The sequence below is a fragment of the Methylomonas sp. HW2-6 genome (assembly GCF_052474525.1).
In genome coordinates, this window is record NZ_CP184124.1 from 4,021,258 (window position 1) to 4,078,928 (window position 57,671).

The following is a 57,671-nucleotide window of genomic DNA, read 5'->3' on the forward strand; positions in this document are numbered from 1 at the left end:
TCATACCGCTACCTCTCCGGACCGTCAGGGTTGCGGCGGGCGATTTCGCAATAGAAATCGAAGTCCTCCAGGAATACCTCGGCCATGTCCGGGTCGAAATGGCGGCCACTGCCTTCGGCAATGATGATTTTGGCATCCGCCGGCGGCAACGGCGGCTTGTAGACTCGGCGGGAGATCAGGGAATCGAATACGTCGGCGATCGCCATGATGCGGGCCGAGACCGGAATATCGTCCCCCGCCAGACCGTCGGGATAACCGCTGCCGTCCCATTGTTCATGGTGCCAGTGGGCGATTTCCTTGGCCAGCACCAGGAATTCCACATTGGGGGTGGCGTCGCGTTCCGCCATTTCGATCGCATCGCTGCCTAATTTGGCGTGAGTTTTCATGATTTTCCACTCGTCGACCGTCAAAGGCCCCGGTTTATGTAGGATCACGTCCGGAATGCCGACTTTGCCGATGTCGTGTAGCGGGGCCGACCGGGCCAGCAAATCGACGTAGTGGTCGCTCAGGACTCCGGCAAAGCGCGGGTGGCTTTGCAAGGATTCGGCCAGATGCTGGACATAGGCCTGGGTGCGTAGGATGTGGTTTCCGGTTTCCGGATCGCGGATTTCCGCCAAATGGGCCAACGCCCGGATGGCGGTCTTTTGTATCAATTCGTTTTCCCGCATCCGTCTGGTCACCTCGGCTTCCAGATAGACGTTTTGATCGCTGAGCCAGTCGCGGGCCTGTTTCAATTCCAACTGGGTACGCACCCGCGCCAAGACGATCTGCGGTAATATCGGCTTGGTGATGTAATCCACCGCGCCGGCATCCAAGCCGCGCAGTTCCGATTCCATACTGTCCATCGCCGTGACGAAAATCACCGGGATCTGACTCGTCGCCGGCTCGGCGCGCAGGTTCTCGAACACTTGGTAGCCGTCCATCTCCGGCATCATCACGTCCAATAGGATCAGATCCGGATGCGGTGTGGTAGCGACCACTTGCAACGCGCGCAGCCCCGAAGTCGCCACTCTGACCCGGTATTGCGGCTGCAACAATTCGCTAAGCACGATGACGTTTTCCGGGGAATCGTCGACCACTAATATGGTCTGTATTTTTTTATTATGCATAGAGCGCTCTTCACGAAGTAACGGATCGGCAATGCTGCCGAAAATCAAACCTGTTACGAGACAATACTCGGGAAGACTGTCGAAATTTCTCTCTGATTCGAAGAGGTTCATTCCCGGAGTCGGCGCGGCGAAAAACGCGAACCCTTCGCAAACTTTACCGCCTCCATCCAGGGCGGCTTTGTCAGCAGTGAACGCCACCTAATTACTTTAGCTTATTTTCCGCAAGCCGTTAGACAGTTTCGTCTGGCCTGACAACGGAAAAGGCCGGATAATTGCCGGCTTTTTGCGGATACGCGATTACGACATGCAATTTACCTTGAAATCCGCCGACGGTTTTGCCCGTCGCGGCCAATTGGCGTTTGCCCGGGGCGTGGTGGAAACGCCGATTTTTATGCCGGTAGGCACTTACGGCGCGGTCAAGTCGCTGACGCCGGAAGATCTCGAGACTCTGGGCGCGCAAATCATTCTGGGCAATACCTTTCATTTGCTGCTGCGTCCGGGCATGGACGTGATGAAAGCCCACGGCGATCTGCACGATTTCATGCGCTGGCAAAAACCGATTCTGACCGATTCCGGCGGTTTTCAGGTGTTCAGCCTGGGCGCGTTGCGCAAGATCAGCGAGCAAGGCGTGACCTTCAAATCGCCGGTCAACGGCAGCAAAATTTTCATGGGGCCGGAAGAGTCGATGCAGGTGCAGCGCGATCTGGGCTCGGACATCGTCATGATTTTCGACGAGTGCACGCCCTACCCGGCCACGTTTCAGGAAGCGGCCGACTCGATGCGGCTATCGCTGCGTTGGGCCGAACGCAGCAAACGCGCTCATGAGGGCAACGATTCGGCCCTGTTCGGCATTGTCCAGGGCGGCATGTATCCGCAATTGCGGGAAGAGTCGATCGCCGGCCTAACCGGCATCGGTTTCGACGGCTACGCCATCGGCGGCTTGTCGGTCGGCGAACCCAAACACGAGATGCTGGCGACGCTGGATGCGATTCATCAGAAAATGCCGGCCGACAAACCGCGCTACCTGATGGGCGTCGGCACGCCGGAGGATTTGGTCGAGTCGGTGCGGCGCGGCATCGACATGTTCGATTGCGTAATGCCGACCCGCAACGCCCGCAACGGCCATCTGTTCACCCGCCACGGCGTAATCAAAATCCGCAACCAGCAGTACCAGTTCGACACCCGGCCGCTGGACGAAAACTGCAGCTGCTACACCTGCCGCAATTACTCGCGCTCGTATTTGAAGCATTTGGACAAATGCAAGGAAATGCTCGGTTCGCGGCTGAATACGATCCACAACCTGCATTATTACCTGGAGTTGATGGCCGGCATCCGCGCCGCAATCGAAGCCGGCCGCTTCGCTGAATTCGCCGACGAGTTTTATGCGTTGCGCGGCATGCGGTCGCCGGCTGCTGCCGAATAGAACGCCGAACTAACGGCCACGCAGCATTTCCAAGGCCAGCTCGGCCATGTTGCGCGAACCGCCGCCGCAGCCGAGTTGGCGTTTGACCTCGCCCAATTCGGCAATGCAGCCCTCGCGGTAAGCAGTATCGTCCAATAGCCGCCCAATTTCTGCAGCCAGGTTGTCGGCGCTCAATTGTTCCTGAATCAATTCGCGGACAATACCCTTGCCGGCGATGATGTTGGGCAGGCCGATGAATGGGATTTTCACCAGCCGTTTGCCCAGCCAATAGCTAAACGCCGCCAGCCGGTAGACGATGACCATCGGTACTTGCAGCAATGCGATTTCCAGCGAGGCGGTGCCGGAGGTGGTCATTACCGCGTCGCAGCATTGAATGACGTCGTAAGGCTGGCTCTTGACGACGTGCACCGACAAGGTGGTCCGCTGCAAATGCTCGGCCAGCACGCTATCTTCGATCGAATCCGCCTGCGGCAAAATAAATTGCAGCTGCGGCCGAAGTGCAGCCAGTTTTTCGGCGGCTTCGAGCATCACCGGCAACATGCGCTTGATCTCGTTGCCCCGGCTGCCCGGCAAGATGCCGACCACCGGCCGGGACGGTTCCAGGTCGAACAGCTCGAAGTCTTCGGCTTTACTGCGTTGCGGATGCACTTTATCGACAGAAGGATGGCCGACGTAGCGGACCGGCACGTTTTCCGCTTCGTAATATCGAGTTTCGAACGGGAAAATCACCGCCATCATATCGATGGCCTTACCGTAGGTTTTGACCCGCCCCTGCCGCCAGGCCCAGACCTGCGGACTGACGTAAAACAGGACTTTGATGCCCTGCCGCTTGGCGAACCGCGCCAATTTCAGATTGAATTCCTTGTAATCGACGCAAACCAGCAAATCCGGTTTTTCCCGGGCCACGATCTGTTGCATCAGCCGCAAGGCGCGCCGTATTTCGCCGTAGTGTTTCAAAACCTCGACCAAGCCGATCACGCCGATACCGGCCGAATCGTAGCGCACATCGATCCCGGCCTCGCGCATTTTGGTGCCACCCATGCCGATGCCGACGAGCGCCGGGTAACGTTGTTTCATTTCCAAAAACATATTGGCGGCGTGGCCGTCGCCGGACGCTTCGCCGGCGCTGAACAACACCGTATGGGGTGACTGCGGACTATTCATCGAACGGATAAGACGGCAGACCCGGTTGCAACCAAGCCTGCCTGGATAAGATTGATTTAGGCGGAGAGTACGCCGCGGATGACACCGGCGATTTTATGCACGTTGTCGTCGCTCAGGTTGGCGCAGATCGGCAACGACATGCAGCGCGCCGCAACCGACTCGGTCACCGGCAACGACACGCCGGCGCATTCGGCCTTGAACACGTTTTGTTGATGCAGCGGCACCGGATAGTAAATCGCGCTGGCAATCTGCTGCTCCTGCAAGGCTTTCATGACTTCGTCGCGGCGATCGCACAGCAAAGTGTATTGATGGTAAACGTGCACGCCGATACCGTCCTCATAAGGGGTGGTCAGCGGCAAACCGGCCAGCAGTTCGGAGTACAAATGCGCGGCGTGGCGGCGGGCGGCGTTGTATTGGTCGATGCGTTTCAACTTGGCGCGCAACACCACGGCCTGCAACTCGTCCAGCCGGCTGTTGTAGCCGATCACATCATGGTAATAACGCACTTCCGAGCCGTGGTTGCGGTATTGTTTGACCTTGGCCGCGGTCGCGTCGGAATCGGTGGTGACCAGGCCGCCGTCGCCGAAGCAGCCCAGATTTTTGCTCGGAAAAAAGCTGAAGCCGGCAGCATTGCCGAAACTGCCGGTCTGCTTGTTGTAAACCGTGGCACCGAAAGACTGGGCGCAGTCTTCGATCAGTTTCAAACCATGCTTGTCGCAAATGGCTTTGATCGCCGGCAAGTCGGCCGGCTGGCCGAACAGGTGTACCGGCATCACCGCCTTGGTTTTGGCGGTGATGGCTTTTTCGATGTTTTCCGGTGTGATGTTGAAGCTGCCCGGATCGATATCGACGAACACCGGTGTCGCGCCCACGTATTTGATGGCTTCGGCCGTGGCGATGAAGGTAAAGGCGCTGGTGATGACTTCGTCGCCGGCGCCGATGCCTTCCGCCAACAAGGCCAGATGCAAGGCGTCGGTGCCGGAGGCGCAACCGATGGCGTGTTTGACGCCCAAATACTCGGCCGCCTCTTTCTCGAACGCCTGTACGTTCGGCCCCAGAATGAATGCGCAATTGTTCAGGGTTTCGCTGAAACCGCCGACGATTTCATCTTGAATTTCCGCGTACTGCGCTTGCAAATTGACCATCGGGATCATAGTGGCCGCCCTTTAGCGATGGGTTAAAAACTTGGTGATTTCAATCGCGGTCGCCAGCGCCTTGCGGCCGGCTTCGCCAGGAACCAGCGGATTCTCGCCGGTTTGGATGCAATTGACAAAATGTTTGATTTCTTCCAGAAGCGCGTCGCCGCTCTCGAAAGTCAGTTCCTCGGTAACGATTTCCGGAATGCCGGGAAACATCTCCTTGTCGCCGGTTTTATGCTTGACCAGCACCCTATTCTGAAAATCGACCGAGACGTAGGAACTGGGGCGGAACATGCGCATCTTGCGTTCCATTTTCATGCTGATCCGGCTGGCGGTGACGTTGGCGACGCAGCCGTTTTTAAAGGTGATGCGGGCGTTGGCGATATCGGTACCCTGGGTCAATACCGCAGTGCCGCTGGCGTCGATTTTTTCGATCTCGGAATTGACCAGGGCCAGGATGATGTCGATATCGTGAATCATCAGGTCCAGCACCACGCTGACGTCGTTGGCGCGCGGGTTGAACGGCGACAAGCGGTGCGATTCTATGAACAGCGGTTTTTCGTCCAAGGTCTCCAATCCCCGAACCGCCGGGTTGAAGCGCTCCAGATGGCCGACCTGCAAAATGACGTTTTTTTCCTGGGCGATGGCGATCAATTCGTCAGCTTCTTCAACGGTCACCGTTATCGGCTTTTCCACCAGCACGTGAGTACCGGCGAGCAGAAAATCCTTGGAGACGCTGTGGTGGTAACTGGTGGGAACCACGATGCTGACGGCATCGATCTGGCCGAGCAGGGATTGGTAATCGGTCAAGGCCTGGGTACCGTGTTTTTCGGCGACCTGCCGCGCAGCGTCTTCGTTGATGTCGACCACCGCCACCAGTTCGCAATTTTTTAACGACGCATATTTTTCCGCATGAAACTTCCCCAAATATCCGGCGCCGATCACGGCACATTTCAATTTACTCATAGACGACCTAAGCACGATTCGCGGTTTCCCGGCCAATTACCACACTCCGCCGGGCATAAAAAGCCGGCCATTGTATCACCAGAATTGGGCGCGAATAAGCCGCTTGCCAAACTGCACCCATATGCTTGTATTCCCGGCAAATATGTCTAACTTTGGCCTTAGCAATTGCAGAAGTAGTCTTTATCTTACATTTCGAAAACCGATGCCCCAAAGACGATATCTATCTATATTGACCGCACTGGCTTTGGGAGCACAACCCGATTGCCATGCCGCAACGGCAGACGACGAGCATATCCGCAAGATCGTCCAAACCATGTTGCAGGACAAGGACCGGAAGATCGAACAACTCGAAGCTCGCATCCGGCAACTGGAACAAGAACGCGCGCCTACCGTTGCCGCTTTGCCGCCAGCCGCGCCGGCAGCGGTTCCGGAAAAAACCGCAGCCAATGCCAAGCCGGAGCCGACGGTAGACAGCAAACTGAAAGCGCTGGACAAAAAGGTGGCCGAGCTGAAAGAAGCCGCCGAAGCCAACGGCCTGGTCATGAGCGGCTTCTTCGACATCAACGCCAAAACCGGCAACTCCACCGACCAGACTTTCAGCGTCGGCTCGGTGGAGCTGGATCTTGACTACGTCCACGACGACCATTTCGGTGCCAGCTCGGCCTTGGTACTGTGCGGCAACTCGTCCAATGCCGACTACGGCGCACCGGGAGCGGTGTTTTGCGGCAACAGCGGTCCAGGTGCATTGAGCGGCGGCAGTACCACGGCCGGCATTGCCGTCGCCTTGGTCGACTACCATCTGTTCAACGACCGCATTCCGCCGCGCGGCCGGATTTTCAACAACAAAGGCTTGCATATCCAGGCCGGCCGTTTCGACTTGCCGTTCGGCAGCGATTACCAATACTTCGCCAACAAGGACCGGGTCACGGTCACGGCGCCGTTGACCACTTCGCGCATGCAACTGGGCGGGTACAACGCCGACGGCTTGCGTTCCTACGGCAATTTCGACTGGTTCAATTACTCCGTATTTTGGACCGATGCCTTGTACGCCAACGACGGTCATACCATCGGCGGCCGTCTCGGCTTGAGCCTGGGGCAAAACGCCTACAAAATCCATAGCAGCAATCCGGAAGGTATCGAATTCGGCATCTCGCATTTGAGCGAACTGGACGGCGAAAACCGGATCCGCAATACCGTGTACGGCGCCGATTTAGCCATCGGCTACGGCATCTGGCGCTTGCAGAACGAGTTCATGCTGTTGAATGCGCACCAACAAGTGTTTCTGGACCAGGACGGGGACGGCAATCCGATTATCGTCGTCGGCCCGAATAATAGTCCGTTCGGCAAGGGCCACCAGTTGGGTTACCACTCCACCTTCACCGTGGATTTGGCAAGTCTGGCTAAGATGCCGATCATTGCCTTCGCCCGCTACAGCCGTTGGCAGCCTTCGCAGAATCTGGGCCTGGACTTTGACGGCAGTACCGTCGCCATCAACGATATTTCGATGCTCAGCCTGGGCTTCAACTACAAATTCAGCGACCACTTGCAGGTCAAGTTCGAATACGACGATTCGCTTGGCACCGAAACGGCGGAACGCTACTTCGACCGGAAACTCGGTATTGCTCAAATCGTGATGTCGTTCTAGCTATGAAAAAACGAATAACTTCACTGCTATTGGCACTGGCCAGTTGCTCCGGCTTGCTGTTTTATACTCACGCCGCACACACGGCTGGCGAAAATCCTCATGTCATCGCCAAACAAAACATGCAATCCGATTGCGCCAGCTGTCACTTGTCGGTTCCGGAGCTGAAAGACGACAACATATTGCACAGCAAAAACATCACTATCGATCAAAGCGCCTTCAAACTCGACGGCGTGGCGATGTGCGCGTCCTGCCATAACCCCAACCAGGGCCACAAAGTGGGTCTGAACATCGATTTTCCGGTGCCGGCGGATTTGCCGTTAAACGAGGAAAACGACATCACCTGCCTGACCTGCCACTACACCCACGGCAAATTGGACAGCGACCGGCCCCAGGCCAGCCACAGTTTCATGGACAAATTGATGAATTCCGAGCGCTTGCGCAAAAGTTTCTTACTGCGCCGTAACAACAGCGACGGCGAGCTCTGTTTAACCTGTCACAACGTCAACTAAGGCTCAACCATGAACAACACCGTACCCCGTCGGCAAATTTTCATTAAAAAAGAGTTCCAGGGCCGCTTCATTCTCGGCGCCTTCGCCCTGATTCTTTTGTCCGGCCTGTGCTCGGCGCTGCTGATTTACTGGATGACCGGCGGCGATCTGCAAGCCCAGGCACAGTCCGCTCACGCCAATATCGTCAATGCGACGGAGCGTTTGGGAATCTCGATCATGATCGGCAATGTCGTCTCCATCGTCACGGCCGGAGCAATTGCCATCGCCGGCGTGCTGTACGGCTCGCATAAGATCGCCGGTCCGCTGTACCGCTTCGAAACCCTGTGCCGGGAGGTCGGCGACGGTAACCTGGATACCGTCACCCATCTGCGCGAACACGACCAGCTGCAGGAACTGGCCGCGTCGTTTGCGGCGATGGTCGGCAAATTGCGCGACCGCCGCGACCAGCGCCAGCGTCTGATCGCCGAACTAAACCGGCAGATCGGCTTGTGCGCGTTGAACAACGGCAACGACTTGTCCACGACCCAACACGAAACGATCGCCGCGCTGGCCAATCTGGCGGCGGCATTGGAAAAACTCGATAAATAACGCACCCAACTTTATGAGCAAAGACCTGACAATCAAAAGCGCGCTGATTTATATCGCATCCTCCTTATTTGCAGCCAACCTGTTGTTCGCAGCATCGCTCTGGCACGCCTTCTCCAGCATCGACGCCAGCCTCGCCGACGCCACTCAAAAACAAGACACCTCCGATGCGCTGGCCCATGTCCGTTTTCACGTGGTACAGATTCAACAATTTTTGACCGACGTCGGCGCCACACATACCGAAGACGGTTTCGCCGAAGCCGAACAGAATCTGGCCGATGCGCTCAAAAATCTGGATGCCGCGGCCAAACTGCAACCGAACCTGCAATCGAAACTGGACGAACTGAAAACCAAAATCAGGACCATGCACGCCGCCGGCGTAAAAATGGGTTGGGACTACATTAAACTCGGTAACGAAGCCGGCACGGTGACCATGAAAGCGCCCGGCACCGGCCTGGACGATACGGCGGCCAGCCTGACGTCGGAGCTCTCGATATTGACCGAGCAACTGGACCGCGAATTGGCTCAGGCCAAACAAGTATTGAGCTCGTCGTTGCATGACTACAGCGTTTCGCGCATCGCCTTTTCGATCGCGCTGCTATTGTTCGTGGTCATCTGTTTGGCGCTGCTGTATTTCAAAATCGAACCGCCGCTGAATGCGCTGCAAAAATCCTTGCGGGACATGAAACAAGGCGGCGGCGACTTGACCCGGCGGATTCCGCACGAAGGCGGCGACGAAATCGGCAGTATCGTCAGACTGTTCAACGAATTTCTCGGCATGCTACAAGGCTTGATGCAGCAAGTAGCGACGGAATCAGAGCAGTTGACCGTCTCGTCGAGCCGGCTCAGCCAAATGTCGGAGCGGGTACAACAAGATATTTTTAAATCGCAAATGGGAGCCAACCAAGTCGCGACCACAGTGACCGAATTGTCTGCGACAGTCACCGGCGTTTCGAACAATACGGCTGATGCGGCGCAAACCGCACGCCAAAGCAGTCAGGCCGCCAACGACGGCAAAGCAGTCGTAACCAGTACCGTACGCTCGATTCACGAACTTTCGCAAAACATCGATCGCGCCAGCCAGGTGATCGGTAGCGTCGAAAACGATTGCGTCAACGTCAGCTCGGTCCTGGACGTGATTCAAAGCATTGCCGACCAGACCAATCTACTCGCCCTGAACGCCGCCATCGAAGCGGCGCGCGCCGGCGAGCAAGGTCGCGGCTTTGCCGTGGTGGCTGACGAAGTCCGCACGCTGGCCAGCCGCACCCAGGAGTCGACTCACGAAATCCAGGCCATGATCGAGAAGCTGCAACAAGGCTCGCGGCAAGCAGTCAAAGCCATGACGGAAAGCCAAACCCAAACCAAGGAAACCGTGGCGGTGATCGAAAGCACAGGGGCAGTGTTGGACGAAATCTCGGCGATGGTAGAACGCATCTCGGAAATGAACACGCATATTTCCGATGCGGTAAAGGAACAAAAAATTGTGGTCGAGCACATCAACCAGAATGTGGTCGCTATCAACGAAGCCACCGTCAACAATACGGCAGACGCCGAACAAACCGCCCGCGAAGCTCATCATTTGCAGGCTATCGCCGGTAACCTGCAAAAAACCATTTCCCAATTCAGATTGTAAGAGCTCCCGCGGCCGCAACGCTGCGGGAACAAGGTTTTATCGGCGCTTAGCGGCGCTATCCAATTTGATCCAGCGCAACCGGTTGGCGTTGCTGACCACGGTCACCGACGACATCGCCATCGCCGCACCGGCGATCATCGGATTCAGCAAAATGCCGAACAGCGGATACAACAAGCCGGCCGCAACCGGAATGCCGATGGTGTTGTAGATGAAGGCGCCGAACAGATTCTGTTTGATGTTGGCGACCGTCAATTGCGACAGCGCGATGGCCTCCGGAATTTTCAGCAAGGAACCTTGCAGCAAGACGATGTCGGCACTTTCGATCGCCACGTCGGTACCGGCGCCCATCGCAAAGCCGACATTGGCCTGGGCCAAGGCCGGCGCATCGTTGATACCGTCGCCGACCATGCCGACCAACTCGCCCCGCTGCTGCAGTGCTTTGACCGTTGCGGCTTTGTCGGTCGGCAACACCTGGGCGCGGAATTCGGTAATACCGGCCTGGGCGGCGATGGCCTTGGCCGTGATTTCGTTGTCGCCGGTCACCATCAACACCCGGACGCCACGGCCTTGCAATTCGCGCACGGCTTCAGCCGAGTCGGGCTTGATCGGGTCGGCCACCGAAACCACGCCGACTATGGCCTGTTCGATCGCCAACATCATCGGCGTCTGGCCTTTTCCGGCCAATTCCGCCAGCTTATCCCGACACACACCGGTATCGACCCCATGTTCGGCCATTAATGCGGCGTTGCCGAACAGGCATTGCCGCTCGCCGATCCGGCCGATTACGCCGTGGCCGGCCACGGCCTGAAAGCGTCTGACTTTGTCCAAAGCCAGCGAACGCTGTTCGGCAGCAGCCAAAATCGCCGCCGCCAGCGGGTGCTCAGACCCGGATTCCAGACTGGCCGCGAGTTGCAAAACCTGAGTTTCGTCGTAATCGCCGAATCCCAACACTTCGGCCAAGGCCGGCTTGCCGGCGGTTACCGTGCCGGTTTTGTCCAGTATCAGGCAAGTCAGTTTGCCGGCCGTCTGTAGCGCCTCACCCTTACGGATTAAAATCCCGGTTTGCGCCGCCCGACCGACCGCGACCATGACCGAGATCGGCGTTGCCAAACCCAACGCGCAAGGGCAGGCGATTACCAAAACCGTCATGGAAGTAACAAAGGCATAACCGAAGGCAGGATCGGGGCCGATCGCCAGCCAGATAAGAAAGGTCAGAACAGAAATTGCAACCACCGTCGGCACGAACACGGCCGAAATTCTGTCGGCCAGTTTGGCGATGGCGGGCTTGCTGTTTTGCGCCTGGCGCACGCTTTGAATGATATGCGCCAGCGCCGTGTCGCGGCCGATATGGGTGGCCGTGAACAAAAAACTGCCCTGGCCGTTGATCGACCCGGCGGCGACGCTGTCGCCGACATTTTTCTCGACCGGCATCGATTCGCCGGTGAGCATGGATTCGTCGACGCTGGAATGGCCTTCCGCCACCGTGCCGTCGACCGCGATCTTTTCCCCCGGCCGCACCCGCAAGGTCTCGCCAAGACCGACTTCCTCAATCGGTACGTCGATCTCGCGACCGTCGCGCACGACTCTGGCGGTGCGCGGCTGCAGGCCGATCAAGGCTCTGATCGCCGCCGAAGTCTTGCCGCGGGCCCGGGTTTCCAGGGCGCTGCCGAGATTGATGAAGGCCAGAATCACGGCCGAGGCTTCGAAATAAGCGTGCGCCGACAGCGACGGCAATTGCGCGGAATAGTCGATGACGACGCAGGAATAAAACCAGGCGGAGCCGGTACCCAATGCAATCAAGGTATCCATGTTGGCCTGCTTCACGGCCAGCAATTTGAGCGCACTGTGAAAAAAATGGCCGCCGGAGTAATACAACACCGCCAAGGTCAATAGCGCAACTTCGGACCAGAACAGCGTGCCGGAAGGCGTGCCCATCGCCGGGAACAGATCGATATGGGCGCCCAACATCAACGGCAACCCCAACGCGCCGGCGACAGCCGCCTTGCGCATCAAATCGCGGTAACGCAGCTCTTCCTGGGCTTCCTCTTCCGCCGGATCTTCCAGACCTTCCATCACCGCGGCGTCGTAACCGGCGTCCTTCAAAGCCTGTTTCATTATCTGCCGGTCGGGATCGCCAAGCACGGTTGCCGAATGGTCGGCGAAGTTAACTGCGACCGATGCGACTCCGGGCACCGACTGCAAAGCGGTTTCGACCGCACTGACGCAACCGGCGCAACGCATGCCGAGAATCGACAGCCTAATCTCTTGGACGTCGCCGCTTTCTACCTGTTGGGCATCTGTCATCCTGCCTCCTCGAATGTCGGCAGCACCGCCGGCTGCCGGCGAAAAATTATTCTACTTTGAAACCGGCGTCGACGATGGTGTCTTCGATCTCGTCGAGACTGATCTGAGCCGGGTCGAATTCGACGCCGACCTGCTTATCCAAGTGCGATGCCTTGACCGATTTGACTCCGGCCAGCGCCGACACTTTGCTGACGATACTATTTTCGCAACCGCCGCATTTCATGCCGGTAACCGTTAGCGTTGCTGATTCGGACATTGTTCCTCCTAGGGTTGTTAGAGATGCGCCGCGCCTGAACTCGACTAAATCTCGGCTTACATGTTATAAGGCGGGGCGTAGCAGCATCATAGTGCAATGATCGGGAGCCCGTAAATAAATGACAGATTTTCTAATTGGCCGGCAGCAAATACTGGACCGGCAATTGAATACCTTCGCTTACGAAATTCTGTTCCGCGGCACCGATTTCGACCTTAACCTAAAAGATGGGGCCGCCAACGCCACCAAACAAGTCATCAGCGATACTTTGCTGGAGATCGGCCTGAACGAACTGGTCGGGCCGCATAAAGCCTTCATCAACTTCACGACCCAGAACATTCTGGATAAAGTGCCGCTGCATCTGCCGAAAGACCGCATCGTGGTCGAGGTACTGGAAAGCGTAACCGTCGACGCCGAGATCGTCGCCAACTTGAAGGAGCTGTCCCAACTCGGCTACACGCTGGCGCTGGACGATTTCGTGCTGGCGCCCGAGTGGCTGCCGCTGCTGGAATTCGCCGACATCGTCAAGATCGACGTCATGGCAGGCACGCTGGACGCCACCCGCGAACTGATAAAACAACTCGCCCCTTATAATTTAAGATTGCTGGCGGAAAAGGTCGAAACCCATCAGCAGTTCGAAACCCTGCGCGATTGGGGCTGCGAGTTATTTCAGGGTTTTTTCTTCAGCAAGCCCAACATCGTTGAAGGCAAACGCATCGGCGCCAGCCAAACCACGGCACTGCAGTTACTAGCCACAGTCAACAAACCCGAGGCCAGTTTTGTCGAGATCAGCGGGATCGTCTCGCAAGACGTCAGTATGAGCTTCAAGCTACTGCACTACCTGAATTCGGCGTTTTTTGCGTTGCCGTACAAAATAGAATCAATACAACATGCGGTAGTCTGTTTGGGCTTGGTCGAAATCAAGCGTTGGCTCAATATCCTGACCCTATCTGCCCTGTCGGACAAACCTTCCTCGGTACTGCAAAACGTACTGATCCGGGCCAAAATGTGCGAACTGCTCGCGCGGGAAGTTAAGGATGACGGCGAGCATTACTTCCTGATCGGCATGCTGTCGGGCCTGGACAGCCTGATGGATTCGCCCTTGCCGAAATTGCTGGAACACTTGCCGCTGGCGCAGGACATAAACGACGCCGTACTCCACCATCGCGGCCCTGCCGGCGAAACCTTAAAATTCTGTATCGCCTACGAGCGCTGGGAAACGGGGCTAAATAACTACCGCAACATCGCGCCGGAGCGCATCGCCAATATCTATTTGGAAAGCATCGACTGGTGGGCGACCCACATCTCGCCGTTACTGGCCACATAACACTTCATTGACTGGTATGGATAGACTATGAAACGAAAATTACCTTTTTTCTTGCTGGCCGGATTGTTGTCCGCCGGCTTGCAAGCCGCAGAACTCGGCGAACTCGACACCGAACAACTTGGTACGATGCAACAAAACCAAAACGCGCTGGTGGTGGATATCCGCACGCCGCAGGAATGGCAGGCTACCGGCCTGATTCCGGGCAGCCACAAGCTGCAATCGTTCGATGCCGACGGCAAATTCGACCAGCAAAAATGGCTGGCCGATCTGGAGAAATTGAAAACCTCGCCCGACCAACCGGTGATTCTGGTGTGCCGTTCCGGCAACCGTAGCACCAAAGTCGGCAAAATGCTCAGCGAACAGCCCGGCATGCCCAAGGTTTATCATTTGAATAACGGCATCCAGTCCTGGATCCGCTCCGGCCGGCCGGTTGCACCGGATTGTCTGGCCAGCGCCTGTAATTGATATGTCGCTGTCCACGATCACCAACCAGACCATCGCGCTGGCCGGCATCGCCCAAGCCTGTTCGCTGGTACAGCAACTGGCGACGACCGGTGCCTGCCAAAGTGGGGCCTTGGAAGCCAGCATCGGCAGTCTGTTGAAAATCGACTCGGATAGCGTCGCCGACGTCTACGGCGGCCTGGCCGGCATCCGCCTCGGCTTGGAACAATTGCAGACCCAGTTGGGTAGCCGGGCATCAGCCAATCCGGAACAAGCCCGTTACGCCGCGCAACTGGTCTACCTGCAAAAGCGGCTGGCCGGCAAGCCGGACATGTTGGATAGCATCCGGACCGGCATCGGTCGGGCTCAGGCCCAGGCCGAACATTTCGGCGTATTGCATGAAAACGTACTGGCAAATCTGGCCGACGTCTACCACAGCACCATCAGCACTCTGCAACCGCGGATCATGGTCCAGGGCGATCCGCAGCATCTGGGCAACCAAGGCACGGTCAATAAAATTCGCGCGGTACTGCTGTCCGGTATCCGCTCTGCCCACCTGTGGCGCCAATGCGGCGGTAGCCGCTGGAAGCTGCTATTGGCGCGGCAGAAAATTCGCCACGAAGCCGAGTTCCTGTTAACGCAAATCTAACGCAGCACCATGCCGGAATTACCCGAGGTCGAAACCAGCCGGCGCGGTATCACGCCGCACATTCTGGGCAAAACGTTTAAAACGGTAGCGGTACGAGAATCGCGCTTGCGCTGGCCGGTTCCTGTCGACCTGCCGGCGGTTCTGGCCGGCCAGCGCCTGAATGCGGTCGAACGCCGCGGCAAATACTTGCTACTGGGCGCCGAGACCGGAACGCTGATTCTGCATCTGGGCATGTCCGGCAATTTGCGAATCACCAATCCGCAGCAGATTCCGGGCAAACACGACCATCTCGATTTCGTGTTTGCCGACGATACCGTGCTGCGCTTCAACGACCAGCGCAAATTCGGTGCGGCACTGTGGACTTCCGCCGATCCGCTGCAGCATCCGCTGCTGGCAGAGCTCGGGCCGGAGCCATTGTCGGCCGACTTCGATGCGGAATACCTGCAACGCCGCGCCGGCCAGCGGACGGCGTGCATCAAAAGCCTGATCATGGACAGTCATATCGTGGTCGGAGTCGGCAATATCTACGCCAGCGAGTCGTTGTTTCTGGCCGGCGTGTTGCCCACCCGCGCCGCCGGAAGTTTGCAACGGGCCGAATTCGAACGTCTGGCGGCGGCGATCAAGACCGTGCTGGGCCAGGCCATCGAACAGGGCGGCACCACCTTGCGCGACTTTACCAATGCCGAGGGCAAACCCGGCTACTTCAAACAGGCATTGGCCGTCTACGGCCGCGACGGCGCACCTTGCCGGACCTGCGCCGAACCGATACAACATTCGAAAATCGGCCAGCGCGCCAGCTACTACTGTAGCCGCTGCCAAAGCTGACAGGCCTTAGTCAGGCCTGCCAATCGAACGCAACCGTGACCCGGTTGCCGCGTCCGTGGTAGGTCACGCTGCTGCAAAGTTTTTCCAGAAGTGCAATACCGCGTCCGCTATAGCCGGCATTGTGTTGTAAATCGGTGCGGTGGCGGCGCCAGTCGAATCCGCTGCCGCTGTCGGCGACCTTGACGATCAACCGCCCGCCGGTCTCGGTGGGATGATGGGAGAAAAACAAACGGATTTTGCCCTCGCTTAGCATTTGTAGGCGCTGTTGTTTCAATTCGTAAAACCGCAGGAAGCCTTCCGGGGTAGTTTTCTCGGCGGAATCCAACTTCAGCAAGCCATGATCCAAGGCATTGGCGAACAATTCGGTCACGATCAGAAATATCGCTTGGCGATGGCGCTGCAGGCCTTGCAATTCAGTCAAGGTGTTTACGATCACCGGCACCGGGTTGGTACAACGCAGGCTGTCGATGTCGAATTCCATCATCTGTTTCCAGGTCATCGCCGCTAATTTATGCCCGGCGGCCTGGACCTGACTGCCGGCCCACGGCACGCTATCGACCGCGCAACGCAACACCACCATCGTATTGTCGTCTTTGCGCTCGGCTCCGCCGGTATGTTCCGCCAGCCGGCGTTGTAATATGTCGAAGTCGCTGTCCCGGCTTTCCAGAATCGCCTGCAACACGCGCTCGGCGCCGAACAACTCGTCGCTTGCATTCTCCGCCTCGAACACACCGTCGGTCAGCAAATACAAACTTTCATGCTCGCCGACGCGATGCAGTTGGACATCGGGCTCGATAACGGCCTGAATCCCCAGCGGAATATTGGAGGAGCGGATGGCCCGATAGCTCTTATCGACTCGGTGGACCAGGTAGTGGTCCGGCAAACCGCAAGTAATGGTTTTTAACATCGAATCTTCGGGGTACAACGCCACCAGAGTCGCCGCCAAGAACCGGTTAGCCGGCAGCATCCGGTGAAGCTTGGTATTGACCTCCACCACGATCTCGCTGATATCGAAGCCTTTGCGGGTCATCCCGTAAAAGATGTCCGCCAGCGGCGTCGCCGCTATCGACGCCGCCAAGCCGTGGCCGGTAAAATCCCCCAGCAACAGGTGCAAATGGTTTTCCGGCGTTTTCGCCACCAATACCAAATCGCCGTTGAACAAGGCCATCGGCGACATCGACACACTAACCGCGTCGGTTTCCAGAAAATCGGCTTTCAGTACGCTGTTGAACAATTTGGCTGCAACCTCTTGCTCGAGATCGGACATCTGCCAATAGTCCAATAACCGGTTTTTCTGCTCCCGTTCGCGCCGGTACAATTCGCTCAAACGTAACGATGACCGAATCTTGAACAATAACAAACCGAAGTTTACCGGCCGACACAATACCGTATCGATATCAACCGTGGCGCAACGCTCCAACAAGTTATCGCTAATCGACTCGCTGATTAACACGATAGGCAAATAGTTGTCTGCAGCCTCGCGCACCTCCGCCAATGCCTGCCAATGCCAGTGGCGGCAAGCCACGATCACCAAATCGATCGGCTGCGATTCGACCAAGGCCAACACTTCCGCATCGCTGGTAGCCGGCTGACAAATGTAGCCCTGGCCGATGATCTGGCGCTCCAAGTGATCGACTTCGGCGTCGGGGCCGGCATCCCTGAAAAAGACAATTACTGTTTGCATGATTAGTGGCTATCGAACGGATGATTTGCGCTTACGCCAAGTGGCCGCGGCTATTGAGCGGCCGAGCGGCTAACGTGGGCTGCTGGCTTATAATAGTCCCTCCCAACTTAAACTCTGCGGCTATGGCGATTTTATTTTTTTCGTTACGCGGCGTTCCGGCCGATGAAATCGAGGACGTCCGACAATTGCTGATCGATAACGACATCGACTTTTACGAGACCTCGGCCGGCACCTGGGGCACCTCGTTGCCGGCGATCTGGCTATACCGCGACCAGGATCGGCAACTGGCTGACGACTTGTTCGAACACTATCAAACCAAACGCGCTCTGACTCAACGTGCACATTACCAGGCCCTGAAAAACAGCGGCGAAGCCGCCGGGTTCTGGCATCACAATCTGGCCCGGCCGCTACGTTTCATCGCCTTGAGCGTATTGGTAGCGCTGGTCGGCTTCGTCTCGCTGATTTGGCTGTTCGAATTGGGCCTTTAAGGCGCTGTTGCCAATACGGCCAAGGCCCGCTGGACATGTTCGGCAGCTTCTATTCCCAAGTCGGTCAAATAGCCGCCGTCGGCCTGCGAAATCAAGCCTTTATCGAATAAGCGCCGGGCCGCTTCGATCAATGCCGGATCGGCATTGCCGTGCACCTTGACCCCTTCCTGTGCGCTGGCCAAATTGAACAGCGATAGAAACCGGATTTCCGCAACCAGTTCATCGTTAAATAGCATCGGTTTTCCCCCTGTGGTGGTTATGATTATTTTTCGTTGGCGGTCAGTGTCAGCCAAGCGTAAACCCGCTTTATCAGCAGATTGTCGTCGTATTGGTATGCGTGCCCTTCCCCTTCCATCCTGATTTGCCGGTACACCGGATTATCCTTTGCGGCCATGCGCCGTTGCCAGGCGCTATCGACCACCGCAGCGACGTCGAATTCGGCGTAGACATCCAGAAACGGCAGACCAATGTTTTTGATTTGCTCCAGGCTTTGCGCCTGCGGTAAACGATTATCGCCGATCGACAGACTAATAGCCGCGAACGCCATGATACCGTCCGGTTTGGCGCTGAGCCGATACAGCGCCATTGCCGCGCCGACGCCGTAACCGACGACAGCGATGCGCTTGGCACCGCCTTGCTGCAAATAGGCCACCGCGGCATCGATGCGTGCCGCCGCGTCGTCGAACAGTACAAGGTAATCGTCGAGGTTCGCGCCGATCTCCTGCAGCGGCATTTGTAACGATAAGGTCGCCCAACCGTGTTTCGGCAAGGCGGCGCGCAATCCGCGAATCACCGGGCGCTGGTCCGGATGGCCGCCCATGTCGTGCAACACGATTACCGCGCTACGGTTGTCGGTTTTTTCGGCATCGGTATAGAGCCCAAGAACAGGCCGGTTCGAACTCTGCAACCAAACCACGCGTCCCAAGGCCAATTGGCGTTGAATTTGTTCGGCATAATCCTGCTCGCGGCGCTGGTCGCTGGCAGCGGCCGGCAACGCTGCCGCCAAGCAGAATATCGCGAACGCCGGCCGGAAGCACAAGGCGGCTAACCGTTGCTGTAGAAACCGCTGAAGGTATAACGCTCGTGGATGTGGCGTAACAGCACCATCACCACCGATGCCACCGGCAAAGCCAGCAACACCCCCAAAAATCCGAACAAACGGCCGCCGGCCATCACCGCAAACATCACCGCGACCGGGTGCAGGCCGATCTTGTTACCGACCAGCCACGGCGTCAGCAGCATGCCTTCGATGCTTTGGCCGACGGCGAACACGATCAGGACCGGAAGCAAATGCATTGCGTCCTGAAATTGCAGCAAAGCCGAAATACAGGCAAACACGATGCCGGTGATCGCTCCCATATAGGGTACGAAACTGACCAACCCGGCCATCATGCCGATGACCAGGGCTAATTCCAGATCGACCAGCCACAACCCAAAGCTATAGATGCCGCCCAAAGCCAGCATCACGTAAAACTGGCCGCGCATGAACGCTCCCAGCACGTCGTCGGCTTCCGCGGCCAGTTTCGCCACGGTCCCGGCCGCACGGCGCGGAAACAAATCGTGGATTCTTCTGACCAGTTCGTCCCAGTCGCGCAGCAAATAAAAGGTGATGACCGGGATCAACACCAGATTCATGACCCAACCGATCAGCACCGCGCCGGAATGCGACACCGATTCGAGCAGGTTTTCGCCGACGCCACCGTTTTGCCAGTGATTCCGGATCATATTCAGCAATTGCTCTTCGCGCAGCGGGCGGATGCTGCGGCCGAAGTACTTCTGCAGATCGGGTATGACCGCTTTGTTGACCCAATTCAAGTAGGACGGCAGTTTATCGATGAACTCGCCGATCTGGTATTCGAGCGCCGGAATAATCACGACCAGCAAGGCGGCGATGGTAAAGATGATGCCGGAAAACACCACGATCACCGCCAGGGTGCGATTGAGGCGCCAGCCGCGCAATTGCAGGGTTTCCAAACGATCGACCAAAGGATCACCCAGATACGCCAGAATCGCCGCGACCGCAAACGGCATCAATACCGGAGCCAGCAAATACAGCAAGCCGCCGAATCCGGCAACGAAGGCCAATACCAACCACTTCTGCGAATCGCTCATCTCCACATCGGTTCTCCGCTGAATTCAATTTTCGGGATGCTTACGCGCTTTCAAAAGTTCGACGGCGATAGGCGTGATCGACAGCAGCACGATAGCCAGGATCGCCAGTTCGAAATTTTGTTTGATGATTGGAATGTTGCCGAAAAAATAGCCGGCAAACACGCAAATCAAGACCCAGGCCAAGCCACCCACGACGTTGTAAAGGAAGAAATAACCGTACGGCATGCGGCCGATGCCGGCGACGAACGGGGCAAAGGTGCGGACGATCGGCACGAAACGCGCCAACACAATCGTCTTCGCGCCGTAAGTTTCGTAAAAGGTCTGCGCCCGCTCCAGATGTTGCCGGTTGACCCAGCTCAACGAGTAAGCGCGTTTACCGACGCTACGCCCGATCCAATAATTCACCGTGTCACCCAGTACCGCGGCAACGCTCATGATGCCGAGCAGCATCGGCAGATTCAGCGCATCGACCGCAACAAAGGCTCCGGCGGCAAACAGCAGCGAATCGCCCGGCAGAAACGGCATCACCACGAAACCGGTTTCGACAAAGATCACGGCAAACAAGATCGCGTAGGTGACTGCACCGTATTCGCCGATCAATTCGGCCAGATGTTTATCAATGTGTAACAAAACGTCGAGCAGATAATGTAGCCAATCCATCTGTAATCCCTGGAATCCTGTAAATAGTGCGGTAATGCGCCGGCAGGCCGGGTTACCGGTAGAAATAGGCGGCGGCCGCGGCGCTGATCAACCCCAGCAACAATGCAACTATCCAACGCCAGAATTTAACGGGCTTGGAAGGTGCGGCCTGATAGGCAACGCCTTCGATGCAGGCGTCAACCGCCTTCAATTTACCGTCGGCTTCGCGAGCCACGCGGTAAACGATCACATCGCCGCGTTGCGGCCGCCGCGCCATGCCTTTCAGCGAAGAAATATGAATAAAAATATCCTTATCGCCGCCATTCGGCTGAATAAAGCCAAAACCTCTATCGTCTTTCCAGGTTTTTAAAATACCTTTGTGGACGGTGTTATCCGCCATATTGATTCACCTCTTAAATTGCAAACGGGACTAAGTATGGAACTCGGCTGCGGTTGCAGCAAGGATCAGGCTAAAGTCGCCCGTATTTTGGACGAAATGCGCGACAATTCGGTTAATCCGGATCGCTCCGGCCGAACCCGCGGGACTGGAAAAGGGGCGAAAGGCTAGCAAATTAGCAGCTTGCAAGTTGTAAGACGGCCCCGCTTCGGCAAAAACCACGCGGAACCGGCCGATACGGAAACGGCGTTTACGCAAAAACGCATAAACGCCGTCCGCACTTAAATTTTCTTGTCGATCAGAACTTTATCGTCGATGATCAACTTCGATACGCCGCCCAGCGACAAATGCAGCGTGCAGGATGCGGTTTTAAAGTTGGAGCCCGGCTCGCCGACCCATTCCATCGTCACGTAAGTTGCTTTATCCGTGTCGGTTTTGGACGGGAAATACACCTGGGTGCCGGTTTTGTTTTGAATCAATTTCGGGCATTTTTGGTTGGCCATTTCCTGCATGGCCACCAAGGATCGGATCTGCGACGCGGCTTCCTTCTCTTCGTTGCTTTGCTCCTTGCTGGCGCCCACCAGAATGAAACCGACCACGAACACACCCACCACAGCGATCATCGCTTTTTGTATTTCGCCCATTGTTGCTCTCCTCTGTTTCTAGTTATTTTCAAAGCAAATCCGAAACCTTGAGTTCCGGATTCTAAGCTAAATGGCCGGTAGCGGCAATGCGCCGGTTACAGGGCGTTTAGGCCTGCGGATCGACTTGAGCAATCCAGTCGCCCAGATTGTAGTAATTGGTGATGCGGGCGACTTTACCGTCGCGAATTTCGAAGAAGGCGCCGGCCGGCAGGCGGTAAGTCTGACCGTTGGCTTCCGGCAAGCCTTCGTCGGTATTCAGGTATTCGCCCAACACGACGAACTCGGCGGCGCCGCGGCTACCGTCTTCGTTGGCCATGACCACCATGTCCACCAATTGCTCCTTGTAGTGGTGATTCATTTTTTTCATGAATTCGCCGAACGCGGCCTTACCTTGTTCGCGGCCGCCTTGATTGATGTCGTGCACCACGTCTTCGGTCAACAAGCTCAGGAAGGTATCCATGTCGCCGTCGTTGAATGCTTGATAGTACTTTTTGATCAATTCGATTGCTTGTTGCATAGTGGTCATAGCCTGGATTAAAAAAGGCGGCAATTTTGCCAGAAGCCCGGTTTTTTTTCAGCTTAAAATTCAACGCCCTGCTCGGCTTTGATTCCGGCCTGGAAAGCATGTTTAACACGGGTCATTTCGGTGACGGTGTCGGCGACTTCGATCACTTCCGGCGCCGCATTGCGCCCGGTCAGCACCAGATGCAGCCAACCGGGTTTATGCTGGCGGATGAAATCGGCGATTTCCTGGCCGCTGATCCAGCCGTAGCCGCAGCAGTAGTTGATTTCGTCCAGCACGACCAGATCGAATTGTTCCGACTGGATCTTTTGTTTGGCAAACTCCCAGATCTCGCGGCTGGTCTTGATATCCTGCTCCGGATTTTTGGTATCCCAGGTAAAACCGTCGCCCAGGGCATGCCACTCGATCTCCTCGAAGCGGGTCGCCGCCTTCTGTTCGCCGGTTTGCCACTGGCCCTTGATGAACTGGATCACGCAGACCTTCATACCCCAACCCGCGGCACGAAACACCATGCCGAACGCGCTGGAGGATTTGCCCTTGCCTTCGCCGGTATGTACCAATACCAGACCGTGTCGTTTTTCTCTTACTTTCATTGGCTGCAGCCTTTACCATCCGGACCGTTAAAGGGTCCGCATTGTAGCAAGTTATTGGCATAGCCACTGCTTTAAGCCGACTGCGGCAGCGGCAAAACCCGGGGCTATTTACGCCACGAATTATGCAGCTTAACCGCCAGAATCGCCGCGGCCAGTAAAAAGGTTACGGCGTTGGCGACGATAATCGCCCAGTTCGCCAGAAACACGCCGTAAATCAGCCACAACAGTACGCCCAAGGTAAACAGGCTGTACATGCCCAAAGACAGCGACGAGGTATCACGGGTTTTGACGGTCATCACCGCCTGCGGTAAAAACGAAGCCGTCGTCAACGCTGCGGCCAGATAGCCTATCCAATCCGAATTCATAATCATTAAATCGAGAAACGCTGCCAGCCCAAATAAGCCAACACCGCAATTATCAATAAAGAAAAAGCCAAGCCCCAAAAGTAACCGACGAACAACATGGCTTTAACCGGCTTTTCGACCGGCTTGTTACGGCACAGCAGCCAACCACCGAACGCCGATACGGTTAGGATGACCAGCAATGCGCCGATGGCAGGATTCATCGGCTTCAGCGCGGCGGCGGCGCCAGCACTTCGCGGGAGCCGTTGGTTTCCGGCGGACTGACCACGCCGGCGTTTTCCATGTCTTCGATAATCCGCGCCGCGCGGTTGTAACCGATTTTAAAGCGGCGCTGCACGCTGGAAATGGAAGCCTTGCGCGACTCGGTGACGAAGGCCACCGCTTCGTCGTACAACGGATCGGACTCGCTGCCTTCCCCGTCCAAGCCCGCCACTTCGCCGCTGTCGGTGCGCTCCTGGGTAATTTCGTCCAGGTAGTCGGTCGGTCCGGTTTTTTTCATGAACTCGACCACCCGATGCACTTCGTGATCGTCGACGAAGGCGCCGTGCGCCCGCAATGGAATGCTGGTACCGGACGGCAGGAACAACATGTCGCCGTTGCCCAACAGAGCTTCGGCACCACCCTGATCGATAATGGTCCGCGAGTCGATGCGCGAAGAAACCTGAAACGAAATCCGGGTCGGCACGTTAGCCTTGATCAAACCGGTCAAGACGTCCACCGACGGCCGCTGCGTCGCCAACACCAAATGGATGCCGGCAGCGCGGGCTTTTTGCGCCAAACGCGCAATCAGCTCCTCGACCTTCTTGCCCACCACCATCATCATGTCGGCCAACTCGTCGATAACGATGACGATGCTGGGCAACGTGGTCAGATAGGGATAATCATCCAGCGGAATCGGGGTTTGCGGATTGAACAACGGATCGCGGATCGGTTGGCCGGCGGCTTCGGCTTCCTTGATGGCATGGTTGTAACCGGCCAGATTGCGCACGCCGACTTTCGACATCAACTTGTAGCGCCGTTCCATTTCCGCCACCGCCCAACGCAAGGCGTTCTGGGCGTCCTTCATGTCGGTGACGACCGGCGTCAACAAATGTGGAATACCTTCGTACACCGACAACTCCAACATTTTTGGGTCGATCATGATCATCCGCACGTCTTCCGGCTTGGCTTTGTAAAGCAAGCTCAGAATCATAGTGTTGATCGCGACCGACTTACCGGAGCCGGTGGTACCGGCCACCAGCGCATGCGGCATTTTCGCCAGATCGGCCACCACCGGAGTACCGGCGATGTCCTTGCCCATCGCGATGCTGAGTTTGGATTTGGCCCGCTCGAATTCGTCCGATACCAGCAGATCGCGCAACGAGACCATTTCCCGCTCCTGGTTCGGAATTTCCAAACCAATGACGGATTTGCCTTCGATGATTTCGACGATGCGCACGCTGGTCACCGACAAGCCGCGCGCCAAGTCCTTGGCCAGACTACTGATCCGGCTGACCTTGACACCGGCCGCCAGCCGCAATTCGAATCGGGTGATGACCGGACCCGGCAACACCGCTTCCACTTCGGCGGCAATACCGTAATCTTGCAGCACATCTTCGACCTGGCGCGAAATTTCTTCCAACTCGGTTTTGGAATAGCGTTTGACCTTGATATCGCGTTTGTCCAGCAAGGACAACGGCGGCAAGGCGTTCAGGAACGCACTGTCGTCCATATTTTCCAAGACCTTGCTGTCTTTGCGCCGCAACGGTCTGACGGTTTCGGCCGGCTTGGCGGACACGGTTTCCACAACTTGAATTTGCGGCTTGGCGCGCGGCGCTTCGTCGGATCTGGATTCGGCTTTGGTTTCCGGTTTGATCCGCACTTTTTTGGCTTCGGCCCGCACCGGCTTCTCGCTGCTGCGATAACGTTCGGCGCCGGTCACGGCCTGACGGCCGACCACGGAACACGCGCTCATCGCACACTTGCCGATCAAACTCATCACCATCAGCCAGGATAAACCGGTAAACATGGTTACGCCGGTCATGAATATCGCCAGCAACAGCAAGGTCGAGCCGGAATTGCCCAACAGATGCACCAGCGCGTCGCCGATTTCCCGGCCCAAAATGCCGCCCGGACTCTCCGGCAGATCGACTTTGGTGCGCAGAAAATGCAGATGTAAGAACAAGATCGCCGAACCGGACACGACGGTCGCCAGAAAACCGACCGAGCGCGCCGCGACCAGCCATTGGCTGGCCTGTTGTTGGTTCGGCCCCTGATAGACCATGTAACCGTACCAGAACAGCATGACCGGGATCAGGTAGGCCATCAAACCGAGAAAGCTCAGCACGAAATCGGCCAGCCAGGCGCCGAACACGCCGCAGGCGTTGCTGATCGATTGATAGGACGTGCTGTGGCTCCAACCCGGATCGTTGGAGTTAAAGGTCAATAAGGCAATCAAAAAGAACAGTGCAAAACAGGAACAGCCCAGCAATGCGATTTCGCGATATCCTCGCGTGTCTCTCTCTTCCACAACAGCAACCATGGGTGACGGCTCACGTTAAAAGCTTAACTAAAACCTGATTATAGATGATAAAAATCGATTTCACATTAGCTTGGCCGGCGCAGCCCGCAAAATCCCGGCATTCTGCCGGTTTAAACCGCGGGGGATTGCCCATATAATCGTTTCATACTAACCCCGCATGGAGATCGAGAAAATGGCTGCAGCCAAGCATTGCAAACTTTTAATCCTAGGTTCCGGCCCGGCCGGCTACACCGCAGCCGTTTACGCCGCGCGCGCCAACCTGAATCCGGTCATGATCACCGGCATGCAACAAGGCGGACAATTGACCACCACCACCGAAGTCGACAACTGGCCCGGCGACGTCGACGGCGTGCAAGGTCCGGAATTGATGGACCGGATGCTGCGCCATGCCGAGCGCTTCAACACCGAAGTGATCTTCGACCACATCCACACCACCGATTTGTCGCAAAAGCCGTTTACCTTGACCGGCGATGCCGGCGTTTACACCTGCGATGCGTTAATTATCGCCACCGGCGCCTCGGCCAAGTATCTGGGCCTGGAATCCGAAGAAGCCTTCAAAGGCAGAGGCGTATCGGCTTGCGCCACCTGCGACGGTTTTTTCTACCGCAACAAGCCGGTCGCCGTGATCGGCGGCGGCAATACCGCGGTCGAAGAAGCCTTGTACCTTGCCAATATCGCCTCGGAAGTCATCGTCGTCCATCGCCGCGATAAATTCCGTTCCGAGAAAATCCTGTCCGACAAATTGATCGAGAAATCAAAATCCGGCAACGTCCGCATCGAATGGAATCACGAGCTGGACGAAGTGTTGGGCGACGAGATGGGCGTCACCGGCCTGCGCATCAAAAGTACCCAGGGCGGCGCGACCAAAGAACTGGACGTGCACGGCGTCTTTATCGCCATCGGCCATACGCCGAACACCGACATTTTTGCCGGCCAACTGGAAATGGACCACGGCTACATCGTGGTTAAAAGCGGCATCCACGGTAACGCCACCGCCACCAGCGTACCGGGCGTGTTCGCCGCCGGCGACGTGATGGACTCGCATTACAAACAAGCCATCACCTCGGCCGGCGCCGGCTGCATGGCGGCATTGGATGCCGAAAAATATCTGGACGATTTGTTCGGTTAATTCCGCTGTTTGCGTTGCGGCCCGGCGCCGCAACGCTCTTCGTTTAAAGTCGAGCGCATTCGACTGCCGGCTCTTGTCGGGCCACTCCGCCAAACCAATCCCTCAACAAAAATCGGGCTAATTTCTTAGCCGCCCACCCTCGGCTATCGCCCTGCTCACTCGATACTTTCCGTCTTCCGTCGCTCGCACCTGGGAATATTAAAGTCTGATTAAGTTTCCAAATTTGTTGAACCTTGTTCTGGCCGCTGGGAATAGACGTCGCGTGTGAACAATTTATTACCGTTTTGTTACGCCAAAACCGGACGTGTGTCTTCCGCTGAAGCCACGCCGCCCGACGACGAACGACAACAACAAGGAAGCGGCCCATGCCTTTTGAAAACCAACCCAAACGCATCATTGTGTATTCTCACGATACCTTCGGCTTGGGCAATATCCGCCGGATGTTGGCTATCGCCAAATCCCTGGTGGATGCCGATCGGAACGTGTCGGTGTTGATTTTGTCCGGTTCGCCGATGCTGCACGCCTTCCGCATTCCGGACCGAATCGATTACATCAAATTGCCTTGTCTGTCGCGTACCGTCAAAGGCGATTATTCGGTGAAATTCCTGGATATGGAATACGAGCAATTGCTCAAACTGCGCAGCAACATCATCCTCAGCGCGGTGCTGGATTTCGATCCCGATTTGATTCTGGTCGACAAAAAGCCCTACGGCGTCAGCGACGAATTAGGTGCTGCTCTGCATCTCATGCAACGTCGCGGTCACCGCGCCAAACTGGTGTTATTGCTGCGCGACATTCTGGATAGCCCGGAAAGCACGATACCGGTGTGGAAGAAAAACGGTTACCACGATGCCATCCAATCCCATTACGACAAGGTGTTGGTAGTGGGCTCGCCGGAGATTTACGACATGCGCAAGGAATACGAATTTCCCGACGCCAGCCATGACAAAGTCGACTTCTGCGGTTACATAGCCCGCGAACGCAGCGACAAGCGCGCCGGTGAAATTCGGCAGCAAATTGGTTGCACCCACGAACGCCTGGTGCTGGTTACCGCAGGCGGTGGCGAAGATGGCTACCAGTTGCTGCATAGTTATCTGGAAGGCTTGAGTCGGCAGGACCTGGGCGACAACACTATGACCCTGATGATTTGCGGCCCGGAAATGTCGGAAAGCCGCCGCCACCAAATCGAAATTTTGGCTCGCAGCTGCAGAAATGTGGTGATTCAGGAGTTTAACACCGACATGATGGCTTGTATGGAAGCAGCGGATTTGGTGGTGAGCATGGGCGGTTATAATACGACCTGCGAACTATTAACGTTGCGTAAGCGTGCCATTTTGGTGCCGCGCGTCAAACCTTCCCAGGAACAATGGATACGCGCCGAACGCCTGGCTCTGCAAGGCTTGGTTCGTGCCATTCATCCCCATAATCTGTCGCCCAAATTACTAATGGAAACGGTCCGTGAAGAATTGGGCCGCACCAACGTCCATCACAGCCGCTTGTATCAAATCGACATGGGTGGTCTGCCGCGTATTAGCGAATCAATCGCCGATTTGCTGTATGGCCGCGCCGAAAAACCGCAAGCGCGCATCAGGTCTTCGAACCGCAGCGTGGCACCCCAATAAACCCATCTTCATTGAGATAAACCTTCCGGCCTGTGCAAGGCAGACTGGATAATTTTGGATTTTTAAATGCAGAACTTCGGCAACCAGGCGCAAGTCGCCTACATACTCAAAGGATTTCCGCGTACGTCGGAAACCTTTATCACTAACGAAATCCATTTACTGGAAACCCTTGGCCTTGAACTGACGATTTTTTCGATCAAGCAGCTTGAGGGCCAAAAGCATCACGCCGTCGTCGACGCCATCCACGCGCCGGTGAATTATCTTCCGCAAGCTAGCGACTTGACCGGCCACAGCTTTTTGGCCTGGTTGATCGAAAACCTGCCGAAATTCACGCAAAGCCACGGCCGGCTATTCCTGAAGAAGCCCATCAACTATTTAGGCGCGTTGCTGGAATGTTTGAGCATGAGCATCAAATACCGTAGCGGCTGGCGGGAGTGGCCGCGCACAGTCTTCATCAAGGAGTTTCTGCAAGCCGGTTATATCGCTGAATCGGTGTTACAGAATCCGGCCATTCGGCACCTACATGCGCATTTCTGTCATGGCGCAACGACGATTGCGATGTTCGCCAGCCGCATCAGCGGCCTGCCGTTCAGCTTTACCGCCCATGCCAAGGATATTTACTTGCGCGAACTGAACCCCGGCGATTTGTTACAAATCAAAATGCGCCGCGCAAAATTCGCCGTGACTTGCACCGGCGCCAATCAGGAACATCTGGACGCTTGCAAAGGCAGCGATATTGCCGTGCACCGGATTTATCATGGCCTGGATACGGATCTGTTTGTGCCGGAACCGCGCAAGCAACAGGGGATTGAGCATATTCCAACCATTCTGTCGGTCGGCCGCTTGGTCGAGAAAAAAGGCTTCGATTATCTGGTCAAAGCCTGCGCGATTCTGCGTGATCGCGGCGTTAAATTTAATTGCCGCATCGTCGGCGGCGCGGATAAATACGCGCAAGTCATCAAACAACTCATCGCCGATCTGGATTTACAAGACATCGTTAGCCTGCCCGGCGCGGTGACCCAGGAGGAACTGCGCGGTATTTATCAGCAAGGCGATGTGTTCGCCTTGCCCTGCCTGGTGGTCGATAACGGCGACCGCGACGGCATTCCCAATGTCTTGGTCGAAGCGATGGCGATGGAAATGCCGGTCATCTCCACTGACATTTCCGGGATTCCGGAATTGATTCAGGACCACATCAACGGCTTGTTGGTGCCGGAAAAAAATGCTCAAGCCATGGCAGACGCTATCCAAAGCTTATTAGCCGATCAAGCCTTGCGTTTGCGTTTGGGTCAAGCCGCGCGGCAAACCGTCTGCCGGGATTTCAATTCCCGCCACACGACCATCGCCCTGAAAAAACTGTTCGACGCCTGCCTGAAAGGTCAAGCGGTGGAGGCCCATGTCTGCTGTGCTGAACACTCTTAAGTCCGATCCGCGTTTGCTGGTGCTGGCTGCGCCATACTGCGATATGACGCCGGCGGAGTTGTTGGCGTATTTTCATGGTCGCAGGCAGATCCGCTATTTTTCGGTGATCGACGAAGAGCAAAATACCCCGGAAAAGCTGGACGGCATTTTGCGCAACCGCTTTGAATTCAATCACGAGCCTTACCAGCTTGATGATGCATTTGATTGGCTGAATAATCCCAGCTCAGATGTTGAATGGTTGATTCTGCTGCACAAATTTTATTATGCAGTCGGCTTGGGTAGACAATTTCAGCAAACCGGCGACACCCGCTACCGCGATAAATGGCAAGCACTCACCCGCAACTGGATCGATAGCGTGCCGGTCGATTTTCTGTCCAGCGATGTCACCGGCCGCCGCGTGCAAAACTGGATTTTTGCCTACCGCTATTTTGTCTCGGCGGCCGCAGAATCCTTGATTGATGCGGAGTTTCACCTCGAGTTTCTGGCCTCGCTGCAACAGCAGGTCTCCTATTTGTGCAACAACCTGACGCCAGCGCGCAATCATCGTACCCTGGAGCTATACGCGATTTTCCTGGCCGCAGTCGTGTTTCCTGAATTGCGCGGAGCTGATGAATGGCTGGGTTTTTCTATTGGCGAATTGCAACGCAATCTGCAAACCGATTTGCTGCCCGACGGCGTACATTGCGAACTGTCGACCGATTATCACCATATCGTGTTGCGCAATTTCTTAGGCATTCGCCGTTTGGCGATGCTGAACAACATCGAGTTGCCGGCCGACATGGACGAGGCCATCAAAAAAGCCCTGAACTTTTGCTTGCATGCGCACAAACCTGACGGGTTTATCCCGGCGATTAGTGATGGCGACAGCGCCAATTTCCTGGATTTGCTACGGCAAGGCCATGAGCTATATGACGATCCGGCGCTGCTTTACGTCGCCACTGCCGGTCAACAGGGCCAAGCGCCAGCGGAGTGTTCGAAAACCTTTACAGTCAGCGGCTACAGCATCTTGCGTAGTGGCTGGGGCGAGCAAGGCGAAGCCTATCAGGACGAGCGCTATTTGTTTTTCGATTGCGCGCCTTTAGGTGCCGGCAATCACGGTCATCTGGATTTACTCAATATCGAAGTGGCAGCTTACGGACGCAGCTTGATCGTCGATCCGGGCCGTTATACCTACGACGAATCCGGCGACACCAATTGGCGGGTGCTGTTTCGCGGTACCGGCTATCACAACACGGTGCAGGTGGACGGCAAAAATCAGACCTTGTATGCGCCGCACATTCGCAAATACAAGATTCAAGGCCCGGAACCGGCGCGTGAATTTAAATGCGCGCTGCACCGGCCGGGTTTTGACTATCTGCACGGCATCGCCGCCAGCCATGAATATCCGGTGATTCACGAGCGCAAAATCATGTTCATTGCGGGCGAATACTGGCTGATCTGCGATGTGCTGCGCGCCGAGCAAAACCACGATTACGAATTGCGCTTCCATCTGGATGCGCTGGCAGAACAACACACCACGATGCAGGTCGGTGCGGCCGGGTTGCGGGTCGACTCACCGAATCTGATCATCCTGCAAGTGCCGCAACCGGCCACCCAATTGACTCTGGAGCCAGGCTTTGTTTCACCCAGCTACGGTTGCAAATACTCGGCGCCGGTCGTCAATTTTTCCGCGCATGCCGCCAATTATTATTTTCTGACCCTGCTGTTTCCGTACCAATCGACACCGCCGCAGCTTACACTGGAACCATTACCGGTGAGCCAAAACGGTCAAGTGGTTGGCAGCTCCATCGCCAGCGCCGTGCGGATTCACAGCCGACTGGCCCAAAGAGAGACCTACGACGAGCTATTCCTGGCGCACCAGGCCGGTCTAACTTACCAATTTGCGGACCTGCTAACCGATAGCGCGTTTTTATTCCGTCGCCAGGATAGTTGGGGCCAAGTCTTGGCCTGGCAAACCGAGTCGGCGGCGGCACAGCGTGGATAAGTCATGAAACCTAGCTATCCCAGCACCGCTACATCGGCGTTTCTTGGCACGCAAAACTCGTTGGCAAATTCAATGCCGGTATTCCTGGTACCCCGCTTCGCGGCAATGACGCCCGCCGAGCTGTTGACGCATTTTCACCAGCGTGCCGTTACCAACTATTTCCCGCTAAAGCCCGGCAAAGCCAAACATATAAGTAGCGCGCAGCCGATTCTGAACAACGAATTTACCCTGAATAACGAAACCCATCGCTTGGGTGACGCGTTGAATTGGCTGCATAACCCCAGTCCCGATCTGGAATGGCTGATACTGCTGCACAAGTTTTATTATTCCCGTGATCTGGCATTAGCTTACGACTACAGTGGCGACGAGAGTTATGCCAATAAATGGGTGGCTTTGATCAGTTCTTGGATTGAGCAGGTGCCGGACGGTTTTGTAAACAGCCAGGTGACCGGTCGCCGCTTGCAGCAATGGTTATTGGCTTACCATTACTTCGTGCCGGGTCGGCACTGCTCGGCGATTACCGCCGAGTTCTTGCTGGCTTTGTTGGGTTCGATTCAGTCGCAGGCTGTGTTTCTCAGCCACAATTTAACGCCGCAAGGCAATCACCGCACTATCGAGCTGTATGCGATTTTCGCGGTTGCCTTGGTGTTTCCGGAGTTAAGCCAATCCGCTGAGTTATTGGCCTTTGCCCAACACGAATTAATGGCCAATCTCCGCGATGATTTTCTGGCCGACGGCGTACAAAAAGAGCTGTCCACCGACTACCACCATACGGTATTAAAGAACTTCTTGCGGGTCCGCGAGTTGGCCGATTTGAACGGACTGGCGCTGCCCGAGGCGTTCGATACCGTCATCCGTAAAGCCCTGGAATTTTCCATTTACGCCCACAAACCTGACGGTTGGCTGCCGGCCATCAACGATGGCGACATCAACAGTTATCTGTCGCTATTGCGCAAAGCCCAACACTATTATCCCGGCGACGCGCTGAGTTATGTGCTTAGCCGGGGAGAGCAAGGCAAGCCACCGGCGCAACGCTCGCGCCTGTTTGCCGACAGCGGATACAGCATTCTGCGTAGCGACTGGACAAAGCTGCCTTATGCCAATGGTCGTTATCTGATTTTTGACTGCGGCCAGTTGGGCTTCGGCAGCCACGGCCATTATGATTTATTGAGTTTCGAAATGGCCGCCTTCGGTCGGTCTTTAATCGTCGATCCAGGCCGTTACAGCTATCACGAACACGTAAGCGACGGCATCAATTGGCGGCACGTCTTCAAAGGCACGGCGGCGCATAACACCATAATGGTGGACGGTAAGGATCAGATAGCCTACCAGTGTCATGAGCCGGTCGGCCCGCAACCCCGAGCAGCGGTATTAATCTTTGAATCGAACCAAGGCTTTGATTTTGTGCATGGCCGCGCCTTGAGTCCGCAATACGAAGTCGATCACCAACGCAGCATTTTCTTTGCCGAAGCCGAATATTGGATTATCAGCGATCTGTTGCTTGCCTCCGAAGCCCATCGTTACGAGCAATTTTTCCATTTGGCGCCGGAAGCGCAGGACCAAAGCGAAATACAAGACCAAGGCATCCGGGCGCCCAATCTGTTGATCGCACAAGCCGGACGCGCCGGGATTGAAATGAGTCTAAAACCCGGCTGGGTGTCGCCGGAATATGGCGTCAAGCAACCCGCGCCTGTGCTGAGTTTTAGCCAGGAATGCGCGGGTAGCGGCTGGTTTCAAACTGTTCTGTATCCCTTTAAAGACAAAGCTCCGGCTTTGCGAGTGGAGGCTCTATCAGTAACCTGTCTCGGTCAATCCGTGCCCGCTACCCAGGCTTTGGCACTCAGTATCCGCATTCAATCAGAAACTACAAATCATCACGATTGCTTTTTCGTCGCCCATCAGCCTGGTTTATCTGAATACCACTTTGCAGACGTTATCTGCCGGGCACAAGTCGTATTCATCCGCCGCGATGCCGTAGGCGGTATCCTCAGCGTCCGGGCTTATGCGGCTGAATGGCTGGAAATTGGCGTACGCAAACTGCTGGACAGCGTCGGTAGGCCGGTTTGCCTGAATTACGCCAAAGGCCAACTTCAAATCGACGCTATCGATGGGAGAGTGCAGGCATGAAGCTAGACCCATGCTTCCCGCAAATGGCCGACGCGCTGAATCCTGCCGTGATGGGGCCTTTGTTGAGCTGGGTACTAGACATGCCCGACTATAAATCCGGTCATGTTGAATGCTGCATTGGCGAAAAACGCCATAAACCCGGTAAAAGTCTGGTGATTGGTTATCGGCTTGATACCCGGTCAGACCCAAACACCCAATCGCGGTATGTGACCGGCCGCTTATGTGCGCCTGACTTAGTGAGTCGGGAGTTTGAATTGGAACGAAGCAAACGGCCTGATCTGGCGGCAGGCGCGCTGACGCTTTTGTACGAGCCGGCCATGCTGCTTTGGGCGTTTCCTTACGATCGCAAGCTGATTCATTTGCCCGGCCTGTTGGATGCGGAAGCCATCAAGAACCGGATTGGTGAGCCAGATTTAGCTGGGGATGATCGGGTCCTGGCTGTCGGATCCGAAGTTTTGCATTATCTGCCTGAGCGCTCCTGCATGATCCGTTATCGGGTGTCACTGGGCGGAGCAGATGAAACTCGCTTGTTGTATGCCAAAAATTACGCCGACGATAGCGGCCGCGAGGTATTCGCGGTGATGCGGCAACTCAGCAACCAATTTAGCTGGGGTGCCAAGACCCTGGCCTACGACGCCCAAACCCGCACGCTCTGGCAATCGCCTGTCCCCGGCCGGACATTGTGCTGGTCCGATTTGCAAACAGCCGATGGCTTGGCCTTGGCCGAACGCATCGGCCAGTGTGCAGCGGCGTTTCATGCCTGCAAAATCGACACCGCGCAGCGTTTCAATCAAAGTGATGTCACCGAAGGCCTGCTGGCTACCGTTAGGCTTGCCGAACAAACCCGGCCGGCACTGGCAGAACGCATCGAAAGTGCGGTTGACGCTGTGTTGGCGGACGAACTTAATCTTCCAAAGCCAGCCCTGGCGACACTACACCACGACCTAAAGTTGAACAATTTTTTAGTCCAAGGCGACAAACTGGGCTTGATCGATTTGGATTGCGTCTGCCTGGGCGACCCAATGGCCGATTTGGCCAGCCTGATCGGCAACTTTTATCTGCACGGCCTGCGGGAAGGCGACTCAGTCGAGCAAATGCATACGCTGGTCAGGCAGTTGGTCCACTCGTACATGGTTCATAGCGTCCATACGGTTTCACTGCCTGCCTTGCGTTGGCAGGTGGCCGCCGCGCTGATTCACGAAGTCACGCGCCGCAGCCTGCGGCAAATGGATGATCAACGCATCGCCCATATCCAAAGCTATCTGGCGCTCAGCGAAAGCTATCTGGCGCTGAGTAAACATGTAACAGGAGCAGGCGATGCGTTCGTTTGACCGCCCGTTACGCATTTATTTAGCCAGGCACGGCCAAAGCGCGCTAAATCTTCAGCAACGCCTATCCGGCCAGGCCGACACTCAGCTGTCGTCCAAAGGCCTGGAGCAAGCCCAGGCCTTGGCGGATGTATTGAAACAGGAAACCTTGAGCGCGATTTATTGCAGCAGCCTGACGCGGGCCATACAGACGGCCAGCCCCGCCGCCGCAATGCATGGACTGCCGATTCAAACACGGGATGATTTGCGGGAAATTGGCCTGGGTATTCTGGAAGGTCGACATGTCGACGAAAGAGACCCCGAAGCCAGCCGGTTATGGGCCGCACGCGAGCATGATAAACAGAATTATAGCGTGCCTGGCTCCGAAGCCTATCCCGCCTTTGCGGCTCGCGTACTCAGCAGCCTTGAACGGATATTGGCCGAAAGCCATGGTGCCATTCTGATCGTCGGCCATCGCAACACCAATGAAGTGATCTTGGCCCGGCTGTTAGCCAACGACTTTGCCGACGAGGCCGAGATCAATGTCAAAAACAAATATCTGTACGCCATCGATTGGTATAGCAAGCCGCAAGTGATGACGATTAGGCTGGGTGGCGAACATCACGGCCAACATTACCCAGGGCTGCGCACATGAGCAATCCACTGGATCAATTTGCCCCCTTACTCGATGCCGAGCGGATGGCTGCAACCCTGCAACGGCATTTGCCAGAATGCCTGGCCGGCGACTGGCAGGTGACCGGCTGCGAAATTCAACATCCGCGCTACAAAACCTATCGCCTAGCCGAAAACCGCGAGCGCTCTTTCTTGTCGCTGGTTTATCACTTGCAAGGCCGGCAATTGCCCTCATCGGCCGCCGAACAACGCATACTCTACGCTCGTGCGTATTTGGACCAGCGCAGCCATCAGGCCTTTGCCGAAGCCCAAGCCAGCGGTGAAAATGCGATTCATCTGGCCGAACTGGGCGTGGTCGGCTGGCGCTTTCCGGACGATCCGGCGATGCCCTGGCTGGCGCAACTGATGGATAGCCAAATAATTCCCGAACTGGGCCAGCAGTCAGTGTCGGCTATCGAGATCGTCAATTACCGGCCGGAAATTCGTTGCACGGCGCGTTATCGATTCGCGGCCAGTGAAGCTGAACCCGCGCGGGTGGTTTACGGCAAAACCTACGCCGATGAGCGTGGACGGACGGTTTACGACAATTTGCATGGGCTACAAAAGCAGTCCCAGTCAGACGCAGCCTTTATCATGCCTGAAGCCTTGGCGTATATCGCCGACCGCCATACTTTATGGTTGGAAGGCTTGCATGGCGAAGCTTTGGCGGAGCTGGATTTCGAAGTCAGTGTCGCAGATAAAATCCCGGCAATAACCAATGCACTTGTCGCATTTCACCAACTCACGCCACCGCCTCTGCCGGTCGTTACCTCGCAGCAACAGCTGCAAGAATGGCGCAAGAAAGCGGATAAATTAAGCCACGCCTATCCCGCCATCCAGTCGGCGCTGACTTCCTTACTGGCCGAATTGCGCCAAAATCGCCCGGTGTTTGAAATACAGGGTTTGATTCACGGTGACTTTCATATCGATCAGTTGCTGGTTCTGCCAAACGGCAGTTTAGCTCTCTTCGATTATGACGAATTAAGCATTGGCGACCCGTTGCAGGATTTAGCTAACTTCGCGGCGGATTTATACAACTATCCCTATGCCATTACTGCGATAGACCGATTGGTCCAGCAGCTGTTTGCCGACTATGCGTCTTTCGACCGAAATCAATCCCACCCACAGCGTTTTGCCTGGCACCTGCGCGGGCAATTACTGACCCGCGCTTACCGTACCTTCATCCAGCAAAAATCGGCCGCGCCGCAACGGGCTGCCGATTTTATTGCCCTGGCTTTGCGTCCCTGGCCGCTGGCCAACTGAATTCATCTGGAAAACCGCTTATGAACAACCAAATTCAAGCAACAAGCCGCTTCAAGCAGATCGTGTTTGCACATCTGTGCCGGGTGCGAGGTAGTATTTTTGCCGCTATTGTCTGTATTCTCGGTTCCACGCTGACCAGCCTGATCGTGCCTTGGCCGCTGAAGCTGATCTTCGATCACGTGCTTTTGAATCACCCGTTGCCGGCTCAGCTGGCGGCGGCGCAACCGCTGCTGTATGGCGGTAGCGAACAGGCGTTGTGGATACTCTGCGGCAGCATGGTGGTGATTGCCTTGTTCAAAGGCGTGTTTTCCTATTACCAGCTGTTTCTGACCTCGCGCATCGGTTACTTGCTGGTTTATACCTTGCGCAGCGAGCTGTTCGACCATCTGCAACGCCTGTCGCTGGCGTTTCACAGCAGTACACCGTCCGGCGAGTTATTGAACAAACTCACCAGCGATACCAACACCTTAAAGGACGTTTACGCCGACTCGGCCTTGACCTTTACCACCCATGTGCTAACCGTGTTGGGTATGTTCGCGATCATGTTTAGTCTGAGCGTGAAACTCAGTTTGATCGTGCTGGCCAGCTTTCCGCTGCTGTGCCTTGCCATCGTAATGATTTATAGCAGGGTCAAACGCTCGGCGCGCAAGCAACGCCATAACGAAGGGCGCTTAGCGTCGCGGGTCAGCGAGTTGTTGAATGCGGTGCCGCTGGTGCAAACCTACGGCATGGAAGATTACGAACGCGAACGCTTCGATGTGGAGAGCAGCCAGTCGATGACCGAAAGCGTGCGCACCGCGCGCATCGAAGCCGGGGCGACCCGGATGATTGAAATCATCAGTGCGATCGGCACCGGCATCGTGGTGCTGTTCGGCTGCTTGCAAGTGTTTGCCGGAGTGCTGACGCCGGGAGATGTGCTGGTATTCAGTTCGTATATAGCCCAGATGTATCAACCGATTCGGCAAATCACCCGCTTGTCCACGCGCTTTTCCAAGGCCAGTGTCAGTATCGAACGCATCAGTGAAATTCTCGATACCGAACCGGATATTCAAGACCCGCCCGATGCTGTGCTGCCCAAAGGTTTGCGCGGCGAGATCGAATTCAGCCATGTGTCTTTTGGTTATCCGACCGGCAAACCAATCCTGCGGGATATTTCCTTTCACATTCAACCGGGTGAACGGGTGGCCTTGGTCGGCGCTTCCGGTGCCGGTAAATCGACGATCGCCCGCCTATTAATCCGCCTTTACGACCCGCAACAGGGTGCCGTACGCATCGACGGCATCGAGGTTGGCCGCTATCAACGCGCCGGCTTACGCCGGGAAATCGGTGTGGTGTTGCAGGATTCGATTCTGTTCGGCACCAGCATTCGCGAGAACATCGGCTACGGTAGTCCGGACGCCACGCTTGATGATATTCAAACCGCTGCGCATCTAGTGCATGCAGACGAATTTATCCGCAATTTGCCGGATGGTTACGACACGGTACTAGGCGAAAGCGGCGGCAATCTGTCCGGCGGTCAAAAACAACGCCTGTGTCTGGCGCGGGCCTTATTGCGCAAATCCTCGATTCTGATTCTGGACGAACCGACCTCGGCAGTGGATGCCCAGTCCCAGGCCTTGATTCGCGACGCCATCGATAATCTGCATGGCGGCAAAACCGTGCTGGTGATAGCCCATCAATTTCACACCATCCGCAATTTCGACCGGATTTTGGTCTTGAAGCAAGGCGTGATTGTCGAGCAAGGCAGCCATGAGTCCTTGATGCAGATGGGCGGGCATTATCACGAACTGTATAAACTCCAACACGGGTTGCGTGCCGCATGAACCAACATAAACCGCGATTACTCCTGTATTGCCAGCACTCGCTGGGCATGGGTCACTGGGTCAGGGCGATGACCTTGGCGAATGCCTTGAGCCGCGAATTTCGAGTGACTTTTCTGAACGGCGGCCGCGCCCCCGACCATCAGTCTGCCACTGGCGACCTGGATATGCTCAATCTGCCGCCGCTGGGCATGGGCGAGGATCATCAGCTGTATAGCCAGGACGACCGTTACAGCGTCAAAGAATCATTGGCGATGCGTCGGCAGTTAATACTGGATACCTATGCGTTGCTCAGGCCGGAAGTGGTGTTGATCGAACTATTCCCGTTCGGTCGCAAGAAACTGGCTGGCGAGTTGTTGCCGCTACTAAAAGCCGCGCGCCGCGATAAACAGGCGCGGCCGTTGGTGCTCTGTAGTCTACGAGACATCATGGTCAACGCCCGGAAGGATCAAAGCCGGCATGATGAACGCGCCCGCTGGATTACGGACCGTTATTTCGACGGACTGTTGGTACACGCCGATCCGCGTTTTGCTCGCCTGGAAGATAGCTTCCACCCGCGCCATCCGCTGAAAACCCCGTTACTGTACACCGGCTTTGTTGCTCCAGGCCGTATCGCCGCCGAGTTAAAGCCGCCTCGGCGCGGCGTGTTGGTATCCGCTGGCGGCGGCATGGTTGGCGCGCCGTTGTTTCAAGTAGCGGTTCAGGCCCATGCCATAAATTGGGCCGTTGAAAAATTACCCATGACCATCGTCGCCGGCCCGTTTTTACCGGAAGCGGATTGGCAGGATTTAGCTGCGCAAGTCAAAGGCATCGAAGGTCTCACCTTGCTGCGCTCGGTACCGGCGATGCAGCCTTTACTGGAGGCGCACAGTCTGTCTGTCAGCCAATGTGGCTACAACACGGTGATGGACATTCTCGAATCCCGCACCTCGGCTCTGGTCGTGCCGTTTGTGCGCGGCCAGGAAGACGAGCAAAGCCAGCGGGCGCAAAAGTTAGCGCAATTGGGTTTGGTGAAAGTCCTGAATCCGGCGGAACTGACGGGCCAGCGTTTGGCCGAGCAGATTTTGCAATTAAGGAATTTTTCGTCCAATCCGGCCGGCCTGGATTTGTCAGGTGCAGACCATACCGTGCGCCTGATTCAGAAATTACTGACAAGCAAACAGGATGCAAACGCAGAATCTCAGCCAGAGGAGTATGCCCATGCCTGCTGATTGGCTCAGACCTGTCCGTATGGCATTGGATGCCCGAGAGCAAGCAATTGAGATTTTCTTTCGCGACGACGATGCCGGTTGGGATGATGATCGGCTGTATGCATTGCTGGAGTGCTTTCGAGATTGGAATATACCCATCGATCTTGCCGTGATTCCTGAGGTGCTTAGCCAGTCGCTTGCTGGCTCGCTGCTGGGCCGTTGGCGGCGAAATCCGTTTATGTTGGGTCTGCATCAACATGGATACAGCCATAATAACTATGAAAACCAAGGCCGCAAATGCGAATTTGGCGTCAGCCGCAGCGAAGAGCAACAATTTAAGGATTTGTTGGCAGGCAAACAACAGCTTGAGTGCTGGTTCGGGTCGGCACTGGACAGGATTTTTACGCCGCCATGGAACCGTTGCAGCCAGGCCACGGCCGACAGCTTGCTTAAACTCGGTTTTCAAGCCCTGTCGCGCAACCGCGGCGCGGCGCCACTCCATACCGGGACATTGCGGGAAATTCCGGTAGCTATCGACTGGTGCGGGATCAGAATCAAATCCGTTCAGCCCTGGGTTGCGCTTGGCCAAGCCATAACAGATGTGTTGTACCCGGAGCATCCGAAACCGCTGGGCATTATGCTGCACCACGCAGTGATGGACGTAGACGACCTTGAGCATCTGCAAGCCTTATTGCAACTATTCCGCGAACATCCCCATACACACTGCCGCTTGATGCGCGAATTTTTAGATGACGCAAAAGCGCTTGATGCACGGTTGTGCTCGTTTCCGCTTGAGTCCCAGGCTGTTCTGACACCGCTATGCGGTCGTATCTCAATTAACTAGCCCACTGATTTGCCTTTCGTTCATGAGCTTTAATTCATTCATACTAAAAACCGGAAAAACGGCAATACTGGCCGGCGGAGCCTTGCTGAGTTTATCGGTATTCGCAGAAACCGCTAAGGGACAGATGGCCGCGAGCAAACCCAATGACACTGCCTTCCGCCAGGACAACGGTGACGGCGTCAGAAAAGAGCCACTGCGTATCAACCCTGGCGACAAACGGCCCGCCGACCAGTTTAAGGTTGACCTATTCGGCCACCCGTTGACCATCGGCGGTGCCTATGAGCTGGAGCCGCGCTATGTCGAAGACCGGCGGCTGGACCCGCGCCGCGACGATGATGTGGCCAATGTCTATCAAGACCTGAAGCTGGAGCTGTTTTATCAGTGGTCTAGGTCTTTGTCTTTTTTTGTGCAGTCCGATGTTTACTACGACCCGGAGGTCTATACCGAAAGTGGGCTGGATCAATACGAAGCCGGCATTAAACTGACCCAGGCCTGGCTGTTCATCCATCAAATCTTCGATTCTGAATATAGTCTGCAAGTCGGCCGGCAGCGCATCGCCGATAAGCGCCAGTGGTGGTGGAACGACGAACTGGATGCGGCGCGGATTTATTATGGCGAGGATACGCTGTTCGCCGAATTGGCGATTGCCAAGGAATTGGGTTCGAAACAGTCCGATCAGGATTTCATCGATCCGGTCAGCGACCGGGTGGTGCGCTTGATGGGCGATATGGTTTGGCAATGGGATCCGAAGCAGAACTTGTCCTTGTTTTTTCTGAGCCAGTTCGACAATTCGGACAATCAACAACCCGGCGACTTGATCCGAGCCAATCGTAAAGACGCCAGCGATGGCGACCTCAATTGGTTCGGCGGCCGGGCGATGGGCAAATTCAAAATAGAGCATGTCGGCAAAATCGGCTATTGGTTGGATTCGGCATTTGTATTCGGTGAAGAGACCACCCAGACCTTTACCGACATCAATAGCAACGTCTCCCGGGTCAGAGCCCAAACGCCGCGGCACGTCGAGGCCTGGGGCATGGACGCCGGCATCACCTGGTACAGCAATCTGTTCCTGGAGCCTTACCTGACCTTGGGTTATGCCTATGGCTCCGGCGATGCCAATCCCAACGACGGCACCGACAGCAGTTATCGGCAATCAGGGATACACAACAATAAAATCAAATTGTCCGGCAGCCAGCGCTTTCGTTATTACGGCGAGTTATTTCGGCCGGAATTATCGAATTTGAACATCATGACCGCCGCATTGGGCTTCCCGATCTCAGAGCAAAGTTCCATCGACTTGCTCTACCACCATTACGAACAGGCCACGCCGTCGTCAGTGATTCGCGATTCGCGAATACGCGCCACGCCCAACAGTAGAAGCGGCACGCTGGGTGATGAATTCGATTTGGTATTGTCCCTGGACGAATGGAAGCATTTGCAGGTGCAATTTGCCGGCTCGGTATTTATGGCAGGCCCGGCTTTTGGTGCGTTGGAAGGTAACAATTCCTTTCAACTTGACCTGACATTCAAATACAGCTTTTAAGGGCTTGCTTGTCATGCATTCTAAGCGCCGTAAAATCCTGTTTTATTGCCAGAGTCTGGTCGGTTTGGGGCATCTGACTAGCAGCCTGTTGGTCATCCGCGAGTTGTCGACTTATGCCGATGTCGATTTGATCCACGGCGGACAAGGCCTGCAACAAATGCCGCAATTGCCGGGATTTCGGCATTTACGTTTGCCTACGATTCTAATCGACAGTGCAACCGATGAACTTTATGCGCCTGATAGCGACAAGCCCATCGAAGTCGTCTGGGCCGAGCGCGCCGCGGCTATCGAGCAATTTGTAAACTGGCCTTACGATGCGGTGATGGTCGAGTTTTTCCCGTTCGGCCGGCGGCGCTTGAAAAGAGAGATTCTTGGCTTGTTTGCCAGCGTCAGACAGCGTTGCGGCGTGATACCGATTTTTTGCTTTGTTCGGGAGATACTGGTGCCGGCGCCATTGGACGCTGAAAAACACATGGTGAAATTGGTACAGGATCATATTCACACCATTTTCGTACGCGGCGATCAGGACATTGTGCGCTTTGAGGAAACCTTTAGCTTGACGGCCGAAATTGCTGATCGCTTGGTGTATGTAGGCTACGTTAGTCCGCCGCCTCCGGCAAGTTGGCCTGCTCGACAGAACAAGATCGTTGTCAGTCAGGGCGGCGGTGAAATCGGCAAGACTCTGTTGCGCGCCGCGATCCAAACCGCGCCTATGCTGCCGCATTACCATTTTCTGGTCGTCACCAGCTCTAGAGCCTCGGCAAGCGAAATTGCCGAGTTGGAGGCGTTGGTCAGTGGCCCTAATGTTCAGGTCGTCTCATTCTTGAACAACTTTCAGGAAACTTTACAAACGGCCGTGTTATCGATCAGCCTGGGTGGCGACAACACACTGATGGATGTGATCAGCACCCGCACACCGGCACTGGCATTTCCTTACGCGGGCAATAGCGAACAAGGCTTACGCATCGAGAAGCTGGCCAGCAAAGGCTTTGTGTTGCCGTTAACCGAAAACGATCTGGCGCCGGAACGGTTGAGTCAGAAAATCAGGGAAGCGCTAAACCAGACTTATCCGCAACAGGCGATTGCGATTGACGGCGCCGCCGAGCTTAGCCGGCGCGTGAGAACTATTCTGGCCGAATCAGCGTGACGCTTCAGCGGCCGAAGCAGTTTTGGCATCGAGCAGATTCGCGGTCGAGATATTGCTGCCCAGACGGCGTTTGATATCGGCGGCCTTCCAGTTGGGGTGGAGCTGCAGCAACAACGCGGCCATCCCGGCAACGTGGGGGGTCGAAAACGAACTGCCAGTCATGAAGTCGTAAGCCTGATGCGGAACTGTCGTCAATATATCCTGGCCGGGCGCGATCACTTGCGACGGTTGTTCGGTTTCGGTTTGACTGACGGCGATCACGCCTGGCACATTCGCCGGAAAACCACCGACCTGGCCCTTACCCGGCACTGCCGCTACGATAACGATGCCTTTTGCGAGGGCTTTTTCGATCAGCTGACGCAGTAGATAATCCTCGGGACCGCTCAAGCTCAAGTTGATGATATGGCTATCCATCCGCATCGCCTGATTCAAGGCCAGCGCCAGTGTAAAGGTATTGCAATGCGCCGCGAGCGCGTTGGGTTTTTCCGGCCAGCACGCCCGAAACGCCAAAATGTCCGCTTCCGGCGCGATACCGGCAATACCGATGCCATTGTCGGGATGAGCCGCCAGCACACCGGCCACCGCCGTGCCGTGCACATCGGCGAGATTATGATCGATCGGCTCCGGCGCGGTGTTCTCCGAATATTGGATCTGGCCTTTCAAATCGGGATGGTCGCTATCGACGCCGGTATCGATCACTGCAATGCGTATCCCCTGCCCTGTAGTCACCTGGTGCAAATCGGCAATCCCTAGCGAATTAAAACCGGTTTGCAAGTGCAAATAGGGGTCGCTATAGGACGGTGCGGCCCGCGACTGTTTACCCAACACCTGAAAGCTCTGCATCCGTTGCACTGAAGACACATCCTGATCCTGCTGCAATTCGGTGATCGCCTGCTGCACCGGCAAATTGTCGGGCACTTCGTAGACCACGCAACTGACGCCCAGGGTCGTCACCGGCCATTGCGCGACAAACTGCAAATGGTGACGGTCGGCCAAGGCATGGGCAACATCTTCGCTCCAGCTTGAATTGCCATACTGGCCGCGCAAGCGGTAACCGTCCAGGGCATTGGCGGGCAGCGTCCGCTCAATCGTTCGGTCGGCAAAAGTCACCAATAAGCGGCGTTCCTCGGGCGTGTTGCTGTCCCCAAGCCGGGACAAATCAGCGGTTGCTGCGCAACCGCCCAGCATCCAAAGTACAGCAAACAAAAGAGTCAAACGCGGGAGCTTCATCTGGATTACGGCTGATGTATGAGTTCCGCCAGTATTACATCCTGTCGGCCACGCAGCAATGCCAAAGCCTGTTCGGGGTTGTGCTCGCTAGAACGAAGCTTGACTGTGTAGGCACCGACGCTATTGGGCTCGCCGACACGAACCGCATTGACGCTGTCCAGCAGGCCGTCAATTTCTTGCAGCTGAAGTTGATTCGTGAAAACCACTCGCAACTGGCCAACCGACTCGGTTCCAGGCGTGGTCGCGGCCAGCGTGAAATACTCTCCGGTCGTAGCAGGTAGCCGGTATTGCAAAGCCACCGGGGCGATGACCAGTAACAAGGAAGCAGCTATGGCCAAGCCTTTGCCGGTGCTGCCGACGCTGGCCCAGAGTCGGCGCTGCGCATCGGGTAAGCCGCTGGCAACGTGTTCAGGCTTCCCCCATCGGCTAGCTAATTTTGGGAACAAGCGTGACGACATAGGCCGCGAATGGTCGGCTCGCTGCATCTTCATGCGCAAACCAGCCAACGAAGCATCGGCCGCCACTTCGAGATCGGCGCTGCCTTGCACCGCCGCCGATAATTTGCGCAGGTTTAACAGTTCGCGCCGGCAAATCAGGCAGGTTTTTAAATGATTTTCAACTTGTTGACGTTCGTTAATTGACAGGCTTTGGTTGACGTACCAAGGCAACAGCAACACAAGGTCTGCATGGCTATTGACGGAAGCTGAAATTGGCGAATTCATAGACTCAGTTCTCCTGCGCACCGGCTAAAATCTGCATTTTCCTGCGGGCATGAAACATACGGGTTTTTACGGTATTTTCCGGACAATCAAGCACTTTGGCGACTTCCTGATACGACAGGCCGTGGTAGAAGGTCAATTCAATGACGGCCCGCTGTTCCGGCGATAAGCTGGTCAGCGCGAAATTGAGCCAATCCTGATTTTCCCAATTATCGGCCGGATTGGCGATCGGATCGCCCGTCAGGTCAGCGACTTGATCGATATCGATGTCGCGTTCCCGTCGGGCAGTTTTGGCCAACGCTTTCAGCGTTTTCTTGTAGGCAATCCCAAACACCCAGGTCGAAATTTTGCTCTCGTTGTTAAAACCGTGCGGCCGCTCCCAGACCACCAGCAAGGTTTCCTGGATCAATTCCTCGACCCCCTCGGTCTGTCGCGTCATTCGCAACACAAAGCGAAACAGCCGGGGATAGTAAATTTTGTAGAAAGCTTCGAACGCGGCAGTATCACCCGCGCCTATACGCTGCAACAACAGGTATTCGTCGCCGCCTCTATCAAGCTGATCGGGCATCGGAGTTTGATTGGGGTTAAGAACCAGACGCAACATGGCTGAAAGCGGTTTCCTCAAGTTTTAGCTCGGTATACGTCTATTCCGCTAGTCAACGCAAAGGTTCAAGGTCAAAAAAAATTTCAAAACCCTAGTGTTAGCGAAAATAGAAATTTATTTTCCAGCAAACGCGGATAAAACTCGTGGTGGTGGTAATCGACTTCCTTCTGGTGGTCGAGATTGACGTCGACATAGCGCATATCCAGCGCCAGATTTGGCGTCAAATACCACGAGACGCCGGCGTTCCAATAGAAGTAGTCCGCCTCCAGCAAGGCGTCGGCCTGAAAATAACCCAATCCCAGCGAAAGTTGTAGATTGTCCAAAATATCCCGCCGGTATTTGATCTCGTAATTCATGACGGTGGCGTCGCGCTGGTAGGCATTCGGGGCGACCGACACGCTCCCGGTAAACCAGTCTTGGTAGTGCAGCAAAGCGTAAAGTTCGGCGTAATCGGCGTATTTGCCGAAAATCTTGCCATCAAAAATATAACCGGCTGCCATCATTTCGGCTCGCCAATTGGCGTTTAGCGGCAGACTCCAACCGATGTAGGGTTTGATCTCGACGTCTGCATAATTTTTATAGCGCCGGTCGTCGAAACTGACTTGAGAAATACCCAGGCCGGCAAACCAGCCGCTGGTATCCTGATAATCGATGCGTCCCTGGGCTAACGGATTGCTCCGGTTTTTGGAATAGCCCCGGTAAAGATAATCGCTCAAAAACACCAATTCGCCATGCCATTCCGCTCGGGCGACAGAGCCATGAAGAACTCCGACAATTGCAATCGCCAGAATCACCAACCCAGGTAAAAACCAGCCCTCGCGGCAGTGTTTGTGTCGATCCATAGCGAGTAGATTGCGAGTGAAAACGGCAGTATCTGCGAACAACAATTGTCAGCGTAATGCCCATGAGTGCATTCAAAGCATTATTGACTACTTCCATTGAACCCACAACTGACTTAAGGAATAAATGCAACTGGCCTTTATATCGCAACATCTTCCTACTTGAACCTGCACAAGCCGTCGTCCAGAATGGAGAAATCTCAGTCCGTTGGCTCTTCAGTAAAACCATGGCAGCAAGCGCCAACGACGGTTCCGATAGTCGCGGTAACAGTCGCCGAATTGTTGTTCCAGCATGCGTTCCTCAATCTCTATCCGGTGCGCCAGAGCCCAGCCCGAACACAGCATAAGACTGAGCAGCGCCAGGCCATCGCCCATTGCCAATCCGGCGGCGGCCAACGCCATTAACAAGCCGGTATAGGCCGGATGCCGCAACAAACGATAGGGTCCGTCCTCGATCAAGCGATGCCCGTTCAAAATCGCCACATGGGTCGTAAAAAACCGGCCCAAACCGATCACCGCCGTATAACGCAGATACAAGCCACCGGCAAAAATTGCCAGAGCCAATATCTGCCGCGGCAGATAGGCCAGCGGAATCGGCAGCAACGCCAATTGTTTGCACAGCAGCGCCAATACCAGCCCGAGCGTGATGAACAACCATAGCCGGCCTTGCGAATGGCGCTCGTCGCAGGCGATTTCGCCATCCGCCGCCCGCTGCCGTCGAGCCAGACCGATCTCGGCGCCGACCCAAACCAGGCAAACCAAAAACCAAAAAATCCTCACCCATGTCATCGCTTGCCCTCCTCCGGCTAACGGCATAATCCTTTGCCTCGCGTCTCATTACCTCGTGTAACATACCCCAATTTGGCGAGCGCCATGCAGCCCATTATCGAACTGAATCAGGTCTACAAGGATTACCCGCAAGCCGGCGGCCGGCAAACGGTATTGCACGGCATCGATTTGCGCATTGCCACCGGCGAATTCGTCGCGATTGTCGGCCCGTCCGGCAACGGTAAATCCACCCTATTGAACCTGATCGCCGGCATCGACCACCCCAGCCGCGGCGAAATCGTCGTCGCCGGCCACGCCCTGCAAAACCTCGGCAACGAACGACTGGCACGCTGGCGCGGCGAGCATGTCGGCATCGTGTTTCAGTTCTTCCAACTGCTGCCGGCGCTGAGCCTGCTGCAAAACGTGATTCTGCCGATGGACTTCCTCGGCCGATTGAGCAAAACGCAACGCCGCGAGCGGGCGCTGCAATTACTGGACAGCGTGGGCTTGAGCGGCGCAGCCGACCGCCTCCCGAGTCAGGTATCCGGCGGCCAACAGCAACGGGCCGCCATCGCCCGCGCCCTGGCCAACGACCCGCCGTTGATCGTCGCCGACGAACCGACCGGCAATCTGGACAGCGCCAGCGCCGATGCCGTGTTCGATTTGTTCAGCCATCTGCGCGACCGCGGCAAAACCCTGCTGATGGTCACCCACAACGAGGCGCTGGCCGATGCCGCCAGCCGCAAACTGGAAATCCGCGACGGCCGGCTGCACGCTGATAGCCACTGGGAGCCGCGTTGAGCGCGCTGGCTTATAAATTCCGCGCCGATTTGTGGCGTCACAAAGGCCGCAGCCTATTGGCGGTCGCCAGCATCGCCATCGGCTTGTTCGGCGTCGGCACCATATTCGGCATGATCGATTTGTTGCTGGTAAAAATGGATGCCGCCCACCGCTTATCGCAGCCTTCGCACCTGAATCTGATATTGCGTAGCGATGCCGATCCCGGCGTGTTACAGCAAATCGCGGCACTACCGGATGTTGCCGGGATCGAAGCGCTGAACCAATTAAATTTGCGGTTCCGGCCAACGCCGGAAAGCGCCTGGCAAAACGGCAGCCTGATCGTCCGCGGCGATTACACCCGCCAGCTTTACGACAAGTCCGCTTTGGTCGCCGGCAACTGGCCCGTATCGGGCAAGCTCGCTATCGAAAACCTGTCGGCACAAAACAGCGGCCTCGGCCTTGGCGGCAACGTACAATTACAAACCGAACGTGGGGTGCTCAGCTTCCCGCTGGACGGCATCGTCCGCCATCCCTTCGTCAAACCGCCCAAATTCGGCGGCCAGGCCGTATTCTTCGGCTCGGTCGCGGATGCAAAACTATTCGGACTCGCCCCTCACGGTTTTCGCCAACTACTGATACGGGTTCGGCAACCTTACAGCGAGGACAAGGCCCGTGCCGCCGCCGTCCAGATCCGCTCCCTGCTCGCCGAACACGGCGTCGCCGCCAACGCTACGTTACTGCAAGACCCGGACCGGCATTGGGGCCGGCCATTTCTGGCCGGTATCAACGGTGTGTTGGAAATCATGGCCTTGGCCGCGTTGGCACTGTCCGCCAGCCTGATCGTCAACACCGTCTCGGCCCATATCGCCCAACAAACCAGCCAGATCGGCGTGATGAAGGCGATCGGCGGCAGCCATCTCGCCGTCGCCGGTTTGTACCTGAGCGAAACCCTGTTGCTGGCGTTTGTGTCCATCCTGGTCGCCGCGCCGCCGGCGGCACTGGCCGCTGATCTGGGCTCGTGCCGGCTGCTGGCCATTTTCAATATCGACTGCGGCGGATTCGAACTCCCCTATCGCGCGCTGGCGTATCTGGTGGCCGGCGGCTTGCTGGTGCCGCTGCTGGCCGCAGCCGGGCCGGTATGGCGCGGAGCGACAATGACCGTACGCGATGCGATTGCCAGCTACGGCCTGGGCGCGGATTTCGGCAACGCCCGAATCGACCGCTGGCTACAAGGTTTGGCGGGCCGCTGGTTGCCTACCGTTTACGCCGCCGCGCTCGGCAATCTGTTCCGCCGCAAAACCCGACTGTTGTTGACCCAAATCGTCTTGGTCGTGGCCGGCGCGGCATTTTTGAGCCTGACCAGTCTGATCGCCTCGGTCAACCTGACCTTGGACAACGAAATGGCCCGCAGTCGCTATTCCTTGAAACTGGGCTTCGTCAACGACCAACCCAAGCCAATGCTGCAAGATGCGATCAAAGCCGCCGATCCGGACTGCACGATCGAAACTTGGCGCCGCCTGCCGCTGGAACTCGGCTACGACGGCGGCATTTTCCGCCAAAAAGGCAGTATGGGCCTGCAATTGCTCGCACTACCGGCCGCTAGCGAAAACTACCGGCCCCGGATCGAGAGCGGCCGCTGGCTGCAAGCCGACGACGCCGGCCGGGCCGTACTGGTGCTGAATGCCGAAACGGCGGCCTTGAACGGCATCCAACCGGGCGACACCGTCGAAGCGATGATCGGCAGACATCGCCAAACTTGGCAAGTCGTGGGTTTGTATCGCTGGCTGGCCGGCAGCCAATATGCCGTGGAACCGGTCTACGCGCCGCTGGAGACCGTCGAAAAATCGGTTGGCGGCGATTCCGCATCGTTGGCGCTGGTGTCGGCACCGGTGGGGACACGGGAGGAGGAATCCGGCCGCTTGCGCCGGCTCAGCGAAATGTTGCAACAGCGCGGCGTCGTACTGGATATTTACAACACTCACGGCCGGCAGGAACAACGCGAATTCACCCGCCACCAATTTCAACCGGTAATCGGTGCCTTATCCGGCTTGGCGGCGATGCTGGCCGCGGTCGGCGGTATCGGGCTTTCCGGCGCGTTGGCCATCGGCGTGTTGCAACGCAGCCGGGAAATCGGCGTGCTGAGAGCGATCGGCGCGCCGTCGCCGACCCTGTTCCGGCTGTTCATGCTGGAAGGTCTGTTCCACGGCATTCTGGCTTGGCTGATCAGCTTGCCGCTCGGCTACTGGGCTGGCGAACCACTTGCCAAACAACTTGGCGAAACCATGCTCGGGGTCAGCCTGGACTATCAATTCGCTGCGCCGGCGGCTTGGTCATGGCTGGGCTTGATCCTGCTATTGGCTGCGGTGGCCTCGTATTTCCCGGCTCGGAAAGCAGCCACAATGGCAATCCACGACTGTTTGTCGCATTGAACGCCGCCTTGGCGCCGAATCAGCTCGCATTTAACCGCATATTAGAATAAATTAAATCACTTGACCGAAGTCACTAAGCCGAATCGATTTACACCGGCCAGCGCAAGCGAAAAATCAAGCTAAACCGTAATCTGCTAACCTTTAACCGATAGCTGGTGCAGAAAACGGCAGAGCGGACCGTACTGGTTCCGGCACCCTGCCCGATCCGTAGGATTGAATAGAACCCGTTTTAAAAACATCACCTCGTTACCACCCACTTCCGAACTATGTTTTCCATATTTACCCGCAAACGCGAAATCGAAGAGTTGCAGCAGCACCTGACCAAAGCCAATCAACGTGTCGAGCGACAGGATAACGAGCTCGAACAACTGCGTCGGCGTTTACAAGCGGCCGACAATGCCAACGCCGAACTGGAACAGCAGTTGCGCAGCCAGGCCGGTACGGTGCGGCATCTGCAAAACTTCGGCCAATCTTTAATCACCATGCAGGGCAGTTTGCTGACGCTGGCAAACCGCCTGCGCGACGAGAAAGACAATGCCGTCGAAGCGCAAGGAATCTCCCTGAACAGCAGCAACGCCATCGAGCGCATTTCCAAAAACCTGGCCAATCTGGCCGACGCCTCCAGCACTGCCGCAAAGCAAGCCGGGTCGCTGGATCAGAGCTCGCGGGAAATCATCGGCGTCGTCAAGTTGATCCACGATATCGCCGATCAAACCAATTTACTGGCGTTAAACGCGTCGATCGAATCGGCCCGTGCCGGCGAACAGGGGCGCGGTTTTGCCGTCGTCGCCGACGAGGTGCGGACCCTGGCGCAAAGAACCGCCGAGGCCACCAATAAAATCGCCAAACTCGCCGAATCGATCCGGATTGCCAGCGGCGGCACTCGCGACCAGATGAACTCGCTGGCGGAACAGTCGCTCAGCTTCAGCGAAGACGGCCAGCGCGCCACCGGCACGATGCGCGAACTGCTCGATTTTTCGGTAACGATGGAACAAGTGGTGGCCGCGTCGTCGTTACGCAGTTTTTGCGAGCTGGCAAAACTGGACCATCTGATTTACAAGTTCGAGCTGTACAAAGTGCTGTTCCATTTATCGCAAAAATCGGTGCACGATTTTGCGCAACACACCGAATGCCGCTTGGGCAAATGGTATTACCAGGGCGAGGGCAAGGCCTGTTTTTCGCAATTGCCCGGTTACCACGACATCGAGCAACCGCATATTTCGGTGCACGCCAGTGCCATCAACGCGCTAAAAGCGCATGCTGCCGGCGATAACGAAACCATGCTGCGCGAGGTCGGGAATATGGAGGACGCCAGCCTGCAAGTGCTGGCAAATTTGGAAAAGATGGCACATAGCGCGGAGCTAAACAGCAATTTGCTGTGTCAGGCCAAACACGCCTGATCGTGCCGGTCCGCCCAGATCCGGAGCTTGAGCCAGCGGTTAAACCACTGGCTCGGGAGCGAAAAAAATATTCGATAAATCGATAAAAATTTCGATGCGGTCGCCGCGCCGACGTTCCTGCCGTCTTTGCTCGCTTGCTACCTGAGCGTTGGCGCTGCGTCGGCGATCGTTCAAATAGTCCCGGAAGTTATAGGGTCTTACCTGGATTTCACTACCGTTGAAGGGCTTACCGTTCAGTCGTTCGATGACCTTGAAGCCGAACTGTTCCGAGTTGATCATGGTCAAGCCATGGTATTCCAGCGCGTTGGTCCGTTTGTCCCGAATCACCATGACTTCGGCTTTCAACACCTCGCCGCTGTCCGCTTCACCGCCAACGGCCGAGGCTATCAGGCTGTACAATTCGTTGGGCCGGGAGTTAACCGGAATATCCTTGAAAAATAAGATCATAAAATTGCTCGAAACATTAACGGCAGACTCTAATGCTCTCCGGCTCGGCGTCGAACCCGGCCGAACCGGCAATCATTTTAGTCCGTAGCCGGGCTAACGCAACACGCCCATATCCGCCAAGATTTTGTCCCGCACCAATTGCCCGGACAACGTCACCATCGGCATGCCGCCGCCCGGATTGACGCTGCCGCCGACGAAATACAAATTCGGCAACTGGCTGCTGCGTTGCGGCGCTTTGAAGCCCAGATTTTTGTTGCGGTCGGCCACGACGCCGTAGATCGAGCCCAGGTTCGAGTAATAGCGGGCCTCAATATCCAGCGGCGTCCAGTATTCTTCGGTGACGATGTGCCGGCGCAGATCGGTCAGCCCCATCCGTTCCAGCTTCAGCAATACCCGTTCGCGTAGAGCCAAGTAATCCTCGGCGCTTAACGGCTTGGCCGGGTCCAAATGCGGAATATGCGGCAGAATCTTGATGATTTCGCAACCGGCCGGGGCCTGCGCCGGGTCGGTTTTGCAGGGTGCGACCAGGTAGATGGTGGGGTCGTCGGATAATCGGTGACTGTGAAACACCGCGTCGAAATGCGCCCGCGAATCGGCGGAATAAAAGAAATTGTGGTGGGCCAGTTGCGGATAAATCCGGTCAACGCCCAGGTGCAATACCAGTCCGGAGCAACTCGGTTCGAAGCGCTGCATTGGTTTCAGCTCGGCCGGGGTGCTGTTTAGCAACTTCTGCATCGCCGGGATCACTTCCATGTTCGAAACCACGATGTCGGCCGGCAACCGTTCGCCATCGGCCAGACGCACGCCGGTCGCCCGGCCGTTTTGGCGTTCGATTTCGGTGACTTCGACATTAACGCGTATCGTCACGCCCAGTTCCAACGCCAGTCGTTCCATGGCCTGGGCCAGACCGTACATACCGCCTTTGACGTACCACAAGCCGTAGCCGTACTGGATATAAGGCATCAGATTCATCAGGGCCGGCGCGTCGTAGGGCGAGGAACCGACGTACTTGATGAAATAATTCAGAATGTCGACCAGTTTCGGATCCGAGACGAAACGGCGGACGCCTTGGTTCATGGTGCGGAAGACGTCGAATTTCAAGCTGCGTAGGGGGCCGTAGAATTTCAGCAGCTCCCAAAATCCGTCCAGGCCTTTGGCAAAATACCCGGCTTCGGTTTCTTGGGTGAGTTCTTGCGAATACGCCATGAAACGCTGAAATTCTTGGTAGACCTGCGGACCGAGCTTGTCCAGTTCCCGGCGCTGGTGGTCCGGGTCTTCGCACAAGTCGACAACGGTGCCGTCTTCGAAGAAATTGCGCCAGTGCGGTTCGACTTTTTCGATAGCCACATAATCGGCCATGCGCTTGCCGGCCCGCTCGAACAAGGCTTCGAACACGTGCGGCATGGTCAGGATCGATGGCCCCAAATCGAAGGTAAATCCGGCCTGGGTCATGATATTGAGTTTGCCGCCGACCTTGTCGTTCTTTTCCAGCAACTCGACCTGAAAGCCTTCGCTGGCTAACGAGATTGCCGCAGACAAACCGCCGAGGCCGGCGCCGATCACCACGACTTTTTGATTCCCAAGGTTTTGCTTCATCACTATTTCCTATGCCAAGACAGCAGTAATTTCAGGTTGTGCCAGCGCTGGACCAGATCGAACGCCGAATACTCGCGAAACGCCTGCAAGGCCGGCCAATTGCGTTTTATGCGTTGCCGCAGCGAACCGCCGCCGTGGACGAAATCGAGGTAGCCTTGCAACGCCCGGTAATGTTGCGCCGAATACGGAAACCAGTTGGGTTCCTTCGGCAAATGGCTGCGGCTGGTCAACCCGGACACCGGGTAGCTGAACGCCAGCAGGCCTTCCGCACCGTGGTAACGGCCGAAACCGCTGCGTTTGACGCCGCCGAACGGCAAGCCGGCATGGCCGATATTCTTGATCACGTCGTTGACGGCCCAGTTGCCGACTTGCAGTTGCTGAGCCACCCGTTCGGCTTTAGCGATATCGCGGCTCCAGACCGAGGCATTCAAACCAAACTCGCTGTCGTTGGCCAGCGCTACCGCATCGGCTTCGCTGTCGAATGCCATCACCGGCAGCAAGGGACCGAAACTCTCTTCCCGCATCACGCGCATGCCGTGGTGCACATTCCACAACACCAGCGGCCGGACGAAGTTGCCGTCGCAAACCAACGGTCCGGACGCCTGGGCGCCTTGTGCCAGTGCGTCGTCGTAGTGCGCCTTGATCAGTTCGATTTGCCGGCCGGAAACCATCGCCCCCAACTCGGCATCGGCACCGGTACCGACCCGCAGTTGCTTGCTGGCGTCGAGCAAGCGCTGCAGAAATTGGTCGTGGCACTGGCGTTGCAGGTACAGGCGTTCCACCGAGACGCAAACCTGACCGCTGTTGCTGAACGCGCCGTAAACCGCGGCAGCGGCGGCCCGCTCCAAATCGGCGTCAGCGAACACCAACATCGCGTCCTTGCCGCCCAATTCCAGCAAGACCGGAATCGGATGCTGCGCCGCCTGGCGCATCACCGCCTGCCCACCCGCCAAACTGCCGGTGAAAAATACCAGATCCGGGCCGACATCGATCAATTGGGCCCCGACCGCACCGTCGCCAGGCAACCATTGCACCAAATCCGGCGGCAAATCCAGGCGTTGGAACAAATCGACAATCAGTTGGCCGACCGGCAGGCTGAGTTCCGAAGGTTTCAAAATCACGGCATTGCCGGCGAACAAGGCAGTCAACAGCGGCGCCACCGACAATTGAAACGGGTAATTCCACGGCGAAATCACCGCGGCGACGCCGACAGGGCGGTAACAGACCTTGGCAGTGGCGCCGGGAAAAGCGAATGGCGAGGTCGTCACGCCGCGTTCGGCCAAAATATCCGGCGCGTGTTTACGGTAATACGCCAACAAATCCAGCAGCGGATAGATCTCGCCGAGCAAGGCTTCGCAAGCCACCTTGCCGGAGGTCAGCCGCAGGCAATCGACGATGGCGTCGAGTTCGGCCAGGAGCAGTTCGCCGAATTTCGCCAGAATCCGGCAGCGTTGCTTGACCGGCGTTTCGCTCCAAATACTGGCCGCGGCACGGGCGCGCTGCAGGGTCCGGCGGATGTCGTCCTCGGTGGCGACCGGGTATTCGCCGAGCAAGCGGCCATCCAAGGGCGAAAAAGCCTGTAACGTCGCCACGGCTAGCAAAACCGGTCAGTAAACAAACCTGGCACCCTGCTGTTACGACTTCAGCCAGCGGCTGTGCTGGATCTCGGCAAACGCGGCACCGTGCTTGCGGGAAATCATGTTCGCGGAGATGCGCGCCGATTCGTAAATGGTCGGCAAACCGCTGCCGGGATGGGTGCCACCACCGACCAGATAACAATTGTCCAGTTCTTCGAAACGGTTATGCGGCCGCCAGTACAGCATCTGGCTGAATTTATGCGCCAGACTGAAGGTAGCGCCTTTATAGACGTATTCGTCCCGCTCCCAGCCGCCCGGCGTGATGATTTTTTCGCATTCGATATGGTCGCGAATGTCGGCCAGACCCAAGCGCGCGCCCAGGCTATCCAGTACTTGTTCGCGCACCGTCTGGCAATGGGCTTCCCAATCCAGCCCGCTGTCGTTGTTCGGCATCGGCGCCAACACGTACAGCGCCGATTTTCCGGCCGGGGCGAGACTCGGATCGTTGACGGAGGCGTTTTGCACGTAGAACGACAAATCCGCACTCAAGGTCTTATTGGCGAAAATATTGTCGATGTTGGTGCGGTAGTCCTTGGCGAAGACGATGGTGTGATGCGGCAAGTCGTAACGTTTATCCAGCCCCAGGTAAAGCATGAAAGTGGAGCAGGAGTAATCGAGCTTTTGCAATTTCTCCGGCGCGTATTTCTTCAGGCTGCCGGCCGGCGCCAGCCGGCTCATGGCGTGGGCGAAATCGGCATTCACCACCGTTTCGTCGCCGCGCACCTGGCTGCCGTCGTCGAGGATCACGCCCTTAACGGCGCCGTCTTCGACCCATAACGACTTGACGCCGGTCGAGGTATGAATTTCGCCGCCGTTTTCGGTGACGACTTGCGCCATCGCCGCGGCGATGCGGTTCAAGCCGCCGGCCACGTGGTAGATACCGTATTCGTGTTCCAGATAAGGCAACATGGTGAACAGTGCCGGACATTCCCACGGCGACATGCCCAAATATTTGGACTGGAAACAAAAAGCCAGCCGCATTTTTTCCTGCGTGAAATAACGGCCCAGATTGGCGAACACGCTTTTCGGGAACGCCAGCCACGGCAACGCCTTGATCAAATCCGCCGATAAAAACGAACTCAGGTTCGAATAGTCGCGGGTGATGCAAGGGTAAAGCGCGTTGAAGCGTTTGCGCTCGAGTTGCAAGAACGCTTCGTAACCGGCCGTACCTTCGTCGAACACCCGGTTCAACTCGGCCCGCATGTTTTCCCGGTCGG

General features: G+C 56.4%; 54 protein-coding genes (2 of these 54 only partly in view). 26 read left to right on the top strand and 28 right to left on the bottom strand.

Annotated elements, in window-relative coordinates; genetic code table 11:
* Positions 1-4, bottom strand: the beginning of a protein-coding gene (locus ACH518_RS19235; RefSeq protein WP_140910998.1) for a response regulator. Its footprint begins 890 nt before the window's first position; 4 of the gene's 894 nt are visible here — the first part of the coding sequence; its start codon is at positions 2-4; the stop codon falls past the left edge of the window.
* A gap of 4 nt (positions 5-8) precedes the next feature.
* Positions 9-1,109, bottom strand: coding sequence for an HD-GYP domain-containing protein (locus ACH518_RS19240; protein ID WP_445371259.1), 1,101 nt, complete (start codon positions 1,107-1,109; stop codon positions 9-11).
* 304 nt (positions 1,110-1,413) lie between these two features.
* On the opposite strand from ACH518_RS19240, the gene tgt reads away from it, so the two are divergent.
* On the top strand, positions 1,414-2,532 hold the full coding sequence (gene tgt, locus ACH518_RS19245) for a tRNA guanosine(34) transglycosylase Tgt (RefSeq protein WP_445371260.1): 1,119 nt from the start codon (positions 1,414-1,416) through the stop codon (positions 2,530-2,532).
* 9 nt (positions 2,533-2,541) lie between these two features.
* Here the strand turns inward: tgt and lpxB are convergent, their stop codons facing one another.
* The 3 genes from lpxB to ACH518_RS19260 are packed head-to-tail and all read right to left on the bottom strand — an operon-like array spanning position 2,542 to position 5,801.
* The gene (gene lpxB, locus ACH518_RS19250) at positions 2,542-3,696 is read right to left on the bottom strand and encodes a lipid-A-disaccharide synthase (protein ID WP_445371261.1); all 1,155 of its coding nucleotides are present in this window, start codon (positions 3,694-3,696) and stop codon (positions 2,542-2,544) included.
* Positions 3,697-3,752: 56 nt separating this feature from the next.
* Positions 3,753-4,850 (bottom strand): DegT/DnrJ/EryC1/StrS family aminotransferase, encoded by a 1,098-nt coding sequence (locus tag ACH518_RS19255; protein ID WP_445371262.1) that lies wholly within the window; start codon positions 4,848-4,850, stop codon positions 3,753-3,755.
* A gap of 12 nt (positions 4,851-4,862) precedes the next feature.
* Positions 4,863-5,801 (bottom strand): Gfo/Idh/MocA family protein, encoded by a 939-nt coding sequence (locus ACH518_RS19260; RefSeq protein WP_140910993.1) that lies wholly within the window; start codon positions 5,799-5,801, stop codon positions 4,863-4,865.
* Positions 5,802-6,003: 202 nt separating this feature from the next.
* Here ACH518_RS19260 and ACH518_RS19265 point away from each other — a divergent pair, with 202 nt between their 5' ends.
* Genes ACH518_RS19265 through ACH518_RS19280 form a run of 4 tightly spaced genes read left to right on the top strand, consistent with a single transcriptional unit; the run spans position 6,004 to position 10,173 of the window.
* Positions 6,004-7,446, top strand: coding sequence for a hypothetical protein (locus ACH518_RS19265; protein ID WP_278211137.1), 1,443 nt, complete (start codon positions 6,004-6,006; stop codon positions 7,444-7,446).
* 2 nt (positions 7,447-7,448) lie between these two features.
* Positions 7,449-7,955 carry a hypothetical protein gene (locus ACH518_RS19270; protein WP_445371263.1) on the top strand — a complete coding sequence of 169 codons (507 nt, stop codon included), beginning with the start codon at positions 7,449-7,451 and terminating at the stop codon, positions 7,953-7,955.
* Between the two features lie 9 nt (positions 7,956-7,964).
* Positions 7,965-8,543 carry a hypothetical protein gene (locus ACH518_RS19275; RefSeq protein ID WP_445371264.1) on the top strand — a complete coding sequence of 193 codons (579 nt, stop codon included), beginning with the start codon at positions 7,965-7,967 and terminating at the stop codon, positions 8,541-8,543.
* Positions 8,544-8,556: 13 nt separating this feature from the next.
* On the top strand, positions 8,557-10,173 hold the full coding sequence (locus ACH518_RS19280) for a methyl-accepting chemotaxis protein (RefSeq protein ID WP_445371265.1): 1,617 nt from the start codon (positions 8,557-8,559) through the stop codon (positions 10,171-10,173).
* A 36-nt stretch (positions 10,174-10,209) separates the two neighbouring features.
* On the opposite strand, the gene ACH518_RS19285 is transcribed toward ACH518_RS19280, so the two are convergent.
* Both ACH518_RS19285 and ACH518_RS19290 read right to left on the bottom strand, forming a co-directional pair.
* The gene (locus tag ACH518_RS19285) at positions 10,210-12,477 is read right to left on the bottom strand and encodes a heavy metal translocating P-type ATPase (RefSeq protein ID WP_445371266.1); all 2,268 of its coding nucleotides are present in this window, start codon (positions 12,475-12,477) and stop codon (positions 10,210-10,212) included.
* Positions 12,478-12,523: 46 nt separating this feature from the next.
* Positions 12,524-12,733: a heavy-metal-associated domain-containing protein gene (locus tag ACH518_RS19290; RefSeq protein WP_140910989.1), complete on the bottom strand. Its 210-nt coding sequence runs from the start codon at positions 12,731-12,733 to the stop codon at positions 12,524-12,526.
* A 118-nt stretch (positions 12,734-12,851) separates the two neighbouring features.
* Here ACH518_RS19290 and ACH518_RS19295 point away from each other — a divergent pair, with 118 nt between their 5' ends.
* Genes ACH518_RS19295 through mutM form a run of 4 tightly spaced genes read left to right on the top strand, consistent with a single transcriptional unit; the run spans position 12,852 to position 15,972 of the window.
* The gene (locus ACH518_RS19295; RefSeq protein WP_445371267.1) at positions 12,852-14,057 is read left to right on the top strand and encodes an EAL and HDOD domain-containing protein; all 1,206 of its coding nucleotides are present in this window, start codon (positions 12,852-12,854) and stop codon (positions 14,055-14,057) included.
* 27 nt (positions 14,058-14,084) lie between these two features.
* Entirely contained in the window at positions 14,085-14,522 is a 438-nt protein-coding gene (locus ACH518_RS19300) for a rhodanese-like domain-containing protein (RefSeq protein ID WP_445371268.1), read from the top strand.
* A 1-nt stretch (position 14,523) separates the two neighbouring features.
* Positions 14,524-15,147: a high frequency lysogenization protein HflD gene (gene hflD, locus ACH518_RS19305; protein WP_445371269.1), complete on the top strand. Its 624-nt coding sequence runs from the start codon at positions 14,524-14,526 to the stop codon at positions 15,145-15,147.
* A gap of 9 nt (positions 15,148-15,156) precedes the next feature.
* Complete coding sequence (mutM, locus tag ACH518_RS19310; RefSeq protein ID WP_445371270.1) at positions 15,157-15,972, top strand: bifunctional DNA-formamidopyrimidine glycosylase/DNA-(apurinic or apyrimidinic site) lyase; 816 nt, start codon at positions 15,157-15,159, stop codon at positions 15,970-15,972.
* Positions 15,973-15,982: 10 nt separating this feature from the next.
* On the opposite strand, the gene ACH518_RS19315 is transcribed toward mutM, so the two are convergent.
* The gene (locus tag ACH518_RS19315) at positions 15,983-17,656 is read right to left on the bottom strand and encodes a SpoIIE family protein phosphatase (protein ID WP_445371271.1); all 1,674 of its coding nucleotides are present in this window, start codon (positions 17,654-17,656) and stop codon (positions 15,983-15,985) included.
* Positions 17,657-17,778: 122 nt separating this feature from the next.
* Between ACH518_RS19315 and ACH518_RS19320 the strand changes: the two genes are divergently transcribed.
* Positions 17,779-18,144 carry a DUF6164 family protein gene (locus ACH518_RS19320; protein ID WP_445371272.1) on the top strand — a complete coding sequence of 122 codons (366 nt, stop codon included), beginning with the start codon at positions 17,779-17,781 and terminating at the stop codon, positions 18,142-18,144.
* Here the strand turns inward: ACH518_RS19320 and ACH518_RS19325 are convergent.
* The 11 genes from ACH518_RS19325 to ACH518_RS19375 form a co-directional block, all read right to left on the bottom strand.
* Positions 18,141-18,380, bottom strand: a complete 240-nt coding sequence (locus ACH518_RS19325) for a TIGR02647 family protein (RefSeq protein ID WP_140910982.1) — start codon at positions 18,378-18,380, stop codon at positions 18,141-18,143. The genes ACH518_RS19320 and ACH518_RS19325 overlap by 4 nt on opposite strands.
* 26 nt (positions 18,381-18,406) lie before the next feature.
* Positions 18,407-19,150 (bottom strand): DUF3530 family protein, encoded by a 744-nt coding sequence (locus ACH518_RS19330; protein WP_445371273.1) that lies wholly within the window; start codon positions 19,148-19,150, stop codon positions 18,407-18,409.
* Between the two features lie 38 nt (positions 19,151-19,188).
* Complete coding sequence (locus tag ACH518_RS19335; RefSeq protein ID WP_445371274.1) at positions 19,189-20,256, bottom strand: AI-2E family transporter; 1,068 nt, start codon at positions 20,254-20,256, stop codon at positions 19,189-19,191.
* Between the two features lie 24 nt (positions 20,257-20,280).
* On the bottom strand, positions 20,281-20,916 hold the full coding sequence (locus ACH518_RS19340; protein WP_445371275.1) for a DedA family protein: 636 nt from the start codon (positions 20,914-20,916) through the stop codon (positions 20,281-20,283).
* 52 nt (positions 20,917-20,968) lie between these two features.
* A complete protein-coding gene (locus tag ACH518_RS19345; protein WP_445371276.1) occupies positions 20,969-21,295 on the bottom strand; it encodes a cold shock domain-containing protein in 327 nt (108 codons plus the stop codon).
* A 278-nt stretch (positions 21,296-21,573) separates the two neighbouring features.
* Positions 21,574-21,936 (bottom strand): hypothetical protein, encoded by a 363-nt coding sequence (locus ACH518_RS19350; protein ID WP_140910978.1) that lies wholly within the window; start codon positions 21,934-21,936, stop codon positions 21,574-21,576.
* A gap of 106 nt (positions 21,937-22,042) precedes the next feature.
* The gene (locus tag ACH518_RS19355) at positions 22,043-22,453 is read right to left on the bottom strand and encodes a ketosteroid isomerase-related protein (RefSeq protein ID WP_445371277.1); all 411 of its coding nucleotides are present in this window, start codon (positions 22,451-22,453) and stop codon (positions 22,043-22,045) included.
* 62 nt (positions 22,454-22,515) lie between these two features.
* A complete protein-coding gene (cobO, locus tag ACH518_RS19360) occupies positions 22,516-23,052 on the bottom strand; it encodes a cob(I)yrinic acid a,c-diamide adenosyltransferase (RefSeq protein ID WP_140910976.1) in 537 nt (178 codons plus the stop codon).
* 104 nt (positions 23,053-23,156) lie between these two features.
* The gene (locus ACH518_RS19365; protein WP_445371278.1) at positions 23,157-23,423 is read right to left on the bottom strand and encodes a SemiSWEET transporter; all 267 of its coding nucleotides are present in this window, start codon (positions 23,421-23,423) and stop codon (positions 23,157-23,159) included.
* Positions 23,423-23,617 (bottom strand): hypothetical protein, encoded by a 195-nt coding sequence (locus ACH518_RS19370; protein ID WP_445371279.1) that lies wholly within the window; start codon positions 23,615-23,617, stop codon positions 23,423-23,425. The genes ACH518_RS19365 and ACH518_RS19370 overlap by 1 nt, the downstream gene beginning before the upstream one ends.
* A gap of 5 nt (positions 23,618-23,622) precedes the next feature.
* The gene (locus ACH518_RS19375; RefSeq protein WP_445371280.1) at positions 23,623-25,935 is read right to left on the bottom strand and encodes a DNA translocase FtsK; all 2,313 of its coding nucleotides are present in this window, start codon (positions 25,933-25,935) and stop codon (positions 23,623-23,625) included.
* Between the two features lie 172 nt (positions 25,936-26,107).
* On the opposite strand from ACH518_RS19375, the gene trxB reads away from it, so the two are divergent.
* The 13 genes from trxB (at position 26,108) to ACH518_RS19440 (ending at position 44,005) form a co-directional block, all read left to right on the top strand.
* Positions 26,108-27,064 carry a thioredoxin-disulfide reductase gene (trxB, locus tag ACH518_RS19380; protein ID WP_445371281.1) on the top strand — a complete coding sequence of 319 codons (957 nt, stop codon included), beginning with the start codon at positions 26,108-26,110 and terminating at the stop codon, positions 27,062-27,064.
* A 365-nt stretch (positions 27,065-27,429) separates the two neighbouring features.
* The gene (locus tag ACH518_RS19385) at positions 27,430-28,686 is read left to right on the top strand and encodes a glycosyltransferase family protein (RefSeq protein WP_445371282.1); all 1,257 of its coding nucleotides are present in this window, start codon (positions 27,430-27,432) and stop codon (positions 28,684-28,686) included.
* A gap of 66 nt (positions 28,687-28,752) precedes the next feature.
* Positions 28,753-30,108, top strand: coding sequence for a glycosyltransferase family 4 protein (locus ACH518_RS19390; RefSeq protein ID WP_445371283.1), 1,356 nt, complete (start codon positions 28,753-28,755; stop codon positions 30,106-30,108).
* The gene (locus tag ACH518_RS19395; RefSeq protein WP_445371284.1) at positions 30,083-32,092 is read left to right on the top strand and encodes an alginate lyase family protein; all 2,010 of its coding nucleotides are present in this window, start codon (positions 30,083-30,085) and stop codon (positions 32,090-32,092) included. The genes ACH518_RS19390 and ACH518_RS19395 overlap by 26 nt, the downstream gene beginning before the upstream one ends.
* A 3-nt stretch (positions 32,093-32,095) precedes the next feature.
* Positions 32,096-34,219, top strand: a complete 2,124-nt coding sequence (locus ACH518_RS19400) for a heparinase II/III family protein (RefSeq protein ID WP_445371285.1) — start codon at positions 32,096-32,098, stop codon at positions 34,217-34,219.
* Positions 34,216-35,550: an aminoglycoside phosphotransferase family protein gene (locus tag ACH518_RS19405; protein ID WP_445371286.1), complete on the top strand. Its 1,335-nt coding sequence runs from the start codon at positions 34,216-34,218 to the stop codon at positions 35,548-35,550. Before ACH518_RS19400 ends, ACH518_RS19405 begins: the two co-directional genes overlap by 4 nt.
* Complete coding sequence (locus ACH518_RS19410; protein WP_445371287.1) at positions 35,537-36,181, top strand: histidine phosphatase family protein; 645 nt, start codon at positions 35,537-35,539, stop codon at positions 36,179-36,181. The genes ACH518_RS19405 and ACH518_RS19410 overlap by 14 nt, the downstream gene beginning before the upstream one ends.
* Positions 36,178-37,461, top strand: coding sequence for an aminoglycoside phosphotransferase family protein (locus ACH518_RS19415; protein WP_445371288.1), 1,284 nt, complete (start codon positions 36,178-36,180; stop codon positions 37,459-37,461). Before ACH518_RS19410 ends, ACH518_RS19415 begins: the two co-directional genes overlap by 4 nt.
* A gap of 20 nt (positions 37,462-37,481) precedes the next feature.
* Entirely contained in the window at positions 37,482-39,284 is a 1,803-nt protein-coding gene (locus tag ACH518_RS19420; RefSeq protein WP_445371289.1) for an ABC transporter ATP-binding protein, read from the top strand.
* Positions 39,281-40,492, top strand: coding sequence for a glycosyltransferase family protein (locus tag ACH518_RS19425; protein ID WP_445371290.1), 1,212 nt, complete (start codon positions 39,281-39,283; stop codon positions 40,490-40,492). The genes ACH518_RS19420 and ACH518_RS19425 overlap by 4 nt, the downstream gene beginning before the upstream one ends.
* Positions 40,482-41,315, top strand: coding sequence for a hypothetical protein (locus tag ACH518_RS19430; protein WP_445371291.1), 834 nt, complete (start codon positions 40,482-40,484; stop codon positions 41,313-41,315). Before ACH518_RS19425 ends, ACH518_RS19430 begins: the two co-directional genes overlap by 11 nt.
* A 22-nt stretch (positions 41,316-41,337) precedes the next feature.
* Positions 41,338-42,858 carry an alginate export family protein gene (locus tag ACH518_RS19435; protein ID WP_445371292.1) on the top strand — a complete coding sequence of 507 codons (1,521 nt, stop codon included), beginning with the start codon at positions 41,338-41,340 and terminating at the stop codon, positions 42,856-42,858.
* Positions 42,859-42,871: 13 nt separating this feature from the next.
* Positions 42,872-44,005: a glycosyltransferase family protein gene (locus ACH518_RS19440; RefSeq protein WP_445371293.1), complete on the top strand. Its 1,134-nt coding sequence runs from the start codon at positions 42,872-42,874 to the stop codon at positions 44,003-44,005.
* On the opposite strand, the gene ACH518_RS19445 is transcribed toward ACH518_RS19440, so the two are convergent.
* The 5 genes from ACH518_RS19445 to ACH518_RS19465 all read right to left on the bottom strand — a co-directional run bounded on the left by ACH518_RS19445 (position 43,997) and on the right by ACH518_RS19465 (position 48,186).
* A complete protein-coding gene (locus ACH518_RS19445; RefSeq protein ID WP_445371294.1) occupies positions 43,997-45,235 on the bottom strand; it encodes a S8 family peptidase in 1,239 nt (412 codons plus the stop codon). The two genes, ACH518_RS19440 and ACH518_RS19445, sit on opposite strands and share 9 nt — an antisense overlap.
* Before the next feature lie 5 nt (positions 45,236-45,240).
* Complete coding sequence (locus ACH518_RS19450; RefSeq protein WP_445371295.1) at positions 45,241-45,957, bottom strand: anti-sigma factor family protein; 717 nt, start codon at positions 45,955-45,957, stop codon at positions 45,241-45,243.
* A gap of 4 nt (positions 45,958-45,961) precedes the next feature.
* Positions 45,962-46,522: an RNA polymerase sigma factor gene (locus ACH518_RS19455; protein ID WP_445371296.1), complete on the bottom strand. Its 561-nt coding sequence runs from the start codon at positions 46,520-46,522 to the stop codon at positions 45,962-45,964.
* Positions 46,523-46,641: 119 nt separating this feature from the next.
* A complete protein-coding gene (locus tag ACH518_RS19460; protein ID WP_445371297.1) occupies positions 46,642-47,400 on the bottom strand; it encodes a TorF family putative porin in 759 nt (252 codons plus the stop codon).
* 213 nt (positions 47,401-47,613) lie between these two features.
* Positions 47,614-48,186: a methyltransferase family protein gene (locus tag ACH518_RS19465; RefSeq protein WP_445371298.1), complete on the bottom strand. Its 573-nt coding sequence runs from the start codon at positions 48,184-48,186 to the stop codon at positions 47,614-47,616.
* 84 nt (positions 48,187-48,270) lie between these two features.
* On the opposite strand from ACH518_RS19465, the gene ACH518_RS19470 reads away from it, so the two are divergent.
* From ACH518_RS19470 to ACH518_RS19480, 3 genes are all read left to right on the top strand, one after another.
* On the top strand, positions 48,271-48,966 hold the full coding sequence (locus ACH518_RS19470) for an ABC transporter ATP-binding protein (RefSeq protein ID WP_445371299.1): 696 nt from the start codon (positions 48,271-48,273) through the stop codon (positions 48,964-48,966).
* Positions 48,963-51,374, top strand: coding sequence for an FtsX-like permease family protein (locus tag ACH518_RS19475; RefSeq protein ID WP_445371300.1), 2,412 nt, complete (start codon positions 48,963-48,965; stop codon positions 51,372-51,374). The genes ACH518_RS19470 and ACH518_RS19475 overlap by 4 nt, the downstream gene beginning before the upstream one ends.
* Positions 51,375-51,640: 266 nt before the next feature.
* Positions 51,641-52,774 (top strand): methyl-accepting chemotaxis protein, encoded by a 1,134-nt coding sequence (locus tag ACH518_RS19480; protein ID WP_445371301.1) that lies wholly within the window; start codon positions 51,641-51,643, stop codon positions 52,772-52,774.
* A gap of 39 nt (positions 52,775-52,813) precedes the next feature.
* On the opposite strand, the gene ACH518_RS19485 is transcribed toward ACH518_RS19480, so the two are convergent.
* From ACH518_RS19485 to ACH518_RS19500, 4 genes are all read right to left on the bottom strand, one after another.
* Entirely contained in the window at positions 52,814-53,221 is a 408-nt protein-coding gene (locus tag ACH518_RS19485; RefSeq protein WP_445371302.1) for a hypothetical protein, read from the bottom strand.
* Between the two features lie 93 nt (positions 53,222-53,314).
* Positions 53,315-54,817: a phytoene desaturase family protein gene (locus tag ACH518_RS19490; protein WP_445371303.1), complete on the bottom strand. Its 1,503-nt coding sequence runs from the start codon at positions 54,815-54,817 to the stop codon at positions 53,315-53,317.
* Positions 54,818-54,819: 2 nt separating this feature from the next.
* On the bottom strand, positions 54,820-56,409 hold the full coding sequence (locus ACH518_RS19495) for an aldehyde dehydrogenase family protein (protein WP_445371304.1): 1,590 nt from the start codon (positions 56,407-56,409) through the stop codon (positions 54,820-54,822).
* 42 nt (positions 56,410-56,451) lie between these two features.
* Positions 56,452-57,671, bottom strand: partial view of a phytoene desaturase family protein gene (locus ACH518_RS19500; RefSeq protein ID WP_140910964.1) — the 3' portion only. It continues 307 nt past the right edge of the window; only the last 1,220 of its 1,527 coding nucleotides appear in the window; its start codon lies off the right edge, out of view — the gene reads right to left on this strand; the stop codon is at positions 56,452-56,454.

Coding starts and splice junctions, on each gene's coding strand:
- ACH518_RS19425 (WP_445371290.1), top strand. CDS start 39,281: ATGAACCAACATAAACCGCGATTACTCCTGTATTGCCAGCACTCGCTG.
- ACH518_RS19255 (WP_445371262.1), bottom strand. CDS start 4,850: ATGATCCCGATGGTCAATTTGCAAGCGCAGTACGCGGAAATTCAAGAT.
- ACH518_RS19355 (WP_445371277.1), bottom strand. CDS start 22,453: ATGCAACAAGCAATCGAATTGATCAAAAAGTACTATCAAGCATTCAAC.
- trxB (WP_445371281.1), top strand. CDS start 26,108: ATGGCTGCAGCCAAGCATTGCAAACTTTTAATCCTAGGTTCCGGCCCG.
- hflD (WP_445371269.1), top strand. CDS start 14,524: ATGTCGCTGTCCACGATCACCAACCAGACCATCGCGCTGGCCGGCATC.
- cobO (WP_140910976.1), bottom strand. CDS start 23,052: ATGAAAGTAAGAGAAAAACGACACGGTCTGGTATTGGTACATACCGGC.
- mutM (WP_445371270.1), top strand. CDS start 15,157: ATGCCGGAATTACCCGAGGTCGAAACCAGCCGGCGCGGTATCACGCCG.
- ACH518_RS19390 (WP_445371283.1), top strand. CDS start 28,753: ATGCAGAACTTCGGCAACCAGGCGCAAGTCGCCTACATACTCAAAGGA.
- ACH518_RS19490 (WP_445371303.1), bottom strand. CDS start 54,817: ATGAAGCAAAACCTTGGGAATCAAAAAGTCGTGGTGATCGGCGCCGGC.
- ACH518_RS19335 (WP_445371274.1), bottom strand. CDS start 20,256: ATGAGCGATTCGCAGAAGTGGTTGGTATTGGCCTTCGTTGCCGGATTC.
- ACH518_RS19370 (WP_445371279.1), bottom strand. CDS start 23,617: ATGAATCCTGCCATCGGCGCATTGCTGGTCATCCTAACCGTATCGGCG.
- ACH518_RS19445 (WP_445371294.1), bottom strand. CDS start 45,235: ATGAAGCTCCCGCGTTTGACTCTTTTGTTTGCTGTACTTTGGATGCTG.
- lpxB (WP_445371261.1), bottom strand. CDS start 3,696: ATGAATAGTCCGCAGTCACCCCATACGGTGTTGTTCAGCGCCGGCGAA.
- ACH518_RS19415 (WP_445371288.1), top strand. CDS start 36,178: ATGAGCAATCCACTGGATCAATTTGCCCCCTTACTCGATGCCGAGCGG.
- ACH518_RS19450 (WP_445371295.1), bottom strand. CDS start 45,957: ATGAATTCGCCAATTTCAGCTTCCGTCAATAGCCATGCAGACCTTGTG.
- ACH518_RS19240 (WP_445371259.1), bottom strand. CDS start 1,109: ATGCATAATAAAAAAATACAGACCATATTAGTGGTCGACGATTCCCCG.
- ACH518_RS19430 (WP_445371291.1), top strand. CDS start 40,482: ATGCCTGCTGATTGGCTCAGACCTGTCCGTATGGCATTGGATGCCCGA.
- ACH518_RS19345 (WP_445371276.1), bottom strand. CDS start 21,295: ATGGCGGATAACACCGTCCACAAAGGTATTTTAAAAACCTGGAAAGAC.
- ACH518_RS19270 (WP_445371263.1), top strand. CDS start 7,449: ATGAAAAAACGAATAACTTCACTGCTATTGGCACTGGCCAGTTGCTCC.
- ACH518_RS19455 (WP_445371296.1), bottom strand. CDS start 46,522: ATGCCCGATCAGCTTGATAGAGGCGGCGACGAATACCTGTTGTTGCAG.
- ACH518_RS19480 (WP_445371301.1), top strand. CDS start 51,641: ATGTTTTCCATATTTACCCGCAAACGCGAAATCGAAGAGTTGCAGCAG.
- ACH518_RS19260 (WP_140910993.1), bottom strand. CDS start 5,801: ATGAGTAAATTGAAATGTGCCGTGATCGGCGCCGGATATTTGGGGAAG.
- ACH518_RS19385 (WP_445371282.1), top strand. CDS start 27,430: ATGCCTTTTGAAAACCAACCCAAACGCATCATTGTGTATTCTCACGAT.
- ACH518_RS19365 (WP_445371278.1), bottom strand. CDS start 23,423: ATGATTATGAATTCGGATTGGATAGGCTATCTGGCCGCAGCGTTGACG.
- ACH518_RS19265 (WP_278211137.1), top strand. CDS start 6,004: ATGCCCCAAAGACGATATCTATCTATATTGACCGCACTGGCTTTGGGA.
- ACH518_RS19340 (WP_445371275.1), bottom strand. CDS start 20,916: ATGGATTGGCTACATTATCTGCTCGACGTTTTGTTACACATTGATAAA.
- ACH518_RS19300 (WP_445371268.1), top strand. CDS start 14,085: ATGAAACGAAAATTACCTTTTTTCTTGCTGGCCGGATTGTTGTCCGCC.
- tgt (WP_445371260.1), top strand. CDS start 1,414: ATGCAATTTACCTTGAAATCCGCCGACGGTTTTGCCCGTCGCGGCCAA.
- ACH518_RS19420 (WP_445371289.1), top strand. CDS start 37,482: ATGAACAACCAAATTCAAGCAACAAGCCGCTTCAAGCAGATCGTGTTT.
- ACH518_RS19315 (WP_445371271.1), bottom strand. CDS start 17,656: ATGCAAACAGTAATTGTCTTTTTCAGGGATGCCGGCCCCGACGCCGAA.
- ACH518_RS19485 (WP_445371302.1), bottom strand. CDS start 53,221: ATGATCTTATTTTTCAAGGATATTCCGGTTAACTCCCGGCCCAACGAA.
- ACH518_RS19290 (WP_140910989.1), bottom strand. CDS start 12,733: ATGTCCGAATCAGCAACGCTAACGGTTACCGGCATGAAATGCGGCGGT.
- ACH518_RS19275 (WP_445371264.1), top strand. CDS start 7,965: ATGAACAACACCGTACCCCGTCGGCAAATTTTCATTAAAAAAGAGTTC.
- ACH518_RS19285 (WP_445371266.1), bottom strand. CDS start 12,477: ATGACAGATGCCCAACAGGTAGAAAGCGGCGACGTCCAAGAGATTAGG.
- ACH518_RS19350 (WP_140910978.1), bottom strand. CDS start 21,936: ATGGGCGAAATACAAAAAGCGATGATCGCTGTGGTGGGTGTGTTCGTG.
- ACH518_RS19280 (WP_445371265.1), top strand. CDS start 8,557: ATGAGCAAAGACCTGACAATCAAAAGCGCGCTGATTTATATCGCATCC.
- ACH518_RS19395 (WP_445371284.1), top strand. CDS start 30,083: ATGTCTGCTGTGCTGAACACTCTTAAGTCCGATCCGCGTTTGCTGGTG.
- ACH518_RS19410 (WP_445371287.1), top strand. CDS start 35,537: ATGCGTTCGTTTGACCGCCCGTTACGCATTTATTTAGCCAGGCACGGC.
- ACH518_RS19400 (WP_445371285.1), top strand. CDS start 32,096: ATGAAACCTAGCTATCCCAGCACCGCTACATCGGCGTTTCTTGGCACG.
- ACH518_RS19375 (WP_445371280.1), bottom strand. CDS start 25,935: ATGGTTGCTGTTGTGGAAGAGAGAGACACGCGAGGATATCGCGAAATC.
- ACH518_RS19295 (WP_445371267.1), top strand. CDS start 12,852: ATGACAGATTTTCTAATTGGCCGGCAGCAAATACTGGACCGGCAATTG.
- ACH518_RS19470 (WP_445371299.1), top strand. CDS start 48,271: ATGCAGCCCATTATCGAACTGAATCAGGTCTACAAGGATTACCCGCAA.
- ACH518_RS19325 (WP_140910982.1), bottom strand. CDS start 18,380: ATGCTATTTAACGATGAACTGGTTGCGGAAATCCGGTTTCTATCGCTG.
- ACH518_RS19320 (WP_445371272.1), top strand. CDS start 17,779: ATGGCGATTTTATTTTTTTCGTTACGCGGCGTTCCGGCCGATGAAATC.
- ACH518_RS19440 (WP_445371293.1), top strand. CDS start 42,872: ATGCATTCTAAGCGCCGTAAAATCCTGTTTTATTGCCAGAGTCTGGTC.
- ACH518_RS19435 (WP_445371292.1), top strand. CDS start 41,338: ATGAGCTTTAATTCATTCATACTAAAAACCGGAAAAACGGCAATACTG.
- ACH518_RS19460 (WP_445371297.1), bottom strand. CDS start 47,400: ATGGATCGACACAAACACTGCCGCGAGGGCTGGTTTTTACCTGGGTTG.
- ACH518_RS19465 (WP_445371298.1), bottom strand. CDS start 48,186: ATGACATGGGTGAGGATTTTTTGGTTTTTGGTTTGCCTGGTTTGGGTC.
- ACH518_RS19405 (WP_445371286.1), top strand. CDS start 34,216: ATGAAGCTAGACCCATGCTTCCCGCAAATGGCCGACGCGCTGAATCCT.